The sequence below is a fragment of the Sphingorhabdus sp. genome, assembly GCF_046154385.1.
Taxonomy (GTDB): domain Bacteria; phylum Pseudomonadota; class Alphaproteobacteria; order Sphingomonadales; family Sphingomonadaceae; genus Sphingorhabdus_B.
The window spans coordinates 1-56,051 of record NZ_JBJXFW010000057.1 but is presented as its reverse complement, the minus strand read 5'-3'; the positions used below and the strand labels follow the sequence as shown (position 1 = coordinate 56,051).

The following is a 56,051-nucleotide window of genomic DNA, read 5'->3' as shown; positions in this document are numbered from 1 at the left end:
GGAAGATAACGCGCTTCAACTGATCCTATTACCCGACGTTACCGTACCCAGTGACAAGCGTGATAATATTTACAAGGCACTGGGTCTGATAAACGAACAATTGTGGCTGGGCCATTTTGATATGTGGTCAGCCAACGGAATATTGCTGTTTCGTCACGGCAGCTTGATGCCCTCTAACGGGTTGCTCGGCGTTGACCATGCCCAAACCATCATCGATGTCGCGATTGACGAATGCGAACGTTTTTATCCGGTGTTCCAGTTTATCATCTGGGGCGATAAATCGCCGGAAGAGGCAATTGCCAGCGCCTTAATCGAAACGCACGGCGAGGCGTGAAAAACCTACTTTCTTAACTTCCCTCGATTTTCGGGCGCCGGATCAGATAATGCATGGTGCCCATCGCAATCGGCTTCGCCCTGTCATCCTGCCATGCGCGGGCTTCGACATTGGCCATTGTCCGCCCCAGCCTTATGACTTCGCCGACTGCATAGGTCATTTGCCCTAATCCTCCGCGCATGAAATCGATCGTGACATTGACCTGCTTTATCGCGCTGTCATTGCCATTGGCGCGCAATGCATGATGGATTGCGGCGATCGCGGCTATTTCAAGCAAGCCTGAAATTGCACCGCCGTGCAGGAAGCCGGGGCGGCCTTGGACCTTATCTGCAAAGGGCATGGCGATCACGGGCGCACCATCGATTGCATCGACAATTTCCATGTCCAGAGCCATGGCATAAGGCGGCAAATTCCGGTTTTGTGCGGCCGACATTATACCCTGTCCCCAACGCGTATGAATGTTCCGCTGGCATGTGCAAGCGGTTCGTCTGGATTGCCATTATGGGCAAAGCCGCGCACAAAGCCGATGCTGTGGGTCAAATGGTAACAGATGCCCCGGCCATAAACCCGCGCACCGGCAGGTGAAGGACGTAAATAATCGAGGCGCAAGTCCATTGTGACTTGTGGCCGGAACTCGCCCAGCTTTGTCCAGATCGACATGCTGGTCGCGTTGTCCATCAGACTGATGACGACCGCTGATGCCAATATGCCTGAATCGGGATCGGCCACCAGATCCTCGCGCCAGTCTATCGCCAGTTCAACCCAATCTTCGCCATGTCCGACATAGTCCATATTGAGGAAGCCGCCATGACCGAACCGGCCCATAAGCTTGTTGACCAACGCCGGATCAAATGCGGCGTTTTTAGGGATCAAACCTCCCAAATCAGGTTTGTTGGCCGTCATGCCGTTTCCCCTTTCGCCAGTTGCACGCCCCGTTCGCGAGCCGCCTCCAATGTTGCTTTCACCAGATTTTGCAGCGAATCCCCTGCATCCAGCACGGCAAGACCGGCCGCCGTTGTGCCGCCTGGACTGGTCACGCGCTTGGCCAATGCAGCGGGGCTTTCGTCCGATTCCATCGCGAGCTGCGCTGCACCTGCAACCGTGGCCAATGCCAGCTGTGCCGCCGTTTCGGCAGGTAAGCCCGCTGCCACTCCGCCTTGGGCCATGGCGTCGATAAAACGATAAACAAAGGCGGGACCAGACCCGGCAAGCGCGGTCACTGCATCCATATGAGTTTCATCCGGGACCCAGACCGGTGTCCCCAATGGAGCCAAATATGTGTCGAGAGCGTCTCTTTCCGGTATCGAAAGCGCGGTCGAAAACAGCCCTAATGGTGACAGCCCTAGGGCAGCCGTCAGATTGGGCATCAACCGCACGATCCGCGTATCGGGAAACAATGCGGTAAGAGCAGGGGTCATGGCGCCTGCCAAGATCGAGAGAACCAGAGCGTTTGGCGCAATCCGTGCGCGGATTGCGGGGGCAAGACTGCCGAGCATCTGGGGCTTGATACCCAAAAGGACCGTGTGAAATATATCGTCCAGCGCCTCGGCTGACGCAACTTGGCGGACGCCTGTTGGCAGATCCTGCACGACTGGGTCGATCACGGTAAAATGTGACGGTGACCTTCCAGAGGCCAACCACCCGCGCAACATCGCACCGCCCATATTGCCGCAACCAACAATCAGCATCTGAGGCGAAATTTCGGGCACATCATCCATCCTGCAATTTACACAAGGGCCATGCCCTATCTGCACGCGGACGGCAACCTCAGGGTCGGTTCCAATTCTCCACAATTTGTGCGGACACCTTATGCGGTTGTTCGAAAAACAATCTCACACTCCGTCGCCCTGGGGCCGAGATTGTGCTCTGCACGCCTTCGGCTCCAGGGTGATGGGGTGTGTGAGGAATAGGTTGGACCTGGTCCTATCCCGGAATAGTTTCACGCAAAGGCGCGAAGATTTTCAAGAGGGCGGATGCCACTAAAATATGTCACGCACGATTTTGGTTGAGTGACTTTGATATTCTTGACGACCCTCTTAAAAACCTTCGCGTCTTTGCGTGAAATATTCTGTTTTTTCGGGGACACCAAGCCGAGTTTCAACACCCACCCTCCCCTAACCCCTCCCGCAAGCGGGAGGGGGATTGAGCCTTTTTGCCCCTTCTTTTTCGCCTAAATATCGCGGTCGCCGAACTGGACGAAGTCAACTTCGCCATTGGTCGCGCCGCAAGTGAAGCTCTCGTCATTGCCGCCTGAAAGGCCACCTTCGACCCGCCAGCCATCGCCGTCGCGGGTTACGCTGCGAATTTCATCCACCTGTGCGCCATCGCGCTGCGCTGCGGTGGAGCAAGCCTCGACCGCACTTGCGACATCGTTCGAACGGTTGGTTTCCGTGCCCGCTTCACGCGCATAATCCGGTGCATTTTCATAAGAGCGGTCCGGGGTTGGATAGCGATTGTCATCCTTTCCGTTTTTGCTGCTTTTGCTGGCGGCGTCAGCAACGATGGCGATACCGGCCAAAATGGCGATACCGGCCAAAATGTCACCGCCATCGACACGGTCGCGGTGCCGATAGCGGTTATGTCGACCCCAGCCATTATATTCGCCGGCCGATTTCAGAACGGAATGCCCCCGGTCCAGCGAAGCCGCGGCGACGGCTGGAGTGACGGATGTTGCCAATATCGCGGCTGTGCCAATGGCGAGCGCGCTTTTGTGAAAATGTCCCATTTTTGTGCCTCCTGTTGAGTCTGTTTTATAGGTTGCGGCAGCCACCTTCGGAACCGAATGCGGCCGCCGCCCAAAAATTACCGCCAGCGATCAAGACCGCTATAGTCGATATCAACAACCCGTCCGCGTTCGACATAGCAGGTAAACCGGCCCTTGTCGTATCCACGGTTATAGCCGCCTTCATATCCATTATGGTATCCGTTGCCATAGCGGCCGTCGCGATCATAACGGTTGTAGCCATCATAGCCCCGGTTATTGCCGCGCCAGCCATCCTTCACCACGACATTGCCCTTGACGCGGTAGCCGTAACGGGTGCGTTCGATGTCACGGATCTGGGTCACATCCGAACGGCTATACCGGTTCGCCCAGCGTTCCACACCATTCACGCACTGGTTGACAGCAGACCGGCCGCCGCCATAACGGCTGTCATATCCAAATCCGGCGCGGTTATAGTCGTAATTGTTGCCACGGTCATATCCACGGTCATAGCGGCGGTCATTATCCGATGCGGCGATAACAGCGGCCAAACCGCCCAAAACAACTGCCCCTGCGATCACTTCGCCGGCACTGATATTGTCACGGTCATGCCGGTCACGCGCCTGTGCAGGGGCGGATACACTTACCAAAGCTGCAGCAGCAGCTCCGGCGCTTAGCAAGCTTTTGGTCAGGATATTCATCTTCATTCTCCTTTGCCACGACGGGGGACTTCCCGTGCTGACAAGAATGGAATAGGTGATTCGTCGTTGCACAATCCTGAATTGACTTGTCAGCTCCCGTTCAGGAAAGTCCGATGTTTTATGAACAAAAATAGCTGATAGTGGTAAACCCGGCTTGCATTGATGCCTTTATATGGCCAGTCTGCTTTCGGACACAAAAGTGGGTGGGGCAATGTCTTTACGTATAAGTGCGGCAATCGAACGCTGGCCAGTGGCCGGACAATTCATCATTGCGCGCGGCGCAAAGACGTATGTGGATGTATTGGTTGTCGCCGTAAGCGACGGCAGCCATGTCGGATTGGGCGAAGGTACCGCCATTTATTATCGCGGGGAAACCGCAGAAAATTGCCTCGCGCAGGTCGAAACAATATTACCGGTGCTGGAGCCACTTGATACGGACGAGGCCCGAAAGCAAGTTCAGTTTCTCCTTCCCGCAGGTGCGGCGCGCAATGCTCTTGATTGTGCGCTTTGGGATTTGGCGGCCAAGGCGGCGGGACAGCCGGTGTGGCGCCTTGCCGGATTACTTGCGCAACCCCGGCCGCTCACCACTGCGTTTACGATATCCCTGGGCGATGCCGCTGTGATGGAGGCCGACGCGGCCAAGGCGGCGGCCCAGGGATTTTCGTTGCTGAAACTCAAGCTGACCGGTGAGGGTGATTACGCCCGTGTCGCCGCGGTCAAATCGGGCGCGCCCGAGGCTCGGCTGATTGTGGATGCCAATGAAAGCTGGGGGCATCTCGACATTGCCGCTGAGGCCGCATCGCTGGCGACGTTGGGCGTTGAAATGATTGAACAGCCGGTTCCGGCGGGGCAGGATTCATTGCTGGCTGGCGTCCGGTCGCCGTTGCCGGTCGTCGCGGACGAAAGCTGCCACAGCGCCGCCGATGTCGCGCGCCTTGCGCCTTATTATGATGGCATCAATATCAAGCTCGACAAGGCAGGCGGCCTGACCGAGGCTTTAAAACTGGCCGAAGCGGCCGAAGCGGCCGGGATGAAAATCATGGTCGGCTGTATGCTATCGACCAGCCTTGGCATCGCCCCTGCCTTTTGTGTCGCACAAGGGGCGGATTGGGTCGATCTCGATGGTCCAGCGCTATTGGCAGAAGATCGTCCGGATGGTTTTGTTTTTGCAGACGGCATGGTTTCGGCTGACAAATAGTCTCTGAACCAAGATGTGCTCCGCACGCCTCCGGCCCCAGAGTTAAGGGGGGATGTGTTGGACTTGGTCTTGTTCGGGAATAGTTTCACGCAAAGGCGCAAAGATTTTCAAGTGGGCGGCGGCCCTTTATATATGTCACGCGCGCTTTGGGTTGAGTGGCTTTGATATATTTTGACTGCCCCCTTAAAAACCTTCGCGTCTTTGCGTGAAATATTCTGTTTTTTGGGCAAACTGAGCGGAGTTTCAACAACCGTCCTCCAATTCTCCGTCACCCTGATTCTAACAACCTCAGGTAAAGCACCAAACCCTCAGGCACTGGAGCCTGCGGCGCACCTTCGTGGCGCACCGCATCCGCCCGGGCGCGGTTTAGAATGGCAGCGGGGACGTGGGCGTCGTGGAATATATGATCCGCCTCTCCAAGCAATCGCGCTGTTAACAAGGTCAGGTCATCGGCGTTGCCCGATAGCAGGGATATTTCCACCAGACGGGAAGGTTGATCTGCGTCACCTGTGTCCAACCATGTGTCGATGGCCGATGCGCTGTGGCTTTTGAATGGGTCCAGCGAGCCGCCTGCAGCAAAGGCCTGATCAAGCGCGCGGCGGCGGTCTGCGGCTTGGGGCCATTGGGCGCGAATTGCGTCGCGCGCATTGGACACGGACTTCGCAAGCATACCGAGATTTTCCGGCAGCAACGTCTCAATCCGTTGTCTGATGGCCTTGGCCATCCCCGCCGACGCACCGCCGGTACCGATGGCGACCAAAACGGGTGCACGATCGACTAACGCTGGCGTTGTAAAATCGCAATGTTCCGGCCTGTCTACAACATTGACCAGCAAGCCACGCGCTTTCAATTCAGCCGCACCGGCCAACGCTTCTATTTCGTCTTCAACAGCGACAAACGCCAGCACCGCCTCTTTGTCATCGGCGTCGACGCTTATACCGCCGGCACGTTCGATCAACCGCCTTTTGGCATCCGCTGCATCCCCTTCGCCAACCAGAATGACTTTCCGGCCCCGCACATTCACGAAAATCGGAAGTTGGTCCATATTCGGTTACTTCAACCAATCCGGAACATGTTCTGCGGCTAAAATGGTTTCAGGCGATATGCGTTCCGCGACGATGGCGAACTTGTCGCCATCGACCAGCACCTCGGGAACCAGGCCGCGGCTGTTATATGTACTGGCCATTGTCGCACCATAGGCTCCGGCGGTGCGGAAAATGGCCAGATCATTGGCGGCCACCACGTCAATCTCGCGCCCCATCGCAAAGGTGTCGCCGGTTTCGCAAACAGGGCCAACAATGTTCGCCGCCATTTTCTGGCCATTTGGTTCAACCGCTTCGAAATCATGCCAAGCGTCGTACAATGCCGGGCGCGCCAGATCGTTCATGGCGGCATCAACAATGGCAAAGGGTAAATTGCCAGATCCCGGCTTCACACGGATGACGCGCGTCAATAAAATACCTGCATTCCCAGCGATCACACGGCCCGGTTCGAACATCAGCCGCACGCCCCAATCACGGGTGACACGGGCGACCATCGCCCCGTAATCGGCTGGTTCCGGCGGATTGTCTTCCGCTTTATACTGGACACCCAGTCCACCGCCCAGGTCGACATGCGTGATATTGTGGCCACTCCCCCGCAATTCGCGCATAAGCATGCCTATTTTGCCGAACGCCGTCTCAAGAGGCTCCAAACTCGTCAACTGGCTACCGATATGCAAGGCTACGCCACGCATATTAAGGCTCGGCAAGGCGTCGAGTCGTGCATAAATTTCTGGTGCACGGTGAATGTTCACGCCAAATTTATTGTCGGCCTTGCCCGTTGAAATCTTGCCATGCGTGCCTGCATCGACATCGGGATTGATGCGAAGTACGGCGTTGGCGGGCAGATTCAGCGTGTCGGCAAGTGTTGCCAACTCGCGTCCTTCTTCTTCCGATTCAATATTGAACTGCCCAATGCCCACCTTCAGCGCGCGGACGATTTCCTCGGCGGTTTTACCGACGCCTGAAAACACAATGTCTTCGGCAGGGATACCGGCTGCGAGCGCGCGATCCATCTCGCCGCCGGAAACGACATCGGCACCATAGCCCTGCCGGGCGAGCACTTTGAGGACAGCAAGATTGGGATTGGCTTTGACCGCGAATGCCAGATGCGGATTGTCCAGTCCTGATAAGGCGTCGCGAAAAACTTGGGCATGGCGTTCCAGCGTGGCGCGCGAATAGACGTAGACAGGGGTTCCCACGCTGTCGGCAATTACGGGCAAGGGCACATCTTCGGCGTGCAACACGCCATTTACGAGGTCAAAATGGTTCATGGAAGATTGGACTTAATGTTATTTGGGTGTTGTTTGGGTAGCAGGATCTTCGGGATTGAACGGTTTAGGTTCTTCGCCAGGTGGCACATCAAAGGGGTCGTCGACACGCCGTTCAGATCGTTTCAAAAGTTCATCCGTTCGTCCGGGGCGTGCCTGCACATTTGGTGCGGAAAGCGCTTGCGCGGACTGTTCGGTGGTCTGGCCATAGGCTTTGACCGGCAATGTGGTGCCGGTTCTTGGTTCCAGATCGCCCACTTTGCCGCATCCCGCAAGGCAGATACCAAGCACCAAAACGACCAGTATTTGTCGCGATGTCATGCCTCAAGCTCCTTTTTCGCAACGGCGATTGCTTCCTTTACCCTAACCGGAGCGGTGCCGCCAGCGCTGGTTCGGCTTGCGACCGAACCTTCCACCGATAAATCAGGCAGATCACTTCCCTCAAGTTGAGGATAGATCGCGGCCAGATCGACCGATGTTATTGCGTCCAAAGTTATTCCGCGTTCTTCGCACGCTTTGACCACGTTGCCGGTAACATGGTGGGCATCGCGGAAAGCCAGCCCGTGTTCACGAACCAGCCAGTCGGCGAGGTCGGTCGCTGTCGAAAAGCCGGAAGCGGCGACTTCGCGCATACGTGCCGGCTGGAATGCGACATTTCCGACCATGCCGGTCATTGCGGCAATTGACAAGGTCAGCAGGTCATGGGCTTCAAACACGGGGGGTTTATCGTCCTGCATATCTTTGGAATATGCGAGCGGCAGGCCCTTCATTGTGACCATCAGGCTGGTCATGCAGCCGATAATGCGTCCGGCATGTCCGCGTACCAGTTCGGCGGCATCCGGGTTACGTTTTTGCGGCATGATCGAACTGCCTGTGGACCATGCATCAGGCAATTGGATGAAACCGAAAGGTTGCGATGCCCAAAGGATCATCTCTTCGGCAAGGCGCGACAGATGAAGCGCGGTCTGGGTCGCGCAGGTCAGAAATTCAATTGCGAAATCACGGTCGGAAACGGCATCGAGGCTGTTGCCCATGACGGCATCAAAGCCCATCGCCTGCGCCGTGGCTCGGCGGTTAATGGGGAACGACGTCCCGGCCAACGCCGCCGCACCAAGCGGCGACTGGTTTAAACGGTGGGCGCAATCGGCAAAACGGCTGCGGTCGCGCTTCGTCATTTCATAATAAGCCATCAAATGATGCCCCAAAGTGACCGGCTGTGCGACTTGCAAATGGGTGAAGCCCGGCATGATGCTGTCTGCATGTTCCTCGGCGCGAGCGACAAGTGCGGACTGGAACGCTTTCAACCCTGTGTCGATCCGGCCAATGGCTGCACGGACCCAGAGCCTGAAATCGGTTGCCACCTGATCGTTGCGCGACCGCGCGGTATGCAACCGGGCGGCAGGTTCACCGACCAAAGCGCGCAGGCGGGTTTCCGTTACCATGTGAATATCTTCAAGCGACCAGTCTTCGGGCACTCCATTCGCTTCATATTCGGCATAAATAGCGGTCAGGCCCCGCTGGATTGCCGCTTCGTCAGTGTCGCTAATGATACCTTGCGCGGCTAGCATTTGCGCATGAGCCTTACTTCCGGCGATGTCTTCTTGCCAAAGGCGCTTGTCGAATGGAATCGAGGCATTTATCTCGCGCATGACATCCCCGGGGCCTGCGCCAAATCGGCCGCCCCACATGCTATTGGAATCTGACATGCGTTTGGTAATTGCCCCAATCCTTCTCGCGCTAGCCCTTATCAGTCTGGCCGCGTGCGATACGGGAACTGCGCCAACGGGGCAAGGGTCCGCGAATTCTCAACGCGAAAATACCCCGGAGCAGGCCAAGAGCGATATCGGGCTTGAAAGCGCCAACGGGATGCGCGCGACATTAAGTTATAAATTTGCGGGGCAAAAGGCGCCAACGGCGGTTTTCACCAACCCGCAAGGAGGAGACACAACTTTATCGGATTTTGGCGGACGTCCGCTGTTGCTGAATATCTGGGCGACATGGTGCGCGCCGTGCAAGGCGGAAATGCCGACGCTGGATGCATTGGCCGAGCTTGAAAGGGGCCGTGTCACGGTGATTGCGGTGTCGCAAGACTTGAAAGGCCGCGCGCCTGTGGATGCCTTTTTTGCAAAAGCGGCAGTCCGAAATCTTGAAGCCTATATCGACAGCGACAACGCCCTGTTAGCCGCATTTAACAACCAACTCGCGTTGCCAACGACCATTTTGTATGATTCTGACGGAAACGAAGTATGGCGGGTGATTGGCGGGGTCGAATGGGATGATGCCGAAATGGCAAATTTGTTGCGCGAGGCGACCTGACTACATCAGCACGCGGCGTATCCGGGTCTTTTCCTTTTTGCGAATCGGCAACGATTCGGTCGAAGATCGAATTACAAAATGGCGATGTTTGGGGTCGGTGCAGATGGCGGTGTCATGTTGATCATTTTGGTCATTCTCACGCGCATAGGCCATCTCAGGCATCATTATCGTGGCACCCAAGATCAAAATCGCGGCTATCGTTAAAATATGACCCCTCATATGCGTAAAATATACGCTGAAAGCTTTCTGTACGATGAACGTCACGAGCTTTCTCCTTGTTTTTCAGATATGATCTGAAAAATGGTGGGCGCTAACGGGCTCGAACCGCTGACCCTCTCGGTGTAAACGAGATGCTCTACCAACTGAGCTAAGCGCCCCCGTGGGGAAGCGCGCCTTTGCCAAAGCGCTGCGGCTTTGGCAAGTATTTTCAGACAATCTGGATCAATCGATCGGCAATAGAGGCAAAATACTCATCCAGCTGGTTGCTTGCGCGGCTCGAAAGTTCAATAAACACACGCCTTGCGTCATCCGGGTCCTGCCGCCGCACCAACATGCCACTCTCGGTCATGACGGTAACCCAGCGTAGCGCGGTTGTTGACGGCACGGCTGCGGCGATACACAGGCTAGAGACCGATACATTCTGATTTTCGAGTTGCGCCGCTTTCAGGTCGAGCAATATGTCCCAGGCAGGGTCAGCAAACAATTCCGAATCAAAAAACCGTTCCCGTTGACGTCGTAACCTAATGATTTCACGTATTTGCGAAGCCGTCAGGGTACGATTAACGCTAACATGCGTGGTCGGGAATGGTTGAAATCCGCCGATAGGCGCGGGCCTGAAAGACACCGGTTTGTCTGAGAGATTTTTGGGGCGATCGGTTTCAGCAATTCGTGCAAGGGTGCGGGCGAATTCTGCCAATTCGTCGCTGATCCGGTGCAACGAACCGAATTCCACTGGGTTATCCCTGTCGTGCAATCGGTCCATCTTGCCTGTTCCCAATGCCCCCGCCAATATCGGTATCGCCTCGGCATCATTGGCATCGATCAGGAAATGGCATTGCCCTTGCGGCAACAGAGCAAAGGCGGTTTCAAGGCCATCCGGATTTATCCACACCACCGCTGTACTGCGATGTTGTTCGAGATATCGCACTATTGCCGGAAGTGAATCCGCGAGCGGCTCCGTTTCGGAGGAAAAATCGACCAGAATATAGTCTGCGCCAAAAGTCAGGTCCGTACCGAGTATCGCGCAACCCGATGCCCGTGCCAGCCATGCCAGCTGATCGGTTCTTTTGGCGCTTTCTGCAAAGATCATGGCTGTCTTGCGACCCACCGCTTCGCCAAAAATTGCTGGCAATCTACAAACTCCTGCTCCTGAATCTGGATGATTTAGGGACGTAAAAGTTCAATATTTCAAGACGTAAAGCGCAAAATATTTTCCTCCAGTTCGGATGCAATAGCGCAGGCCAAACGTCTATTTGCATGACCGACCGGCAGCCGCTACTCCTGAAGACATTCACAGGTGTAGCGACAATGCTACTATCTGGTTCCATGTCGTTAAGGAGTATTATGCGTGAACATTGGAAAATTGCTGGCAAACGTTGCGGCACTCTCGTTTTCCGGGGTCGCTATGACTGTGGTCGCTGAAGCAAAGGAAATGCAAGTCTCCGGCGCTGAAACGCCTGTATTGTTGCAGGAATGGACAGGCCCATATGGCGGCATCCCGCCGTGGGACCAGATAAAGGTTGCCCAATTCCCGGCTGCTTTCGAAGCGGCTATGGCTGCTTCAAAAGCCGAATTCGAAGCCATGCTTGAAACACCGGGCCCGATCAGTTTTGAAAATACCATTACCGCCAGCGAATTATCCGGAGAAAAAATGGGGCGGCTTTTCTCGATCTGGGGCGTTCACTCGTCGAACTTGTCCAATCCGGAAATAAGAAAAATTCAGGCGGAATGGGAACCTAAGGTAAGCGCCTTTTTCTCGGAACTCACGCTTGATGCACGCTATTTTCAGCGGGTAAAATATCTATATGATCAACGTAATACGCTCAATTTGGATGCCAAACAAACACGCTTGTTGGAACGGACCTATGATGGCCTCGTCCGCAACGGCGCGTTGCTTGACGCGGCGCAAAAGGCAAAGGTCATTGGCATTGAAACGGATCTTTCCAAAAAATTCTCGGCCTTTTCAGAAAAGGTTTTGGCCGATGAAGAAACCTTCATTGTTCTCGAAACTGAGTCTGACCTGGCCGGGCTTCCCGAAACATTTGTTGCAGCGCTAGCTGCTGCGGCCAAAGCGAAGGGCAAAGATGGTTGGGCCGTTGTCAACACCCGGTCTGCGGTACAGCCGTTTCTGGAAAACTCGACACGGCGTGACTTACGCGAAAAAGTGTGGCGGGCCTTTACCAAGCGCGGCGATAATGGAAATGCCAATGACACCAATGGGACCATCGCCGAAATTCTTAAACTGCGGCAGGATCGTGCTGAAATTTTGGGCTTTCCAACGCATGCCCATTACCGGATGGCCGACACCATGGCGAAAGATCCAATCAAGGCGATGGACTTGATGATGCAAGTTTGGCCGGCGGCCGTTGCGCGGGTCAAGGAAGAAGTCGCCGATATGCAGGCGATAGCCAACACTGACGGTATCACGATAGAGCCGTGGGACTATCGTTTTTATGCCGAAAAAGTTCGCAAAGCGAAATACGACCTCGATCAGGAGGCTATCAAGCCTTATTTCCAGCTCGACAATATGGTGGCCGCCATGTTCGATGCGGCCGGAAAGCTTTATGGCATGAGCTTTACCGAAAACACGGGTGCCGTACCGGTTTTCGAACCCAAAGTGCGGACATTTGAAGTGAAGCGCAACGGCACGCTGATCGGTTTGTTCTATCTCGACAATTTTGCCCGTGCCGGCAAACGGTCAGGCGCGTGGATGACGACCTATCGCAGCCAGCATAAGCTTGGTGGCAAAAATGATATCGTGCTGGCGTCGAACAACAATAATTTCGTTCCCGGGGCCGACGGCGTACCTACGCTTATCAGCATCGATGACGCGTCGACCCTGTTTCATGAATTCGGTCACGCGATCCACTATCTCAATTCCGACATTATGTGGCCCGGCCTTGGCGGCACGCCCCGCGATTTCGTGGAATATCCAAGCCAGGTAAACGAGAATTGGCTGCTGACCCCTTATGTCCTCAATAGCTATGCCAAGCATTACAAGACCGGCGAGCCCATTCCGGCGGCATTGGTAGACAAGATCACGGCCAGCGATACATTCAATCAGGGTTTTGCAACGGTGGAATATCTGTCGAGCGCCATTCTCGATATGAAGTTGCACAACCGGTCGACTCCGGTGGCCGATCCCGCCGCCTTTGAACGCGATACGTTGACGGAAATCGGGATGCCCAAGGAAATGGCCATGCGTCACCGCCTGCCGCAGTTTAACCATCTGTTCGCAGACGATGGTTATTCGGCGGGCTATTACAGCTATCTATGGTCCGAGACGATGGATGCCGACACATGGGCGGCCTTTACCGAAAAGGGCGATGTGTGGGACAAGCAGACGGCGGAACGTTTCCGTTCTATGTTGCTCGCCACCGGTAATGAGACCGACCGAATCGAAGCGTATCGTGCGTTTCGTGGACGTGACCCGGATGTTAAATATATCATGAAAAAACGCGGGTTTCCGACTGGAGAATGAATGGAATGTGCGGTGTTCCAGCTTCGGCTGAAATACCGCACGTCATTCAATTCCGTGAATCTCAAAGCTGTTGGAAAATATGCTCTCTTCATTGTGGGAAGAAGAGAGCTTAGATGCCTGTCGGTGGGGTCGCAATTCACCGTCAGGCATTATCAAACCGGAATGGCACTCCAAAGAAGAGCATGCCCCCACAACCGATTTTTCTTAGACTGGGTCATAACGCAATCGCGTTTTAAGTCAAGAAACATTGCAGGTGTAAACCGCGCAAATCACGCAAAAGCACATATAACATCAAAGCGTTGCAACAAAGGCACACATGATCTTGGGTTGCGGCGCGCCGAAACTTAATCTCTGGTTTTGGCCGCAAAATCAAAAGATACGGATACATTGTCCGCGATCTCGTCCGTGGCAGCCCATTCCCCGCTGCCCACCCCAAAGGCGGTTCGCTTCAGCCGGGATGTGCCCGAAACTTTTGCGTTGGTGCCGTCGATCTTGAGTCGAAAATCCAGAGTAAGTGGCTGCGCCTTGCCATGGAGCTTCAGAGTACCGCGCGCACGGTATTTGTCGCCGCCGACGTTGGAGATCGAAGATGATGTAAATACGGCCTTCGGGTGAACGGCAACATTGAAAAAACTATCGCCCAGTAACATTTCGTCGCGTTGCGCATCGGACGTGGACGCTGAGCCCAAATCGACATTAACGATGATTGCTGAGTGTGCCAGATCATCCGGACTAAATCGGATGTCACTTGTCCATCGTCCAAAGCTCCCGGCAATGGGCGTTCCGTTCCAATCAACCGAAAAACCCAGCTTTCCTCCGCGCGAAACTTGCCAATTCGCAAGCTTTTGCTTTGCGTCGCTTGCCGGAATTTCTTCTTCGGCGACGGGTAACACCGCGACCTTCTCTGCAACTTCTTTTGGCAGATTTTGAGAAGCTTCGGGATTGTCATTGATGGGGCTGTTCAACGCCGGTGTGTTAACAGGTCCTGTTTTTGCCGTCGTGATCGAACTGCCGGTCCAAAAAGCAATTCCCAAAGCTGCGGAAATGGAAATCAGAGTCAGGAAAAGAGGTCCCTTGCGTTCAACTGCCCAAGGAATCATGCGTCCCAGAATATTTTCCTGCTTGAAAAACTGGTGCCGCAAAGCCCCGGCGACATGGAGAATGAGCAAAGCTATTGCACCCCACGCCAACAGCTCGTGCAGTATTTCTGCCGGTTCATGAAAAGAACGACCAATCGGCAGATGGGGCAGGGGAATTGTGCCAAATAAAAGCGTCGGAACGTCAATCTTTGCGGTTGAAACCAGCATCCATCCGGTAAGTGGCCCACCGATCATTACTGCATAAAATGCGAGGTGAACCGATTTGGCCGCGCGTTCCGACCAGATGTTATCCGCAAACGCGGCTGGCCTGGGCCGCGCATAACGCAAGAACAAGCGCGTCAAAGACAGCACGAGAATCGCAATTCCGATGGATTTGTGTAACTGGTAAAGGCCAAAAAGATTGGTGCCACGTTCGAGGGTTTCAAACTGCCAACCCAAAGCGATCTGGAACGTCAAGGCAAGCGCGATCAACCAGTGAAGTATCATCGCGGTCATGGAATAACGGGCGTTTGTCATGAAAATGCTCTCGATAAAAATAGCGGTGGGATATGGAATGACATACCCAACATATACGATCGCAGGATCCTGATACCCAATAGGCGGCACCATAGCAAGCTTCGGTCACGATCCCGGATTTTCCCGCTTCGGATATATCGAGGCGCTTGTACAAATCGATATCCCGTTCTAGTCATTTTCTTGGTATAAAATTATTTTACGTCCGGGAAAGATTGGGTGTCCGCATGCTACGTGAGAATGGCGGCATTTCCGGATTGAACGCGCCGACCTGTATATTGGACATTGGCATTACCGGCCACCGAAGCCGCCACCCCGTATTTTCCAAAAATCGAACCGAAATTTCGAAAAGTCTGTCGAAGCTGATGGGGTTGATGGGCCAAATTGCGGATGACGAAGCTGGCACGTCTGGAACGGGAGCACCCCCGCTCATCCGGCTGCATTCTTTGCTGGCATACGGGGCCGATTTAATGGCTGTCGATGCGGCGCACGCCGAAGGCTGGCCGGTTGTCGCGCCTTTGCCTTTCGGGCGTGCGTTGAACCTTGCGATCAACGCTCAGCCCGCAAATCTTGCCGATATGCAGGCGTTACAGGACGGGAATTTCGCCACCGAAGCTGAAACGGCAAAGCGTGCCCAAGAAATTAGGACTGTCGCGGATAAAGTCAGGCTGTTCGAACTGGCCGAACAGGATATTGAAGTCGAGGCATTATACCGCGCGCATCTGACAGCGCCGGATGACAATGCCGCCGAACAAGCATTTGTTGGTATATGTTCGGATCGGGCGGCTATGGCTGCACGCGTCATGGTCGAACATTCCGATATATTGGTCGGAATCTGGGACGGCGTCACCCGGGGGAATGTGGGCGGGACGCGCCACACAATTGAATGTGCGCTGGAACAAGGCATCGCGGTTGTATGGATCGACGCCGCAAATCCCGAAAAATGGCATATCTTACGTGCGACCGAAGAATTGGCCGGATTGACCCATCGCACACGAACATCCGATGCAGAGACTGTATTACGGGCAATCGTGCGCGAAACATTGTGCCCGAATGGCGATAATTGGCAAAACGAACGCGCCAACCGGACATGGCGGAACAAAAGCAATGGCTTTTTTCAGGCCTATCGAAGGGTCGAGGCCATGTTTGGTGAAGGCGGCATGCGCGCATTTCGTAACCTTACGCAATATTATGAACATCCCGATAGGATCGCAGATGGCAGTGGAGCTCTTATGCTTCAAACCGCTAAAGAGTTGCCCGGTGGCGATCCGGTCATTGCGGATCATATCGCTACCGATATTTTGAAACCATTTGCCTGGGCGGACGGGGTATCGACCTGGCTATCGGATGCCTATCGCGGCGGGATGGTTGCCAGCTTTCTGCTCTCGGCTTTCGCAATCATTGGCGGTATCGCCTATCTTCCATTTGCATCCATAGAAGCAAAATGGGGGTTTGCGGCTTTTGAATTTCTGTTGTTGATGGCGATTGTCGTTATCTTTTTAACGGGCAAGAAACGGCACTGGCATGAACGCTGGTTCGAAACCCGCCGCGTCGCTGAATATTTTCGCCATGCTCCTATATTGCTGTTGCTGGGTGTCGCCCGATCAACAGGTCGGTGGCCGCGAGGTTCGAACGGAAATTGGCCTGAATGGCACGTCCGGCATGTGATGCGCGGGGTCGGATTGCCGCAAATGAACGTCGCACCCGAATTCTTGCGTGGGGTGCTGATGTTGATGCGCGACCATCATGTGTCACCGCAACTGCATTATCATCAGGGCAAGGCAGCCCGTCTGAAACGCACACAGCATAATTTGCACCGAACGTCCGAACTGCTGTTTTTGTTCGCGGTGCTTTCGGTGGCCTTTTATCTCGCCATCGAAGTTGGTGCAAAACTGGCTTGGCTGCCACATGATGTGCCGCACGATGTCGCCAAGTCTTTCACGTTTCTGGGCGTTTTGTTTCCGACTTTGGGGGGCGCCTTTGCCGGAATTCATTATTTCGGCGATTTTGAACGCTTTGCAGCGATTTCGGAGATTACGGCGGAAAAACTTGGCGATGTCCAAACGCGGATTGCATTGTTGCTCGATGCCCCAGCCAGTTCCATCACTTATGCCCATGTTTCGGGTCTTGCCCATGCGATTGACGATATCGTGGTCGACGAGATAGAAAATTGGCAAGCGGTTTTTGGCGGCAAGCATATTACGGTGCCGGTTTAAGATATTGTATCGGGGGTTACCCCCGAACAGTTGCTGTGATATCCGACGCATTCGGGTCGCTCCGGTTACTTCCATTGGGGGGAAGATGACGCAGCATATTCATGGAACCAAGCCGTCCGCTCCGAAATTCTGCTATGTTGTGGGATTAGGGCTTTTGTTCATAGCAGGGATATGCAGTTCGCAAACCGCATCTGCACAGCAACTCGATGCCTACCAAGACGGGCGGCCTTTGGACGATGAAGGCGAAAAACCGCCCGAGGATTCGGGATGTGAACCTGCAAATGCCGGGATGGGATTTGTTATCGGAGCGCGCGCACCGTCGAACGCATTGTGCGTGGACCAGCGGCCCGTTACCATCGGTTTTCGCCAGAATTTAGGTCGTGACTATCGACGGATGCAGGAAATCGTCGCCCGAAATTCAGTGTTGCAGGTGGGCTGGCCAGCCGAATTTGAAATGAGCCGTTCGGTCGATGATCCGTCACAATTGGTCTTGTTTGATATGCTCCACCCGCCGATGTCCGCGAGCGCAGACGACACTGACATATCTTTTGTTTCCAACAATTACGACATATCCGCTATTGAACAGAAAGTAAATTCGGTCATTCTACTGGGCAATCCTGATGATCCGCAATTTAGCGATAGATTCAATCGGGAGATTTCCAAGATTATCCGCGCCCGTGCGTTAGTCGCGAACGCGCAACCAACCGGCCAACATCAATATTCGTTATGCGCGGAAAAGGGGGATCAGCAGTGTCCCGAAACGGGTAATTCTGATTTACGCAAACTCGGTACCAATGACAAAGTGCGATTTGCCGTGCGTAACGAGAGCAAAAGCCCGCATTATATATATCTGTTTCTGATTAACCCGGAAAATGAACTGCGGCTTGTCCTGAGCAGTATGTCGGCTTTGGAACCAGACGCGGTACTGGAAGCCCAAGGAGATCCCATCGAACTTGTCCAGGGGCGATACCACATTTTCACTCTGAGATCCGATAGCCCGATTGACGGTGCGATACTCCAGTCCGATTTTTCAAAATTGGACCCGTCAAAATGTAACAGCCCCGTTGCCGAAGCTTTGTGCGCTTTTCTGTCCGGGCAGGACATTTCCATTCCCCGTTGGGAGAAATTAGCACCCCAAGGCTGGAGCATGAACGTCGATACAATCGCGTCTGTCGTAAAAAAGTCTTTCGCGGTAGGCGGTGGTGACATTGTTAAAGCCGGATTTGCGCCGTGGCAGGTGCAAATCTATTCCAATCAGGCCTATACCAAAGCACAAATTAAAAAAGATACATTGGCCGGTGCCAAAGGCAAGTCCCTGGCAACGCAATTGCCATTTCAACTATACCATCGGTGTGCAGGGTCGTTAATTGCGAAGAATATTGTTTTGACAGCGGCGCATTGCGTTGCACATCCGCCGGTCGACGGCAAGAAAGTGCTTGCCACGCGGGAAGTTCTGGTTGGCACGCAAACTTTGAGCCAAGGCGGCGCGCGGTACCGGATTGCTTCGGTTGTGGTGCACAAAGGGTATCAGCCCGGCAGCCAAAAGGATGATATTGCGGTCCTGCGGATTGAATCCATCGCCGCTCCTGCAACGCAATATGCAATCAAACTACCCGGTACTGTGGCGGGATTTGGCAAGATTGTCACCGGATCGGATATTAGAGTGCTTGGCTGGGGCTATACCGGAGTGGTCCGCCGGTCCGAACGGCATGAACGGACACAGGCTGGCCCCCAATTTGCCGAGGATAGACTGCGGATTGCCGCAATGGAGGCTTATGATACCACCGCCTGTAAACTTTTGCCCGGCTATCAGAATATCGACAAAAAGATTTGTGCTGTCACGCCCGAAGACCGCAAAAAACCGGGAAATACGTTCAGTTGCCGGGGGGATAGCGGTGGCCCGGTAATTCAGCAATCGAATGGACGCGTTATGCAGGTCGGCTTGGTGTCGGGCGGCGTTGGATGTGGTGCGATCGAAAAGGGAAAGCAGAACCCTTCATTGTTTGTGGATCTGGCACAATATAGCAATTGGATCAAACAGGCGGAGACGCGCGTGCGCGCAATCTCCAACACTGTTGAGCGTTTACCTTGAACGCTTATTGGTCAGTACTGCCCTGATCTGTCGAACCCTGATCTGTTGAGCCTTGGTCGGTAGATCCCTGGTCTGTAGTTTCTGGTTCCGTCGTCTTAGGATCAGTTGCAGAATCTTCAACTTCAGGCTCAGCAACCACGGTTTCGTCGGCGACGACTTCTTCAGATGTTTTTTCAGCTTCAGGCTTGTTGCAGGCCATGACGCTTAACGACAGAACTGCGGCGGTCGACAAAAGAATAAATTTACGCATTGGATATCCCCCTTCAGGAAACTTTGGTTTACACGAATTTAAGCTGACGTAGCAAGGAATTATAGCGCGGGTCCTGCCTTATCGGGTCAAGCAACGGATCATTGAGCAAATACACAAGTCCGGAATCGGAAACGGCATAGGCCTTGTCAAGCGCCGCAAATGCTTGCTCGAATTCTCCCCATTGCGCAAAAATTTGGGCCTGCTGGTATAACGCATTATCACCATGCTCCGCAATCAACGCCGAAAGTGCGGTTTGCGCTGTTTTTCGATCTCCTTGTTTTTGCGCGATGATTGCTTTCCCGGGCAGCGCCAGCAGGCTGTTGCTCTCCAGATCGAATTCGGCCTGTGCCTTGCTCCATTCACCCAGCATGAAATAGGCGTTTCCGATGTCGCCGTGCAATGTGCTGCGCTGCGGGTTGAGCGCTAATGCCTTGCGTGCGAAACCAATGGCATCATTATACGCTTTGGCTGCATATTTGATGTTACCAGCCGATTTGAACATTGACGGGTTAAGCGGATCAAGCACTGCCGCGCGGTTGATTGCGGTTTCGGCGGCAATGAAGCGTCCGGTGCGCGCGCAATAGACGGCATATCTGCTCAGAACGTCGACGTCATTTTTGGCCAGTTCATAAGCGCGTTCATAAGGCGCGCGCGCCGCCTTGGCATCAAGTCGTCCATAAAATAATGCATAACCCAGCGCTGCAAATGCGGGCGCAAATGTTGGCGCGTTCTTCGTTGCCGACACGGCTTCATTGACTGCTTCATCATAAAGCGCTTTACGATCATTGGCCGTTGCATATTGATTGGCAATCACCGCCAGATTGCGTGAGCGTAGCGCCCGGGCAGCCGCATAATCGGGATCGATGGCAATGGCTTGATCGAATTTGGCCAAAGCCGCCCGTTCTGAATCTTCGTCGATATGAGCTTCGAAGAGGTCGCGACCGCGCAGATATGCATCAAAGGCTGTCAAGCTTTTCGTCCCGCCAATTTGAAGAGCGGCTTTACCCGACGATGTGTCTTCCATCGCAGAAGACAGCGCAGCCGCAACGGCGGTTGCAATTTCGCTCTGAACGGCAAAAATGTCGGAGAGCTGCCGTTCGAATATGTTGCTCCATTTGGTTCGCCCGGTTTTGCCATTCGTCAACTCGACGGCAATTTTGACCGCGTCCCCAATCCGCTGCACATTGCCATCGAGAAGAAACGATACCTTAAGTTCGTTTGCGATCGATTTCGGGTCGCGGTTACGTTCCCGAAACTGGTTGGATGACGTTTGTCCGACAATTTCCAGCAAAGCATTGCGCGACAGATACGAACGTATTTCGGATGTCAGACCATCGGAAAAATATCGTTGTTCGGGATCGCCGCTTAAATTGTCAAAGGGCAAGACAGCAACGCTGTTGCGGGTGGCTGTACCTCCAAATATATCTGTGTTCCAAACGGCAAAGCCACCGGCCCCTGCGGCGGCGGCTGTCACCGTCAACCCGCCGCCAATTGCAAAACGACGGCTCATTTTTGGGCCCTGTTTCTTGGGAGCAACCGGCATATTCAGAACGGAACGATGTGACGCTGCAATTGCCCGCAACATGCGGAGAATTTCGGTATCGGAACTATCCATGCGCGACTGGGCGAGATTGATGACCTGAAATTGGCCAAAACCGAGCGGCGGTTCTGAGCCGTCGAGTGACAAGGGTATCAATATGCCGCGGTCACGTCCACGCGTGGCTTCGTCGCGAACCCAATGGGACTGGACCGAAGTTTTAGACCAGAGTACGACTACCGCCTTGGCCCGGTCGAGTGCATTTTCGGTCGATTTGGAAAACCGCTCTCCACCTTCGAGCAAGCCGTCCCACCATGTCGGAAAACCGGCATCCTGAATAAGTCCAATAATAGGAATTGCCCGCGCCTGATCTTCGCGTGAATAGCTGAAAAACACGGTGGATGGTGGCGGTTCGGTATCGCGTGGCGTCGGGTCACTGTCAGTCAAATCGGTGCGTGCCCCCCAGTTGCAGCAAAGCCTGACGCTTCAGGCCCGAATTGCCGCTATTTCTCACACTGTTTAACGGGGCTTGCAACCGTTTTGATGGAGCCTTAGGCAAATAAAATGAAGGGTGCCAATTCACAGAATTCAAAGATCCGCACTTGGCTTCGGGAGCCATTGCTGCATTTTGTGGTCGCCGGGATGTTTGTGTTTCTGGTGTCGCTTTGGCGCGGTGGCGGTGTGGAGGCGGAAAGCCGGACGATCCTGATAAATCAAGTCAAGGTTGAACGTCTCTCGGCGAGCTGGGAACAGATTTGGCGGCGTGCGCCAACGCAAAGCGAAATCGACGGCCTAATCCGTGATTATATCAAGGAAGAGATCTATTATCGCGAGGCAAAACGGCTTGGTCTTGATGAAGACGACATCGTCATTCGTCGGCGCTTGCGATCAAAAATGGAGTTTCTGGCAACGGCGCAGGCCGAAAATGCCAGTGTCGATGATCGTACCTTGCAACGCTGGCTTGATCGTTATCCGGAACGTTTTGCGACAGATTCAGAAATAAGCTTTGATCAGATTTACCTCGGCGAAAATGGCCAAGTCGAAGCAGCGCCAATTCTCGCAAAAATCGCGGCGGGCGGCGATTGGCGAAAACTGGGTAAAGCGATATCGTTACCGCAAACTCTGGAAAGGGCAACACGAACCGCAATTGTGCGCGAATTTGGCGACCCATTTGCTGCAGCATTGACGCTTGCCCCAAAAGGCGAATGGACCGGACCGGTTCCATCCGGCTTTGGTATTCACGTGATCCGCGTGCGATGGGTGCGCTCATCGGCCAAGCCGTCGCTGGACAATGTGCGTCAGGCCGTCGAAAATGACTGGCGTGTCCAAACGGCCAAAGAACGCGAGAGCATAGCGTACCAGGCGCTGTTGGACGGATATACGATCAAGATTGCCGCGCCGTGATCCGGTTTTGGTGGTTGATAATGCTGTTGGCGTACCCGGCATCTGTGCAAGCCGATGAATTGCGGCCAGGCTATGTGGAGTTTTCCCAAAATACAGCGACACAATGGACATTGGTCTGGAAATTCCCGGTTCAAGGCGGTTTTACACCTTCAACACGTCCGCAATTGCCAGCATTTTGCGAAATAGCGGGTCGACCTAGTCGGGAGCTTTCAGGCGCTGCGGTGACAACACGGATGTTAGTCCAATGCCGAAGGGATATGGCGGGCCAAAAGTTTGGACTGGAAAATTTCGGTACTGCTCAATCGGATGTTTTGGTTCGCGTTGCGCCTTTGAACCGGCCGGTGCAGGTAATGCGGCTCACGCCTGCAGAACCGATCTTCATTGTGTCGGCCAAAACAGATCGATGGCAAGTTGCGGGAACCTATTTTCTGACGGGCATCGACCATATCCTGTTCGGATATGACCATCTTCTTTTCGTGGTCGCGTTGGTTTTTTTATTATCTGGATTCTGGACCGTTGCCAAAGCCGTAACGGCTTTCACCGTCGCGCATTCGCTCACTTTGGCGGGCACGACCTTCGGGTGGATCGGTTTGCCGCAACAGCCGGTTGAAAGTGTCATTGCCCTTTCGATCCTGTTTCTGGCGGTGGAAATCATCAAACGCAGACCGGACGAAAAACGACTCTCGGAACGCGTGCCTTGGGTGGTCGCGTTCGGCTTTGGTCTTTTGCATGGCTTTGGCTTTGCCGGTGCGCTGAAAGAAATTGGGTTGCCTGAACATGATGTTCCCATTTCCCTTTTGACGTTCAACCTAGGGGTTGAAGCCGGTCAAATCGCTATCGTTGGCGTGACCATGTTGGCCATGCAAATCCTGAGAATGCGGTTTTCACCTTTGCTGGACCCGACCATAAAATGGGCAACCTATGGGATAGGAATCACCGCGGGTTACTGGTTTATCGAACGAACTCTTTTATAAGCTGACAAAACAAGGGAAAATTTACCATTCAGAAACGGCCCTTTGTTATATCCCGCGACGGATCAGGTGGATTTTTTGTAAAATGGCAGCAGGTAAATTCTCATGGAGCGCGAATCCTGATTCATCACCAGATGAGCCGCACGGGTTTTTCGGCAAATTCGCCAATCGCGCGATCCATCGGCCCGAAAGTACGCTAACCGCTAACGCCTCAAAAAATGCTACTCTGCTTTTGCAAAATTTCGAAGAAAGCGGGCGTGGATGGTTCTGGTCCACCGATTCAAAGGGGTTGATTACATATATCAGCGCATCGGTTGGCGAGTTACTTGGCACGACAACGGATGCTCTTATCGGCACTTCGTTTACACAGCTTTTCCAGCAGTCTGATGCGGCGGCGGGACATCAACGAACGCTACCGTTCATTTTGAAAAAGCAATCCAAATTCGACGATTTGCCTCTGCAAGCCGCGAAGCTGGGCGAAGAAGAGGTCTGGTGGGCGGTATCAGGCAGGCCATTTTTCCATTCGGCCGAAAAGTTCGGCGGATATAGGGGCAGCGGCGCGGATATCACCGTGCAACGCATGAACGCGAAAGATAACTCGCGGCTTGCGACCTACGATTCATTAACGGGCTTACTCAACCGGTTCAGGATGTCGAAATTGCTCGACACCACTTTGTCCGCCTTCAAAAATCAACGGCGGGCGTGCTCGATCATGTTGATTGATCTGGACCGGTTCAAGCTTGTAAATGATACGCTTGGCCATCCGGCCGGCGATGCCTTGCTGAAGCAAGTCGCGGAACGTCTTATAAAAGTTGTCGGAGATCGCGAAAAAATTGGCCGCTTGGGTGGCGATGAGTTTCAGATTATCCTGCAGGACGTCGATGATCGCGGTACGTTGGGGGATCTTGCGGATAAGATCATAAAAAGCCTTTCGCACCCATATTCGGTCGACGGAAGCCGCTGCATTATCGGTGCGTCGGTCGGCATTGCAGTTAGCCCATTTGATGGCCAAAGCAGTGAAGATTTGATCCGGAATGCGGACCTTGCATTATATGCGGCCAAAGGTGGAGGACGCGGGCGGTTCCGATTCTATTCGAGCGAGCTGTTGCAAGTCGCGGAGGACCGTCGTGTTCTCGAGGAAGACTTGCGCGATGCTCTCGCCAACGACCAGATTTGGCTCGCCTATCAACCCGTGGTAGATGCAAAGACCAATGCGGTTACAGGTTTTGAAGCCCTGATCCGCTGGAAGCATCCGGAACGGGGGCATATCTCACCCGCCGTCTTTATTCCGATTGCCGAGGAAACAAATCTGATAGGCGAGCTTGGTGAATGGGCTTTGCAAAAAGCGTGTGAACAAGCGGCGACTTGGCCCGGAAAATTGAAAGTGGCCGTCAATGTATCGCCGATTCAATTTGCCAATGACTTGCTGCCCAAAACGATTGAAAGCGCGCTTTCCGTTTCAGGGCTGCCTCCGGAACGACTTGAGCTAGAAATCACCGAAGGCGTTTTCTTGCAGGAATCTTCGGATACGGACTCAATGTTTCAGGCGCTCAAAAAAATCGGAGTGCGCTTGGCATTGGATGATTTTGGAACCGGCTATTCGTCGTTGGGCTATTTGCGGACTGCACCGTTTGACAAGATCAAGATCGACCAAAGCTTTGTTCGCACCGCGACCGAGCCGGGCAGCCGTGATGGCGCGATTATCGCTGCCATAGTCGCGCTGGCTAAAGCGTTGGATATGGATACGACCGCCGAAGGTATTGAATCGCTGGACCAGTTGGAAATGATCCGCGATCTTAATGTCAGCCATGTTCAAGGGTTTATCTATAGCCAGGCCGTTAGTAATGAAGAATTGCTCGAACGGTTAAAGGCTGGCGAATGGAAAATCACGCCGACAGGCCCTGCGGTAACGCGAGGTGACCGGCATTCGATGTACCGTAAAATCGGCGTGATACACGAGAATCACTGCTACAATGTTGTGTTGCGGAACTTGTCGGTTTCGGGTGCCTTGATTGAAGGCATCGTGAATGTACCCGAGGGCACAAATTTTGTCCTGGATTTTGGCGATGGGCAGCTTGCGGTATCCACCGTGGTACGATCGATGGGACATCAACAGGGTATCGAATTTGAAGAGCGCCTGGTCAATGATGGCAATGGCGGGCTGTGCACCAGCCGACGCATTTCCCCTTATATGTTGGCGGCGGCCGGAATGCCCATCACCAATCTGCCTCCGGGATATTATCAAAACACGGACGCAGAACCGCGGCCAAAAACACTGCCGGCTTTTGCAACTGCCAGCGATTGGAAAGCCGGTTGAAGCATTTCCATTCCTGACTTGCAGATATCTATTATTGCTTGTTAAAACCGCTCCCGAATGATCGAGAGGGAATAGCATGAAAATAATGAGGCATCTGGTTCTCGTCGGGGGTTTCGTCGCGTTGGCCTCCCCGGTTATCGGCAAAGATAAGGAATTGCCTGAAGTTCGCCCTGCGGTGTTCGAAGAACTTGTGGGCTGCCGGTCAATAGCAGATTCGGGCGCACGCTTGGCCTGCTATGATTCCAAAGTTGCCGCAATGGATGAGGCGGAAAAAAAGGACGAGCTGGTTCTGGCGGACTCGGCGTCGATGAAAGAAGCAAAGCGCGGCTTATTTGGCTTTTCGATCCCCAAACTCAAAATCTTTGGCACTGACAACGCAGAAAAAGACAAATTCGAACTGGTTGCAAAGATCGATTCTGCCTTTCAGACCGGCTATGGCCAATGGACGATCATTTTGGACGACGGTGCGCGTTGGGTGCAGGTCGACACGCAATCCGTCGTGCGGAGCCCCGCAGCGGGCATGGAAATTAAAATCCGGCAAGCTGCCATGGGCAGTTATTTCGCCAATATTGCAGGGCAAAGGGCGATACGTATGAAGCGGGTAAATTAGCTTGAAGTAAGCGCCTTCCCGCCGCGATTAAGCGGCCGGGATTAACAATCTGGGATCAATCCGCGCGCTGTTCCATTTCATGCCCCAGTGTAAATGCGGACCGCTGGCGCGGCCGGTCGCGCCGACTTTGCCAATTATCTGGCCTTGTTTCACCACGTCGCCTTCGCGCACCAAAAGTTCGGAGCAGTGCAGGAATGCGCTGTTAAGGCCCATGCCGTGGTCTATCATCAAAAGATGCCCCTCCAGAGTAAAGGTGTCTGTGGCGGCGAGGGTCACGATTCCGTCGGCGGGAGCGATAAACGGGGTGCCGGAGGGCGCAGCTATATCCATTCCGCTGTGGTAGCTGCCCGGCGTCCCGTTGTAGATTCGTTGCGCCCCGAAAAGGCCTGAAATTCGGCCGGCAACTGGCCGGATAAAATTCTGGCGCCATCCGTTGCTGTTGGAACGAAAGGTTCTGGCTTCGTTGATACGCGCGAGCTCCGCGCCACGTCGCGCCTGGAATTCTTCTGAAGTTTTAGCGCCCCCTGTGGGGTTGGCGGCGACATGTTCAATTCGCCAGTTGCCTGGCGCGACCGGAAGATAAAGATCCTTGCGTTTTCCGTCCGCAAAAAGGGCTACCAGGCTAAAACTGTTTTCGGCGTCACGATCAAAGCCAATCAAAAAAAAGCCTTCGGCTGATATCGGAACTTCGTTGCCATTCAGCAGAACAGTTCGGGTCCCGGAAGGCGCTTGGCCAGTAACTAGGCCGCCTTGAACGGCATCGCCCGAAAGCCAGAAATCGGACCGGACGCTCTCCACAGGCGCGGATGCAGCCGGTGTCATTACCACGGGGGGCTTTGTATGTTCAAGGGTTGCGGCGTGTGGCGGCGTTGCCGTGCAGGTGGCCAGCGCCGCGAACATTAGCAGCGCAGTCGAACTTTGCCCTTTCATATCGGCCTCAGCCTTTGCCCAATGCCGCTCGCGTCGAAATTTCAGCACTGGCGTAAGGCTCCTGCTTGATAACGCTCCAGTATCGCAGTTCCTCAAGCGGAATTACGTGGCCGGTAATCGCGCACAAGACATGGTCACCCGGGCTTAATAAGCGGAATCCATTGGCCATATAGTGCAGGCGGGCGACTTTGCTTTTGCTCGACATCAACATCGGCGCATTATGGCGCAAAGCACATGAATGGGCAATGACGGTCTAACCGTCAAAGAGATTACCCTGATTGGGTTGGGGTCGCGCTGCCTTGGCTGCAGCAGCTTTGGGTAATATTGCGCCGCCATGAACCGATGCGCCCACATCGCCATCGGCAAAGCGCAGGCCAACATTGCCTGCTTTGATCGCCTCGTCACGCGACAGGATCGTTTTTCCTTGTGCGTCGGTTACGCGTGCAAAGCCCCGCTTGAGCGGTGCCTCGGGATGCAGACTGCTAACCAGCCGAGTCAAGGCGTCCAAGCGTCTTTGATCCTTTTCTGCCTGACGCAAAAGCATGCGCGGGTTCAGCATTTGTGCTGGGCCGGAAAAGGCAAGCTCGGCCTTCCCGACACATGACCTGAGAGACTGGCGAAGGCGTTCGGACAGTTCGTCGGTGCGCTGCTGATGCGGGGCGGAAAGTTCGGTTAGCCGTGGCATCAACCTTCGTTGCGCCTCCAACCGTTCGGTCGCGCGGTCGACATGGCGCCGGACGGCACCGGACATACGCAGCGCGACCTGTCCAACGCGTTGCAGCAGTTCGCTTCGCACAGGAACTGCCATTTCGGCCGCGGCGGTAGGTGTTGGCGCGCGATGGTCTGCGGCAAAGTCACACAAGGTCGTATCGGTTTCATGGCCGACAGCCGAAATGACCGGAATAGTGCAATCGGCAACAGCACGAACCACGACTTCTTCGTTAAATGCCCATAAATCCTCAATCGATCCACCACCGCGTGCCACAATCACCAGATCGGGCCGGGCGACGGAGCCGTCGGCAGGCATGGCAGAAAATCCATTTACGGCCTTTGCAATTTGCGCTGCGGCACCATCACCTTGAACCAATACCGGCCAGACCAGGACGTGGCTGGGGAAACGATCATCAAGACGGTGGAGAATGTCCCGGATCACCGCCCCGGTTGGTGACGTCACAACACCTATTGTGCGTGGCAGTGAGGGCAGCTGTTTTTTGCGTTCGGGTGAAAACAGGCCTTCGGCGGCCAATCGAGCTTTCAGCTTTTCGAACAAGAGCATCATCGCGCCCTCGCCTGCAACTTCAAGGCTTTCGACGACGATCTGGTAATTTGAACGACCGGCGTAGGTGGTGAGTTTGCCGGTTGCGACAACATCAAGTCCGTCTTCGGGGACGAACGGTAAACGCGCGGCTCCTCCTTTCCACATCACGGCGTCCAGTCGGGCGTTTTCGTCTTTCAGACTGAAATAGATATGCCCGGAAGCTGCGCGTTTGTAACCCGATATCTCGCCGCGCACCCGCACATGACCGAACCGGTCCTCGACAGTACGTTTAAGAGCCGAAGACAATTCCGACACGCTCATTGCCTGGGCATTGTCGCCGGGGCGCTCCTCCGCTAACAGGCGCGCTGTTGTGGCGTTGGGATCGTTATCGGACATGAATATCTTGCTCATTGGTTCAGGCGGACGCGAACATGCGCTAGCATGGAAACTCGCGCAATCGCCCCACTGCGATACACTTTTCGCTACACCGGGCAATCCCGGCATTGCCGAAGAGGCGGAACTTGTTGAATTGAATATTCTGGATCATGTCGCAGTTATTACTTTTTGCGCGGGATATGATATCGGATTGGTGGTGATCGGCCCGGAAGCGCCGTTGGTCGATGGTCTTGCCGATTCCCTGCGCGATGCCGGCATTCCAGTGTTCGGGCCCAATCGCAAGGCGGCTCAGCTTGAGGGTTCCAAAGGGTTTACCAAGGATATGTGTGCGGCTGCCAATATCCCGACGGCCGGTTACAGGCGGCATGATAGCAAGATATCGGCACTTGCAGGCCTTGCCGAGTTTCAACCGCCTTTTGTTATCAAGGCCGACGGGCTTGCCGCAGGCAAGGGCGTGATTATTGCCGAAACGTCCCAAGATGCCCAAGCGGCGATTGAAGATATGTTCGGCGGCGGCTTTGGTGATGCGGGCGCTTCGGTCGTTCTTGAAGAATTTATGACCGGCGAAGAAGCAAGCTTTTTTGCGCTGACGGATGGTAAGGATGTCGTCGCATTCGGTTCAGCCCAGGATCATAAGCGGGTTGGGGATGGCGACACCGGGCCCAATACCGGTGGCATGGGGGCCTATTCGCCCGCAGCGGTTCTAACCGACGCGATGCAGGCCGATGTGATGGAGCGCATCATCAAACCGACCGTCGCTTATATGTCGGCGCAAGATATGCCTTATTCAGGGGTTTTATTTGCCGGCCTTATGTTGACGCACGAAGGCCCTAAATTGATCGAATATAATGCGCGCTTTGGTGACCCGGAATGCCAGGTGCTGATGTTACGCTATTCCGGTGATCTGGCGGCATTGATGCTTGCGGTCGCAAACGGACAACTCGCAGGTGCACCGGCACCCGCTTTTTTGCCAGAAGCGGCGTTAACGGTGGTTATGGCGGCAGATGGATATCCCGGGACACCCGAAAAGGGCGGAGCAATAGTCTTGAAGGATGGAATAAAGGCAAAAATATTTCATGCGGGTACGGCTGAAAAAGATGGCCAATTGATTGCCAATGGCGGCCGCGTCCTTAATGTAACGGCAACTGGCGCGACGGTTACAGAAGCGCAGTTAAATGCCTATACCGCAGTCGATGCTATTGATTTTCCGACCGGCTTTTGCCGTCGCGATATAGGTTGGCGCGAAGTAGAGCGCGAAGCCGAGGCATGATTAGCGCTTTTGCTTTTTCAGAAAATCAGCCTATCATCCGAAATTGAGTTGAGGGCTATTTTCGGGAGACCATCATGACTGCTAATTTGCCGATTATCTTGAGTGCGATTGTCATATTTGCGGCATTGATATGGTGGCTGCTTGCACGCGGCTCTGTTAAAAAGGACGAAGGGTCGAAAGACGTTTCGCCGCCCAAGGCTGTCCAAGCCCCACCGGTTGCGGCCACACCTCCTCCCGCGACGCCTAAAATCACCGAACCCGCCAAATTGATGGATGATCCGGCGCCTGCATCAAAGACGGCCCCTGCAAAAGCGCAGGCACCTTTAAAGGCGGCGGCCACGAAAGCAGCACCCGCCAAGCCGGCGGCGAAAAAGGCAGTGGCACCTAAAACCGCTGTCTCGAAGGCAAAAGCGAATAAGGCTGCTACAACAAAAGCGCCTGCGCCAAAGGCTGCCGTGAAGGCACCTGCAAAAGCCCCGGTAAAGGCAAAAGCAAAGGCAGGGGCAGAAGCAGCGCCCGAAGCAAAGGTTGCGACCAAAAAAGCCGTTGCGGCTACAGCCAAGGTGCCAGCATCCAAAGCAAAAGCCACGCCAAAAACGAAAACTACCCCAAAGCCGAAAGCAGCGGCAAAACTGGTCATTCCTGACAATCTTGAATTGCTAAAGGGCGTTGGCCCCAAGTTGAATATTCTGCTTAAATCGCTCGGCGTGACCAGCTTTGCACAGGTCGCAAAGATGACGGCTGCCGACGTGGCGGAACTGGACGGAAAGCTCGGCAATTTCGCCGGTCGTATTACCCGCGATAACTGGATTGATCAGGCCTCGCTTCTGGTCGCGGGCGACGTTGCCGGTTTCGAAAAGAAATATGGTGCGCTCGGCAGCGAGATCACCAAAAGCTGATACGGGACCGTTCCCGTCCGCGGGAGGGTCAGGCCGTTTTTCTAACCCGGGTTGGTCGGGGTTGCAAAACCCCGCCGCAATTGGGGCAACGCCCGTTAAGCGGCCCGTCGACGCACGGCGCGCAGAAAGTGCATTCATAGCTGCAAATCCGGGCTTCACTGCTGTCCCAACCAAGCGGCGCGGTGCAGCGTTCGCATATTTCGCGCATTTCCAGCATTAAATTCTCCTATCGTCCAACGCGTTGTAAAGCTGTGCCATGCATTTTGAGCCAGCGATCTGCATCTTTTCGATTGCCTTCATACAGCGTGTCCAGCCATGCGTAGAATGCAGGGCTATGGTCCATATGCCGCATATGTGCGACCTCATGCGCGATGACGGATCGCCGGACATGAACCGGCGCCATGATGAGGCGCCAACTCAGCGATATCGTGCCTCGGCTGGAACAGCTCCCCCAACGGCTTCGGGGATCGCCCAGCGACAGCCGCGGCACCGGTTCGCCGGCTTTTTCACAATAATGCCGGATTTCCTTTTCATAAATCCGCCGCGCCTCCGCCTTCAGCCAACGTAGGACACGCGCTTCAACCGATGCTTCGGGGCCACCGAGCCGGATCATGCCTTCGCCGCACCGGATCGTGCGCGGCCACTCCTCGCGCCATTCAATGCGATGGCTTTCGCCCTCTACCGCGATTTCACCGCCTGGGCTTATGGGCGCTGCATCCGGCGCGCTTTGCAGCCGCGCGGCAATCCATTCGCGCTTCTTCGACACAAAATCGAGCGCGACATTGGTCGGTGTGTAATGGGGCATTGTAATCCGGATTTCGCGCTTCACCGCATCGGCGCGCATTGAAATCCGGCGGGCACGCGGGTTGCGCCGGATACGCACCGGAACGCTTTCGCCTTCGATATCCACCTCCGGGTCAGAGAGGCTGTTCGATAATATGGTTCTCAAGCGGTCCAGCATGCAATTCGGATATTGCCCGACCTTTCACCGACATGCCAGCTTCATGAATCGTTTCAACACTGCCGCTGATCAGATAGTGCCAATCGGGCAGTGGCTGTCCAGCCGCGCGCAGGACATAAGCGCAGGTGGACGGAAGCCAGACATAGTCGTCAATCTTGCGCGGTGTTAGACGCAGGCATTCGGGCACAATGGCCTTACGATTTCGGTAATCGGCGCAGCGGCACGTTTTAAGATCAAGCAATTTGCAGGCGACATTGGTGGGATAGATTCGCCCGGTGTCTTCATCCTCCACCTTGTTCAGGCAGCATTTTCCGCAACCGTCGCACAAAGATTCCCATTGTGCGCGATCAAGGGTCTCTATGGGCGCTTCCCAAAAGGGCGTTTCTGTCATTTGAGCGCCTATCGCACCCATTTATCCAGTTCGGCCTCTACCAAATCAGGCGCACCTTCATTCGCGTCGGTTTTGGGCTGATCGGCGGGCAAGATCGCAATTGGCTTGCCGTCAGGGTCCATCAAATAAGGGGTTTGGCTATGGCTAATCAGGTAATTTTCCGGGGTCGAACCTTCGACGCGGCTCGAATATACCGCAAATTTCCTGGCGGCATCGGCTATTTCGGCATCGGTACCGGTCAGGCCGATTGCACGTGAATGAAAAGCACTGACAAATTGTTTCAGCACGTCGGGGGTGTCCCGCATGGGGTCTACGGTAATGAAAATCGGCTGAATTTTGGTGGCCAATGCGGGTTGGGATTTTTCAAAAGCTTTCAATCCGGCCATTAGATTTTGCATATCCGGCGTGCAGATGTCGGGGCAATTGGTGTAGCCGAAATAGACGACACGATATTTGCCGTTAAACTCTTTCCAGGTCCGTTTTTTCCCATCTTGGTCGGTCAGAACAAAGTCGCCGCCGATTGCGGCTCCGGCCAGCGGCGCTTCCAATAGTGACGGCTTTTCAGGCGTCTGATTGCATGCGCCCAGCAGGAGAAGAGATGATAGTGCGACAGAAAGCGCGAAGCAGAGGTTTTTGTTCATAGCAGCGGCAGACATGGTCTGCTAATGCGCGGATATCAAGCATTTTGGTTTTAGAAATATGAGGCGCTTTTCCTTGAAGAAGAAATTGGTTTTGATTGCTGCCGCTGCGGCGTTGTTTTCAATATCTGCGGGAGTATTTGTACCGGCCGCACACGCGCAGTTTTCAGATAGCTATAATTTCTTGAAAGCTGTCAAAGAACGTAAAGGTGACGAGGCGGAAAAGTTTCTTTCCGAACCGGGAACAGTGATCGTTAATACTCGCGACAGCAGCACAGGTGAGACCGCCTTGCATATTGTAATACAGCGCCGGGATTCAACTTGGTTGAGCTATTTGCTGCAAAAGGGCGGCAACCCCGGTCTTGCCGACAAAAAGGGCACAACTCCTTTAATGCTGGCGACGCAGCTTGGCTATGTCGAAGGCATCGAGGCGCTGGTAGAAAAAAAGGCGCAGGTCGATCAAACCAATCGATCAGGTGAAACAGCTTTAATACTGGCTGTGCAATTGCGAAATATCGAGGCGGTCCGCGCTTTGTTAAAAGCGGGTGCAAATCCGGACAAGAAAGATAGCCGTGCCGGATATTCGGCACGGGAATATGCCCAGCAAGACGGGCGTGCATCAGCGATATTGTCCATCATCGAAAACCACCGCAAAGCCGACCCTGCAAAGAAACCGGCTGAGCTGGATTTTTCGGGGATCGGGGATAACAAGTAAAGCTTAGCCAAGCACAAACTTCATGGCGACGCCGTTCATGCAGTACCGCTTCCCGGTTGGCTTTGGTCCGTCATCGAACACATGACCCAGATGTCCACCACAACGGGCACAATGTACTTCGGTGCGGGGCAATCCGATTTTATAGTCGGTCTTTGTCCCGACACCACCGGCCAATGGTTGCCAGAAACTGGGCCAGCCGGTGCCGCTGTCATATTTTGTAGAAGATGAAAAAAGCCGCTGGCTGCAAGCTGCACAGACAAAGGTACCTTTGCGCTTTTCTTTGTTGAGCGGGCTGGTGTAAGGCGTCTCGGTATCTTCTTGCCGCAACACACGATAGGCTGCGGGCGGCAATCGCTTTTTCCATTCGGCATCACTGTAGGTTACGGCATAGCGTGTTTTGGCGGTCGCGTCGGTGCCGCAGCCGAAAACAAATGCGGCAACCCCGATACTGCCAAAAGAGAGAAACTGGCGTTTATTGATGTGCATGACGATATCCTAAATCTGATTACAGATGTAAATACGTGCCAGCACGGCAAAAGGTTTCAATAGGTCGACAATTCCACCATCATCTTGCGATATCCGTGAACAAAGCATCCCGCAACGCGCTCGGGTTCGGCGATCACATTCGGCCGCAAGCGTCGCTTTGCCATTTCTTCGAGCAAGATCCGGATTTGAAGTTCGGCAAGCCGTGCGCCTACGCAGCGGTGGATGCCATAACCAAAGGCCAAATGCCGCCGCGCGTTTTCGCGGTCCACAATCAACTTGTCCGGACTGTCGAAAACGGTCTCGTCTCGGTTGGCGGACAGGTACCACATGCCAATCTTGTCACCGGCTTTGATCGGTGCGCCGAACAGGTCATGGTCACGCAGTGCCGTGCGCCGCATATGGGCAAGCGGTGTCTGCCAACGGATGATTTCGCTAACCGCATTGGGAATGAATTGAGGGTTTTGCTCCAGCTTTTCGCGCTCATCCTGAAACGAATGCAGGCCATAGGCATAGCCGGACATTGAATTACGGGTGGTGTCGTTTCCGCCCACGATCAGAAGGATCAAATTGCCCATATATTCGAACTGGCTCATGTCCTTCATCGGTGAATGGATCATACGGCTGATAAGATCCGGGGCCTCACCCCGGTTTTTTCGTTCTTCCCAAAGACCCTGGAAATAGGCCCCCATTTCGAACAATTTTTCCAGCCTCGCCTTGCGCGTCTCTTCTGTGCGGAACAGTTCGACATCGCCGGCCCAGTCCGACCATTCGGTCAATTTGCGCCGGTCCTGCCAAGGAAAATCGAACAACAACGCCAACATCTGGGTCGTTAGCTCAATCGAAACCAGATCGACCCAGTCGAAGGATTTGCCAATGGGCAATGAATCAAGCAATTCGCCGGTGCGTTGGCGAATATCGAGAGACATCCGTTCCATTTCCCCCGGCGTGAATGCGGGCGCAATTACCCGCCGTTCTTCGGTATGTTTGGGGCGGTCCATCGCGATGAACATTGGCAAGACGATTTTCTGGTCTTCGGGGATGGGGTCACCCATCGACTCATCGTCTACCAATGTGATGCCGCCATGTTCAAAGGACGAAGAGTAAATGTCCGGCAAAGCTTCGACGTGCTGAATTGCTTTTAACGTTGTGACATTCCAGTAACTGCCAAAATCGCTGCCCTCGATTTTGTTAATCGGCGCTTTTTCCCGCATTTCCTTAAAAATCGGATGCCAGCGATCCTCGGTATAAATTTCGGGAAGGGAGACGTCCCAGCGATGCGGAGCCTTGTTGATTTCCCAAGGGAGCGAGTCATTTTCGAAGACGGGTGCAGTGGCCATGTTATAGATTCCTCTCGCCCATGAAACTGCCACTACTGACAGATATGTCAATCCCGTTTCGATATGCAACTTAGCTTAATATGGGCACCGTTCACCCGTTGACGGAAATCAGTCCAAACAATTTGCGCTTGCCTGCGTCTTTGATGCGGCCTGCATTGCCTGATTTCATCACGTTGCGTTTGAACATCCAAACACCAAGCCGCAGCAGTAATATCGCAAAAAACAACTGCCCGATAATGGCCACGGCATGATGCCACAAAGTAGGTTCGAGCGCGGCTCTGCCGATCATTGCAAAGGGCGAACTGAACGGAAAAATCGCGGCAAATTGTTCGACCGGTTGGCCCGTTTTGGTCAAGGCATAGGACGCAAAAAAGAAATTGATCAGTTGCGCCATGGTCACTGGCATCGAAATGGTCTGCACCTCGCGCACGGTTGCGGCCATTGCCCCGATCCCCAGAAACAGCGCGCCAAGCATGAGATACGCCATGATGAAATAGGTAAAGCACAATGTGATGAAAACAGGCCAACCCACCGCTGGCGTTGGGAAATTGGGCAGCCCTTGCGTAACTTGCATCCCGATTCCCCCAATCGTCGTCCACACCAGTATGCCCAAAAGCGCCATCCCGAGCATCGCGAATAATTTGCCCAAAAACACCGATTCCATAGGTATTGAGGCCGCCAATATCTCGATAATCTTGTTCGATTTCTCTTCAACCAGATTGGACAACACCATACCGGCCAGCAACATTGTCAGGAAAAATACCAGAATCTGGCCACCTTGCGCGGTTACCGTCCGCAGCTGCTTGTCACTATTGGCGGTTTCGGCGACGATGTCGGCTTCGGCCTCGGGCAGTTTAATGGCACCCGGGTTTAGCCCATATGCGGCCAGCAGTTCGATGCCGGCACTCTCGCGATTGACTGAACCTTTGGTGCCGGTGACAATTGGCTTAGCCAGCGTACCGGTTACAACGACGCTGAGATTGTCCTCTTTTTTCTTGAGATAATCCTGCGGGTTTTTGCCGTCATCCTGCGCTGCATCGCCGACAATCTTGATTTTTGTGAAATAATTTTCACCCATGTTAACCGACAGGGATTCCCGCGCCTCGATCATTTTCCGGGAATCGGACTGGGTCATGGCAAGACCAACCACAGGTTGCGCAGCTTCGCGGGCAATCTGGCCACCAAGGCTTCCGGCGGCGATACCGACGAGGACCGGAAAGAACGGCCCGAGAAGAAAGAAGATGAAGGCTTTGGAATAAATGATTGCGGTAAAGTCGCGACGGGCGATTACAAAAGCGGCGCGGAGTATCTCTTTCATAGCGTCTCTCCTGTCACAGGTTCATCCATTTCGGCGGCAACCGATTCGCCGGCGATAGCAACAAAGGCATCGTGCAGGCCGGGGCGCTCTATTGATAGCGACTTAATCCCCGCTTTGCCCTCCACAAGGGCCGTAAGCAAAGGTTCTACGCCGGTTTCAGGCAGCGTGAAATGCCACCAATGGCCCTCCGCGCGCGTTTCGGCGGGCAGCGCTTTGCGCCACACACCGTCCAGAGTTTCGGTTTCCAGATGTACTTGCGGACGCAAGCGGTCGCGTGCTTCGGATACCAGGCCGTCGAAACTGATCCTGCCTTTGGCAATAATCGCGATGCGTTCACACAACCGTTCGGCATGGGCGATGACATGGGTCGAAAAAATGATCGTCACACCCTTTTCGGCCTGTGCCCGGATCATCTTTTCAAGCTTGGCCTGGTTGAGTGCATCGAGGCCCGAAAAAGGTTCATCCAATACGATCAGCTTGGGATCATGCACAATGGTACCCATCAACTGGACGGTTTGCGCCATGCCTTTGGATAGCTGCCGTATCTGCCGGTCAGCAGCATAACCCAGTCCTGCCTCCTCCAGCAAAGCACGACCTTTTTCCTTGCCTTCCTTCAGCGATAGGCCACGCAGCGCGCCCATAAACGCAATGGTATCGACAGCGCGCATCGATTGGTACAGGCCACGTTCTTCCGGTAAATAGCCGACATTGCGGGATTGGGTAATGGGACGATCCGATCCGAGCAGGGTTCGGACGCCTTCATCCGGATCGATAATGCCCAATAGGGTTCGCAACATTGTTGTCTTGCCCGCGCCATTAGGGCCCAATATACCATAGATACTGCCGACGGGCACCTTGAGGTCGACGCCATCAACGGCGCGAAATCCGTCGAATTGCTTGACAAGTCCCTGTGCCTCGATTGCATACATATAGAAAACGCGCCCCGGATAAGATTGAGGTGCTGCATAGGGTTGGCGTGTGAAAAGACACAAGACAAATTTGGTTAACGCGTTGAAAGCCCAGGCCGCGCAAGAGGGTTTTGTCGCGATTGGCATCGCGCCTGGCCGTTTGGCGCCTTTGGCAGGCGCGCGCTTGCGTGAATGGCTTGCCGATGGATGTCACGGCGAAATGCTCTGGATGGAAAGTCGCGCCGATCAACGGGCCAGCCCGGAAAGGCTCTGGCCGGAGGTGAAGTCCGTCATCATGCTGGGCATGAGCTATGCTCCCTCCGCCGATCCTTTGGCGCTTGCCGAACAGAAAGATCGCGCGCGCATTTCTGTTTATGCCCAGGGTCGCGACTATCACGACGTTGTTAAAGGCGCGCTGAAGCGACTTGCTGGGTGGCTCGCGCATCGGACGGATGCCGATGTGAAAGTGTTTGTCGACACCGCACCGGTTATGGAAAAGACACTTGCCGAAGCTGCGGGACTTGGCTGGCAGGGAAAGCACAGCAATGTCGTCAGCCGCGTGCATGGCAGTTGGCTTTTTCTGGGGGCAATATACACTACCGCGGAAATCGAACCGGATGAAGCGGGCAAGGGCAATTGCGGTTCATGCCGTGCGTGTCAGGATATCTGCCCGACAGATGCTTTCCCTGAACCTTATAAAGTCGACGCACGGCGGTGTATTTCGTACCTGACGATCGAGCATAAAGGACCAATTGATCGGAAACTTCGACCGCTTATGGGCAACCATATTTATGGTTGTGACGATTGCTTGGCAGTGTGCCCGTGGAATAAATTTGCCAGTGCCGCCGCGGCGAATAAAGCGTTTCTTCCCCGGGCAGAACTGGCGGCCCCTAGACTGGCGGATTTGTTGACCCTCGATGACTCGGCGTTTCGGGCGTTGTTTACAGGGTCGCCTATCAAGCGAATTGGCCGCAACCGTTTTGTGCGTAACGTTCTGATTGCAGCGGGTAATAGCGGTGATAGGTCGCTGCTGCCGCCCGTTATAAAGTTGCTTGAAGATACGGACGAAGTTGTCAGAGGCAGTGCGATCTGGGCTTTGCAGCAGCTATCGCCGCCAGATTTTGAAGCGTTGAAGCTGCGTATGGCGCAACAGGAACACACCCATTCGGTCCGCGATGAATGGGCAGGAAAATAGGCTCGGTTTGCGGCGCTAACGCCGGATGAGCGCCTCGATGCAGGCCGAACGGTCAACCTCGGCTCCGTCGCTTCGCCGCGCATCAACATAAGTCACGATTTCGGTTCCGTTGGGACCATCCGGGTAAAAATAGGCATCAAGTACGCAGGCTTTGCCAATAAATTGTAATTTGCGCCCATAGACTTCGATGATATCGAGCCGGGGTTCGCCAAAAAGGCGCTTCATTGTCGCTACATCTATTCCCATGACCAAATCCAGTCCGCGTTTTTCTAGCGCAGGCCGGGTTAGGAAACTGGAGGCCGGACGTTCTGCACCTATCGGTGTAGATGCAAGACCCACCGCCGCAACATAAATTAAAATTCGAAGCATATAACTCACAGCTTTGCGACACCCGAATGTACCATATGCACGGCCATTGCGGTTATAAGGACCGGCACGAACAGATTTAGCACCGGCACTAACAAACCAATTGTGCCCAAAAGACCAAGCAGCAGGCGAGGTAGTTTGCGGATGGAGCCATGAGTCGGTCCATGCCGGGCGATCAACATATCTTCCAAATCGCGACCAAGAAGCAAGGCGTTGACCAACATGAAAACAAAAGCGGTACCCACGCCGGTGAAAAATAATATCACATAGAGAGGCAGAGCCAGCACATTATAGGCAATCACGCGAATGACCGAACGGACTGCCATTTGTACCCCTGTTGCAAGTCCGGGTCTTTTGCCAATATCTGCAAATTGCGGATAGTAATGGTCTTCGACCGCATCGATAATGTCGTCGGCAAAGACCCATGTAACGGCGATAGCCACAACTCGGAAAAGCAGGATCGCGACCAAAAACGATAGCGCAATGGATAAAAGTGCCGACCATGTTTCTCCATCGGTCAAATTGAGCCAGCCGAATATTGAGGCCATAGCGAACCAGAGGCCAATTCCCAGGACAACAAAAACTCCCAGTGTGAGCGCGATGACTTTTACCAACAGACGGGCGACGCGTGTGTCTGACAGGCTCTGGAAAGACAACATAAGTGCTTGGATCATGGCGACACTCTAAAGCGCTTGCCCGAAATGTCCAATCCCACTAGGGCGCGCCGGACTGTAGACAGGATATATGATGACTGAAATCCGTTTTGACGTACTCGCAATCGGCAATGCTATTGTGGATATTATTGCCGACACTGATGATAATTTTATCAACCAGCAAGGCCTGACCAAAGGCAGTATGCAATTGATTGACGAAGATCGCGCCAAATCGCTTTATGACCATATGGGGCCTGCGCGTGAAATCAGTGGCGGGTCAGCCGCTAACACTTTGGCCGGTCTGGCGCGACTCGGGCACAAGACGGCGTTTATCGGGCAAGTGGCCAATGACCAGTTGGGCGATGTTTTCGCACATGACATTCGTGCCGGTGGCATCCATTTCGATATACCTGCCCGTGATGGAGCTCCTGCAACGGCGTGCTGCTACATTCTGGTCACGCCCGACGCGCAGCGGACCATGAATACGTTTCTGGGTGCTTCGCAATATTTGCCTGCGCGGCTAATCGACAAAAGTTTGATCGAAAGCGCAGCGATCCTGTATCTTGAAGGCTATTTGTGGGATCCCGAAGAACCCCGCGCGGCGATGCGAACCGCGATTGATGTGGCACGTGCCGCCGGCCGAAAAGTGGCGCTGACCCTATCTGATGCCTTTGTCATTTCGCGTCATGGACCTGATTTTATTGCTGAAATGGACGCGGGGCGGATCGATATCCTGTTTGCGAACGAGGTTGAAATTTGCGCGCTCCACGGCAGCGATGATTTCGAAGCTTCTGTCGCGGCGATTGCGGCCAAGGTTCCGTTGCTGGTTTGCACACGCGGAGAACATGGTGCGATTGCCATTGAAAATGGCGTTCGCACGCAGGTGGCAGCTGAACCGGTTGCACATTTGGTCGACACCACAGGTGCAGGCGATTTGTTTGCCGCCGGTGTTTTTGCAGGTATTGCACAGGGGAAACCTATGTCAGAATGTCTGACTATGGGGGCTGTGTGTGCCGCGGAAATCATCTCCCATTATGGCGCACGACCCGAAGCGGATATTGCAGAGCTGGTAAGTAAACGATTGGGTTAATCGACCTGCTTGCGGAACAGTACCCTGTCTTCGGGGCCGAACCCCCATCGCCAGATGATCCAGCTATAAAGCCCTAATATGGCAGGTATTCCGATCGCAAGTTCCACCCATTCGAAACGGGCAGGGACACTGACGATGATGATACCTGTCGCGGCGGCACTGATGACGGCAAAGATCAAAGTGCTGCGCCAGATGCTGATGCCGTGCCCAAGCAAGCGACTTAGAAAACGGGATTTGATGATGGAACCGATGCCTAGGGAGATCATAAGTCCACAGGCCACCGCAGCCGCCTGATAAAGCCCGACATAAGAGGGCTTTATGGGTAGATAAGGAATCATGAGAATAAGCCCCAAGCTGACCAGTGCCTGGACCGACAGCATGGCTATGGAAATAAGCAGATTGCGGTGCCGGGCCATGTAGACGAGCGCCGATTCGCTGACGACTGCAGTGGCAGCGGCGACCTCTGCTGCCAACAGAAATGCCAACGCGCCTGTTCCGCCCACAAATTCCGGCCCAACCAGACCCATGACCGCTTCACCGGGAATACCGAGCGCAAGTGCGATACCGGCTTGCGCAGCGATGATCCAGAAGCCAACCTGACCAACTTGCCGGGCAATTTCGGCATAGTTTTTTGATTTCAGATTGCGGGTGATAACGGGGCTTAGAATGGGGTCGAAACTGGTCTTCAACTTTTGCGGCAAACTCGCAACTTGCTGCGCCACATAATATATCCCGACGACTGCTGGTGAGGCGAAAAGGCCCAATATTGCAAGATCAAGACGTCGGCTGCCCCATTCTGCGGCGTCTGCCGCTGCCAGCGGCATATTGCGGCGGGCAATTGCATAGGATCGCGACAGATTTGGCGTCCATCCCCAGGGCACTCCATAGCTGCGCCACAAAGGCCAGAGCGCGAAGAGAAAAGCGGCAACCAATGATACCACATAAGCAAGTATCAATCCGTCACGGGCCGAATAAAAGTATAATGCACCCGCTGCAATACTGATGGTCCACGGTTCGACTATGGCCCTTGCGCGAACGGTCGACAGGATATCGAAACGATAGGCCAATGCAGCCAGTGCAATATCGGTTGCGACGATCGCAAATATGACAAGCGGCAAAAATCTATCAAGACCGTTGATTATACTATTGGGAAACATAATTTGCGGAATAAAAATCAAAAATGCCGCGCCAAAAGCAGAAGCAACAATGGCGGCACATAATGCATCCGCAACAAGATTGGCGTGTGGCCGATCCCCTTGTGACAAAAGCTCGGCCAAGCCGCGCCGTAAACCCAGCGTCGCCAATTGGGCGACGAATTCGACGATTAAAATGGCATAGGCAAAGCGTCCCAGAGCCTCCGGCCCATAAAGGCGGCCAGCAATAAAAAGGAACGGAATTCTGGCGGCAAGCCGCAAAAGAAAGCCGACGACATTGGTCCGTCCGCCCTTCGCCAGCGCCTGAATATCATCCTCGTCGGTCCGGACTGCGTTCAATATTTCATCCCTGTTGACAACATGCTAGCGCAAACGCTCGCGCGTTACTAGCTTTCGGCCTTCAGGGGGCGCGTTAGGAGCGCGCGCGTGACTTCACCGACCGTCGCCGCACCTTCCAACAATGCACAAACTGCCGCGACAATAGGCATATCGACACCCAGCTCTTGGGCGGATTTAAGCAGAACTGGGGCAGTATACGCGCCTTCTGCAACGGTGCGGCGGTCGGCAAGCAGGTCGGTGGCTGATCGGCCCTGACCGAGCCCGCGACCCAGAGAGAAATTTCGTGAGTTTTCCGAGCTGCAGGTGAGCACCAAATCGCCCAATCCCGACAGGCCGGCCAGCGTATCGGGCCGTGCACCGCGCGCAAGACCGTAGCGTTGTATTTCGGCAAAGCCACGCGCAATGAGCGAAGCACGGGCGTTCAAGCCAAGACCGGCACCATCGACGACACCGCAGCCGATTGCGAGGACATTCTTCACTGCCCCGCCGATTTCGGCACCGGTAACATCATCGGACCAATATGGCCGGAAATGCGGTGTAGCAATTAAACGCATCAACACCGCCCCCATTGCCTGATTGGCGGTTGCAAGGGTGATAGCCGTCGGCTTTCCTGCGGCAACTTCATGGGCAAATGTAGGCCCGGACAACACCGCAACGGGGTTGCCCGGACGTATGTCGGCGGCAATATCCGACATCAGCATTTGCGAATCCGCCTCTATGCCCTTTGCACACAGCAAAAGGGGTGCTTCAGAAGGTGGCAGCGCCGCAAGCGTGGCACGGACATGTTGGGCCGGCGTTACAATTAACAGCGCGCCACATGCACCCATTGCCGCAAGATCGCCTGTCGCATGGATATTGGGTGCCAGCGTAAACCCGCTAAGAAACAGGCTGTTTTCCCGCGTTTCGTTGATCGTATTTACAACATCCTCTTCGCGAGCCCAGATCAGCACCTGCGGGTGAATTTGCGCCATTACAGACGCCAGCGCGGTACCCCAGGCACCACCTCCGATTATGCCTATCGGGTATTTTGGATCGTTCATGCCTTTACTCCTGCACCCCGTGCCGGGGCAGCATCGGGGTCGAGTGGCCAGCGCGGCCGTGCCACAAAATCCAATCCGTCGGTCAACCCGGCGGCAAATCTCTCCGCCCCGGCCCACGCAATCATCGCACCATTATCGGTACATAACCATAAAGGCGGCGCGACAAAGCGCATCGCTCTTGCCGCCGCAAACTCGGATAGCATGTCCCGGATTGCAATATTCGCAGCAACACCGCCGGCCACCACCAAAGCGGGCAGGGGATCGATACGGTCGACCGAATATTGCAACCTGTCTCTGAGACATTCGACGACCGCTTGTTGAAAAGATGCCGCAATATCTTCGGTTCGATAGTGTCCCGTTTCATATGCCCGCAGCACCGCGCTTTTTAACCCAGCAAAGGAGAAATGGGGCTCATCAGCACCTTTCAGCGGGCGCGGCAGCGGTACAACGGCGGCATTACCAATGGCGGCCGCGCGTTCGACGGCGGGGCCGCCTGGGAAACCAAGGCCCAAAATCTTGGCCGTCTTGTCAAACGCTTCACCGACTGCGTCATCAATGGTTGTGGCCAACCGGTTGTAATTGCCGACACCATTGACACGCAGCAACTGGCAATGCCCACCTGATACGAGCAAAAGCAGATACGGAAAATCAAGGTCGGGATCGACAAGGCGTGGAGAAAGTGCGTGACCTTCTAGATGGTTGACGGCGATGAGCGGCTTGCCGGAGGCCATCGCCAGAGCTTTTGCGGTTACCAAGCCCACCATGACGCCACCGATAAGGCCGGGGCCCGCCGTAGCGGCAATGGCGTCGACGTCGTCCAATGCCATGCCGGCATCTGACAATGCGGCCTGCACCAGCGGAGTCATCAATTCGGCATGGGCGCGCGCGGCGATTTCCGGAACAACGCCGCCAAAGGCGCGGTGGTGATCCTCTTGTCCGGCGAGTGCGTGGGCCAATATTGTACGATCTGATTGTACAATTGCAGCCGCGGTTTCATCGCAGCTCGATTCAAGACCCAGAATAATCGCCATTGCGCTTTCCCATAGGTGCCTACCTCGTTATGAACAAGCGGCATGACGGTTGCAAATTACACATCCCACAACCCGTTGCGTATAGGAACGCGCCGCTCGCCTCTCGCTTTGGCTCAAGCCGAAATGGCTGTGTCGGCGCTACAGAGAGCTTATGGCCTCGCGGAAAATGCGGTGGTGCTTGTCCCGATGCTTTCGACCGGGGACAAGATCCAGGATCGGCCGCTCGCAGAAATTGGGGGCAAAGCGCTGTGGACCAAAGAACTGGAGCGCGCGCTGATCGACGATGAGATTGACGTTGCTGTCCATTCAATGAAGGATGTCGAAACGGTCCGCTCGCCCTTGTTCCGGCTCTCGGCGATGCTGCCGCGGGCCGATGTGCACGACCGTTTGATTGGTGCTTCAACATTGGACGATCTTCCGCTCAATGCAAAAATAGGAACTTCAAGTCCCCGCCGGGCGGCACAATTAAAGGCTTTACGGCCTGATTTGGCGACATCGCCTATCCGTGGCAATGTCGCCAGGCGAATGGCGCAGGTCGATGCCGGAGAATTTGACGCAACGCTTTTGGCGGCGGCTGGACTTGATCGCCTAGGACAAAATACTGTTGGAACACGTCTCGCGCTTGAAACCATGCTTCCTGCTGCTGCCCAGGGCGCTATCGGAATCGATCACTTGGCCAGGCGCGAAGATTTGGCAATGTTTTTGCAGGCTGTGAATCACCGCGCGACCTTTGTTGCCGTTACGGCCGAACGTTCATTTCTGGCGGCGTTAAACGGTAATTGCCACTCGCCAGTGGCCGCTTATGCAGTTTGTGATTTCTACAACATCACCTTGCGTGGTGAAATATTGTTAGAAGACGGCAGCGAACGGCAATGCGGATCGATCGAATTTGCCTTGGATGATATACATGGCCCTGCAAAATTGGCGGCGCAGCTGCTGGAAAGATCCAGCGACAGCTTGCGTCAATTGTTCGCACCGTGAAATTGCTTATCGTTCGCCCTCAACCGGGCGCTGATATAACCGCCCATCGCGTTCGCGTGGCGGGACACGAGCCGTTACTCATGCCGCTATTTTCTACCGAGCCTATAGAATGGGAAATACCGGGCGACATGGGATTTGACGGCCTGCTGATTACGAGTGCAAATGCGATCCGCCACGCTGGTGTTAACTCTCGTGCATTGAAACATTTGCCTGTTTTTGCCGTCGGGCAAAATAGTGCGGATTTCGCCCGTTCATTCGGGTTTGAGATAAAATATACCGGTCCGGGCGGCGTCGAACAGCTTTTGGCGGAGATTAACGCGCGCAATTTGCTCTGGCTCGCGGGTGAAGATCGGGCGGTTTTTCAAAAGCCTGTTGATATGGAGATTTGCTGCCGCGTTGTTTACCGAAGCGCGGCCTTGCCAAGCCCTGACACTTTTTCCCAAATGCTCTTACAGACTGACCATGTGCTGCTCCATTCGGCGCGAGCGGCAATGCATTTCGCGCATTTGGTATCACAGCAAGATATTGACAAGAATTCCATTTCGATTGCGGCTCTCTCCGAAAACATTGCTTTGGCGGCGGGTTCGGGGTGGGCCAAAGTGCGTATCGCGTCAAAGCCTTCGGACAGGGAACTCTTGTCTGTGCTCTAAAGGCGCTTTACAAAAAGGCCGGTTAATCCCTAACTGATGGTTGGGACGAAGGGGATTGAATGACCGATACTGCGACGAACGCCGCAACCTCGCGTGGCGGGGTAAAGTTGAAACATATACTGGTCTTGCTGCTTTTTGCATTCGCAGGTGGAGCAGGTGTCAGTTGGTGGCTGGCCGATGAATATGGCTGGTTTGCGAAAGATGAAAAGCGTCCTGTCTTACCGGTAATTTTAGACAAGGCGCGACCAACCAACGTGGCACAAATGGCCGTCGCTCCTGTTATATCGTCGACCGACTCTGCTATTGCTGCGGGTAATATGGCGCGTGCAGAAGGACTTCTGGTCGCATTTGCCGCACGCAGGGCTATAGATAGCGGAGCGCCATTGGGCTATTTGACTGACCAGTTGCGTTTGCGTTTCGGTACGAGCCAACCCGATGCGGTTGTCACGATATTGCAGGCAGCACAGGCACCTGTCACCCTGCCATCCTTGCAAACCGAGCTCTCCGGAATTGAAAATCTCCTGGTGACCGGGATGCGCGATGAGACATTCTGGGTCACGATCCAGCGTGAATTTTCCGAATTGTTTATACTACGCAAGTCCGAATCGCTGTCGCCGGCGCCGACGCAAAGATCGTTGCGTGCCCATGCACTGGTGGAATCCGGGAATCTGAGCGGGGCGATTTTGGAAGTTTCAGCGATGCCTGGGGGCAATTCGGTCGAAGCCCAGGCTTGGCTGGCGCGGGCACGAACCTATGCCGAAACACGAAAAGCTCTGGATATACTCGAAAGAAGCGCTCTTGCAGCGCCTCCGATCCCAGTGCCCGCCTTTCCTGTGACTGCTCCTTCGGTAATGGATGTTCCGACACCAAACCCGGTACCGGAATAAATTTCGTCATAAATCTTTCATAAATCTCCTGCGGCCATATAAGGGGATATGGCTTCCCGATTCTCTGACATTACATTCAACCGCCAGATGGTTGTGGCGCGCACCGGCGGAGCGTCCGTCGCGCCTGCATTCCCATTGTTGGCGCGAGAAGCGCTGTCTTTTGCCTATACCCGGACCAGCGCGGCCTTCGCCTCGACGGTCGACCTGGACGTCGTGGGGAATGGGCGGCCTGTCATGATCGTGCCCGGTTTCATGGCTTCTGACCAGACAACTGCACGTTTGCGCCGGTCGCTGCAGGATGCCGGTTTTGCCGCGCATGGTTGGGGTTTGGGACGCAATAAGGGGATAAAGGCCGATATTTTTGAACGACTCGACAGACGCGTTGCAGAACTCGATATCGATGCGCCGCTGACTCTGGTAGGCTGGAGTCTGGGTGGACTAATCGCGCGCGAATACGCCAAAGTATCGCGCCACAATATTGCAAAAGTCGTGACATTAGGCAGCCCTTTTTCGGGCGATCCTCGGGCCAACAATGCTTGGCGCTTGTATGAATTTGTTGCCGGATACAAAGTGGATAACCCGCCGCTCGACGTAATATTATCGGAAAAGCCGCCCGTTCCAACCTGCGCGTTCTGGTCGCAAAACGACGGCGTCGTCGCCCCCGGTTCTGCCCGCGGGAAAAGTCACGAATCTGATCATCAGATCGAACTTGACTGCACCCATATGGCATTTGTCGCCAGACCGGACGCCATTCGGGCGATCGCCCGCGCTCTGGTATAGTCTTTTTGCCCGAAAGCGGCGCGCAATTCGCCGCAAACAATTCATAAATGGCACGATAATTGCTTCACAGTGAAAATACACATTTTCACAGGAGCCTTTCATGTTTCACCTTTTACTGCTTATGGCCGCGCCGTCAGCTTCGTTTGAAGATCTGAACAGGCTTGATGATCGCATCACGGCTGTATCACCCGACGCAGAACAGGTCGACAAACGGCTAAAGCTGGCCGCGTGCCCGGAAAGCCCGATTATCGCTCCACCTGCGGGAGGTTCGGTCATTGTGCGCTGTCCTGCGCTTGGCTGGCGTCTGCGGGTTCCGGTAAAACCAACTGCACAAAAAGCGGAAACGGCCGAGATTGTGATCCGGAAAGGTGAAATGGTCGAATGTGTTTCAGGCGGACGCGGATTTGCCGTTTCTACTACTATGATAGCGTTAGAGGATGCCGCAGTGGGACAGTCTGTGCGTGTCAAATCCTCGACACATACCGGGGCCGCTTCGATCATGACCGCTGTCGCCACGGCGCGGGGACAGGCTTCTTTCTGAATCGGATTAATCTATTGCTAAACTTTATGGCATGATCGCCGTTTCTGATTCCATACAGGCTGTCGGTTTCCTGACGGCTTATATGGATAAGGAACAGAAACATGGTGGATTCCGTATCATTCGGGCCTGCAAGACTGGCTCCAGGTCTTCGTGCATCGGGCGCTTTGGAAGCTGCACCGAAGCGTGAAAGTGCATTAAAGCCAGCCGCGCCGCATAGCTTGAGCCTCGCAACAGCTTTGGCCCAAAAAGGACCGCCTTTTGATGCCGAAAAAGCGGCATCCTTGAGAGCGGCAATAGCAAGCGGGACATATAAAGTGGATCTGGGCACGATCGCGGATGGTATCATCCGTTTCGGTGGCCAGGATCTGGGTTGAAAAGCATGATGGACGCCGTCATTCATTATCAGGCTGAATTGATAGCTGCTCTCGATTCACAAGACGCCGACGCGATCTTGTCCGCGAGTGGTTCGCTATCGTCTGCTCTTGAACAGCTGCGTCAACAACGACATGTACCTGCTCAAAGCGAGCTCTCGCACGGCCTGAAGCAGGCCGAAGCCGCGCGAATTCGGGTCAAATATCTGACGGCTTGGAACCGACAGAAAATTGACCGGTTGGCCGAATGCCGGGGTTTAGCATCGTCCGCCGTGTATGTAATGCCACAAAAACACACGTAAAAGCGTAAGTTTCGCAAAACTGGCACGGGCATTGCACTTCATCCGGCATGACCAACCGGACCAGTATATGACCAGGCCTATACACGACACAGCGTCACCCCAACGCGTGACAGCGGCGATTGCACAGGCATCCGCCCGCACCGGTGTTGACTTCGACTATTTGATGGATCAGGCGCGGATCGAAAGCGGTATGCGTCCGAATGCGCGTGCCAGCACCTCCAGTGCGACAGGACTTTATCAGTTCACCAAACAAACCTGGTTGGGGACGGTAAAAGAACATGGCGCGGCGCATGGCCTTGAATGGGCGGCCAACGCGATATCCAAAAATTCTGACGGGACATTTTCTGTAGCTGATGGCGATGCACGGTCGGCGATACTTGATTTGCGGAATAATCCTGAAGCGGCGGCGTCTATGGCTGCCGAATTTGCGGCTGATAATGGGCAATATTTGCAAGCCCGGACCGGTGCCAGCCCGGAACCTGTCGATCTTTATCTTGCACATTTTCTGGGCGCTGAGGGCGCTGCAAAATTTCTTGACGCGTATCAGGAAGACCCTGGGCAAAGCGCCGCGCCGCTTTTTGCCGACGCAGCCCGGGCCAACCAATCCATATTCTACCGAGGCGATGGTTCTGCGCGCAGCCTGTCCGAGATACGCCAGAATTTCGCATCAAAACTGGGCAATTCACCCAGCGGTTTTCCAGTGACGCGCGCAAATCACCAGAAAAATGCGATTTCGTCCATGCAGAGCCGGGTTCCGCTGGAAATGGCGACGATGGAACCGATGCCGAAGAAGCTCGACCTCAACTTTGCCCGTAACGCCTATCGCCGCCTGTCGGGTGCTTCGCTATGATGGGGCGGATCAACTTTTCGATCTGGCTTAACACGATAAAGGGCGGCGCGTTGCCGGTGGCGGTGTTGCTGCTGGTCATGTTGATGATCGTGCCCGTTCCGGCGCTGCTGCTGGATGTGGGTTTCATCCTCAACATCATGATTAGCTTGGCCGTTCTTATGGTTGCGATGAACGTTGCAAAGCCATTGGACTTTTCGGCATTCCCAACAGTTTTGCTTTTGGCCACGCTGTTTCGGTTGGCGCTGAATGTTGCTTCGACCCGCGTGGTTCTGGTCGACGGACATACCGGCACGGCCGCCGCGGGCCATGTCATTGAGGCCTTCGGCGCATTGCTGATCGGCGGCGATTACATTGTCGGGTTATTAGTCTTTGCCGTTCTGCTGATTATCAACATGGTCGTGATTACCAAGGGTGCTGGTCGCGTTTCCGAAGTGTCTGCGCGCTTCACCCTCGATGCCTTGCCGGGTAAGCAAATGGCCATCGACGCTGATTTGAACGCCGGGCTTGTTACGCCAGACGAAGCCAAAGCGCGGCGTCAGGAAGTCGCAACCGAAGCCGACTTTTACGGGTCGATGGACGGTGCTTCCAAATTTGTAAAAGGCGATGCGATTGCAGGTCTGTTGATCCTGTTCGTCAATATTTTTGGCGGGTTGCTGCTCGGCGTTGTCAGTCATGACCTAAGCTTTGGCGACGCGGCGGAAATTTATATCAAATTGGCTATTGGTGACGCGTTGGTGGCGCAGGTTCCGGCATTGCTGCTGTCTATCGCTGCTGCTGCGATCGTAACCCGGGTGTCTTCGCCGCTGGATTTGTCAGGACAGATTTCAACACAGTTCGGACATGCCCGGGCTTGGGGGCCGGTGGCGGGTACTTTGACCTTGCTGGGTATGGTCCCGGCCATGCCGCAACTTGTTGTCCTTCCGGCAGCCGCGCTGGCCGGAGGCATTTGGTGGCTGCTTCGTCGCGCAGAAAAATTGCCGCCCCGGCCGGCTGAAACAATTCCAGACGCGACGCCCGGCCACATTATCGAATGGCATGAGATCGCCGAAACCGCTCCGATCACGCTGGAATTGGGCTATTCGCTGGTCAGCCTGGTGGATGAACGCAAAGGCGCACCATTGATGGGCCGGGTAACCGCAATACGCCGCCAGCTTTCGCGTGAATTCGGCTTTGTCGTGCCGATGGTCAAGGTCTCAGATGACCTGTCATTGCCTGGCAATGCCTATCAAATCAAGATTTCAGGTGTGCTGGTTGGCGAAGACAGTGCATGGGCCAACGAACTGCTCGCCCTTGACTCCGGGGATTGTCTGGAAGGCGTTACCGGCCGTGCGGTCAAGGACCCGAGTTTTGGTCTTGATGCGCTGTGGATTGCCGAGCGTGATCGTATTGATGCTGTTGCCGCCGGATATACCGTTGTCGACCCCGCGACTGTAATTGCCACCCATTTGAACCAGCTGGCAACCGCGTCGGCGGCCGAATTGTTCGGTATGGATGACGCGCAGGCTTTGATCGACAATTTGAAGGAAAGTTACCCGCAACTTGCCGCCGGACTGACTCCTGCGCCTTATTCGTTGGCATCGATCACCGCATTATGCCGTGCCTTGCTGGTGGAGCGAGTTCCATTGCGCGACTTCCGCCGGGTTGCCGAAGCGATGGTTGATCTGGCCCCCCGTAATCTGGACGCCACCGATTTGGTCGAGGCGGTCCGTCAACGTTTGGGCGCGCTTATTGTGCAGACCATTGTTCCTGTAAAAATGCCGTTACCCGCCGTCACCTTTGAAGGGGAACTGGAAAGCCTGCTGGTCCAGTCGGTGCAAACCGCACCGTCGGCAAACTGGCCGTTTGAACCCGCACTTGCCCGTCGCATTATCACAGCGGTGGACGAAGCGGTTCAACCGATGCTTGTCGCCGCACGCAGCTTCGCCGTTATCACTTCACCCTTATGCCGTGCTGCGGTTGCCCGATTGCTGCGGGCGCAGTTCAGCGATGTTGCGGTGCTGTCCTTCCTCGAAATTCCCGAAACCAAAAAAGTTGATGTGATCGCCGTCGTCGGCGGAACACCCCGTTTGGCCGATGCCAATCACTATAAAGGAGACCATGATGCTGAATGAAGCACGCGCGGCTTATGCCCGCCCGGACACCACAAGCCCGGCGCGCCTGATCGAGACGCATAGTGCGCTTGTCCGCCGCGTCGCGTGGCATGTGCACAGCCGCATGTCGACCGCGATCGAAGTGGAAGACCTTATCCAGATCGGCTTCATCGCACTTGTGGAGGCCGCCCAGCATTTTGAAGATCGCGGCATCGCTTTTGCCCCTTATGCCTCAACTCGGATACGCGGTGCGATGGTCGACGCATTGCGCCGGGATGCACGCATGGGGCGCGCAGGCATGGCAAACAGGCGCTATCTTGCGGGAATACGGGCAAAGCTCGAACAGGAATATATGCGCCCGCCCAGCGACGCCGAAATGGCCGATGCTGCCGGTCTGGAACCGCAGGCATATTACGCTATGGCGGCTTCGACTCAGGCGGTGGGGCAGGAATCGATCGACGAAAGCTATTCCGACCATGATATGTGGTTTGCCGACTTGGCCGACAGCGCGGACACCGCGCTGGAAAAGGCGCAATTGCGCGAGGCTTTGGTAGCGAACCTTGCCAAGCTGAGCGAGCGTGAGGCGATGATCCTGCAGCTTTACTTTGTCGAAGAACTCAATCTCGACGAAATTGGTGAAACTTTGGGTGTTGGTGCCGCACGTGTTTGCCAGATTAAAAAGGCTGCGCTCGACAAAATGCGGAGTTTGATGATGGATTAGTTTCGATCCTAAACCGCCAACGAAACTTGAACATCATCCCCTGCAACAAGCCCTTCCGATTTCCGGACGGCCGCCTTTACCGGCAACAGCCACCCGCCACTGCCTTTGTCGGGAAAGATGGATGTGTCCCATGACGTATCGCCGATGCACGCCCGTACCTTCATTGCGCCCCAGCCGCGCCGTTGTCCGTTTTCCAGCCGACGCATAAGCGCCAACGCATGAATGGCTTCGGCCGCCTCGCCTTCAATTGTCAAAAAATGCCAGCTTGCGGGGGCCTTGTCACTGCTCCAAAGCCATAGCTTGGAGGTAACCGCATAGGTTTCGGTCACCCTCTATACTCCTTGGCTATTTCACAGGTTTCCGCCGAACGGGCACCGGAATGTTACAGATATCGGTACCGCCCGCCGGACGGATAAAAAACGGATCGCGCCGGTTCGCGCGCGCATTGGCATAAGCGGTAAAACTTGCGCTTTCGGTGGAAAGATATTCGAACGCCGGAACATCATTTGCCGCATTGCCCAGCCGAACCGAAATTATAGGCACCCGCTCTTCATCCTTTTCGTAAAAGCCCAACGCCCCCGTCCCGCGTGGCAGGCTGGAAAGATGCTCGATACCCTCAATCACGCGGCCCACAAGCGCGATATTGCGGTCCAGATGCCGCGGTGCGTGGCCAATGACGGTATAGAGCTCCGCGCCTATGCCGGTATCGGGCGACAGATTTCGGCCCACGCCGACCATTCCGTAGCAATGGACGGGCCAGATTTCGTGGGGAGTCACAGTGATCGATGTGTCGGTCACTACCCGGTTTTTAGAAAGTGCAAGCGGGATGCCGCTTACGAAGGAATAGCTTTGTGAAAAAGAGTCGTAGATATTTGGACCTTCGGGGTAAATGCTCCCGCCATATCGGGGCCCTACTGTAACGGCTTGCGTTACCACATTCCCTTCCCAACGACGCGCTATTGCTCCGGGTACATATTGGGTCGCATATGCACTCTCAGGCACCACCGCCAAACCCTCCGGCAACGCCTTCTTATCGGTCGCATCACCCCATTGCACAACATAATTGTCCTGCACGCGGTTGATGCTTGTGCCGTCCCACCATTTGGCGGTTGCAAGCTTGCGGATATTGCCGATCCAGCCCTGACTGAACGGGGCAGGCATCAACTGGATGACCACACGGCGCGGTTTGCTTTTGGCATCTGGCGCAAGATCCATAACCAACAGGTCGGATGGAGCTATGGCAATCCACTCCTCGGCCTTTGCCGCCGCGACAATTTCACCCGGCGCAGGATAGGTTTTGGCCTCTTGTGCGAATGAAGGAAGCGCCGCGAACAGGGCGGTGCCTGTTGCATAAGTCAGAATTCTTTTCATGGAACGGCTTATGGCAAAACAGTGTGCCTTGCGAAAGCGTAAAGGAGCCGCTAGGGGCGTCGCTTCCCCGAAAGGGATGCGGAGACGTGGCCGAGTGGTCGAAGGCGCTCGCCTGGAAAGTGAGTATACGTCAAAAGCGTATCGAGGGTTCGAATCCCTCCCGCTCCGCCAAGCACATGTTTTGTGCCATCCTGAATCATCCGATGGCACCGAAAAACCGTTGATTTAAGCTGAATTTGGCTCCTTTATCGTCCAGCGACGTCCAGTAGCAGCCGAACTATTATGGGGGCATGCTGGGGGCATCAGGCCGAAGAGAGAGGGGGCATCGGATGTTGACGGATAAAGAGGTGAAGCAGGCCAAGCCAAAGGACAAGCCCTACAAGCTCGGTGACCGCAACGGGCTCCATCTTTACGTTACAACCTCTGGGCATCGAAGCTGGCGATACAAATACCGGATCGCCGGCAAGGAACGTCGAATCGTGTTCGGCACCTACCCGGAAATGAGCCTGGTCGATGCTCGTGAACGGCTGGACGAAACACGAAAACAGATTCGCGACGGTGGCGATCCACAAGTGATTGCCGCCAGGGCAAAGTTGGTCGGTGGCACGTCCTCGTCGAAGAATTTCGAAGCCGTCGCGCGCCAGTGGCATCATCAGCAAATCGATCGCTGGAAACCAGTTCACGCTGACGACGTGATCACGAGCATGGAAAGGGACTTGTTCCCGGACCTTGGAAGCTGGCCGGTCGATCAGATCGACATACCCATGCTTTTAGCCGTCCTGAAAAAAGTCGAGGCTAGGGGTGCGATAGAAACTGCCCACCGCTTACGTCAGCGGGCGCAAGCGGTGTTCAGGTACGCACGCGGGATCGGGATCAACAATATCAACCCCGCTGCTGATATTGGCACCGCGCTAAAATTGGTGCCGAAAAAGCGCCGATGGCCTGCACTGAAGGAGCAATCTCAGATTTGCGCATTGATGGTTTGCGTCGATCAGGCTGGTGCTTCTCCCGTGACGCGTCTCGCTTCCAGGTTTCTCGCGCTCACGGCGCAGCGGCCAGGCATGGTTCGTCACGCTGAATGGCGCGAATTCGAAAACATCGACTGGTCTAACGAGCAGGCGGATATCAGCCGGGCCCTCTGGCACGTTCCCGCGTCCAAAATGAAGCAGGAACTCCACCTTCGCGACAATGAAGAATTCTCCCACAAAATTCCGCTGCCGCCGCAGGCGGTGGAAGTTCTTCGGCTCGTCCGGCAAATTGACCGGCCCCCGCTGAGTGGTCCGTGTTGATTGTTAGTGCATTGTTGCCTCCGTTGCCATTGCCGTCTGGAGGTGTAGCGAAGCGGAACCGGAGGGCGGCAATGGCGGCGAAGCTGTTTCCGGGGCCGGCGGTCGGTAGCCGAGGCTGCTATGGGGGCGGATCGTGTTGTAATGCCGCCGCCAAGCTTCGATCAGTATCTTGGCTTCGGCAAGGCTGTAGAAGATCTCGCCATTTAGCAGTTCGTCACGAAGCGACCCGTTGAAGCTCTCGTTGTAGCCATTCTCCCATGGCGAGCCGGGCGCAATGTAGAGCGTCGTCACGCCGATCTGGGCGAGCCAGACCTGCACGGCCGTGGCGATGAACTCGGCACCATTATCCGACCTGATATGCGCTGGCGGTCCCCGTGCAATGAACAGATCGGCGAGAGCCGCCAGCACGTCTTCATGCTTGAGCTGGCGTGCGACAACAAGCGCCATACATTCCCGGCTCGCCTCATCGATGATGGTGAGGATCCGGAACTTGCGGCCGTCGTGGGTCCGCCCCTCGACAAAGTCATACGCCCAGACATGCCCCGGATATTCCGGCCTGAGCCGGATGCAGG

59 protein-coding genes and 2 tRNA genes (1 of these 61 running past the window's edge) are annotated in these 56,051 nt (G+C 54.8%); 27 read left to right on the top strand and 34 right to left on the bottom strand.

Features of this window, described 5'->3' with window-relative positions:
• Positions 1-334, top strand: partial view of a YbjN domain-containing protein gene (locus tag ACKVOS_RS12520; RefSeq protein WP_409212336.1) — the 3' portion only. The gene continues 179 nt to the left of window position 1, outside the view; the window shows 334 of its 513 coding nt (coding positions 180-513); its start codon lies off the left edge, out of view; the stop codon is at positions 332-334.
• A 13-nt stretch (positions 335-347) separates the two neighbouring features.
• Here ACKVOS_RS12520 and ACKVOS_RS12515 read toward each other — a convergent pair whose 3' ends face one another.
• From ACKVOS_RS12515 to ACKVOS_RS12495, 5 genes are all read right to left on the bottom strand, one after another.
• A complete protein-coding gene (locus ACKVOS_RS12515) occupies positions 348-767 on the bottom strand; it encodes a PaaI family thioesterase (protein ID WP_409212335.1) in 420 nt (139 codons plus the stop codon).
• Positions 767-1,237: a PaaI family thioesterase gene (locus ACKVOS_RS12510; protein WP_409212334.1), complete on the bottom strand. Its 471-nt coding sequence runs from the start codon at positions 1,235-1,237 to the stop codon at positions 767-769. Before ACKVOS_RS12510 ends, ACKVOS_RS12515 begins: the two co-directional genes overlap by 1 nt.
• Positions 1,234-2,043 (bottom strand): pyrroline-5-carboxylate reductase, encoded by an 810-nt coding sequence (proC, locus tag ACKVOS_RS12505; RefSeq protein ID WP_409212333.1) that lies wholly within the window; start codon positions 2,041-2,043, stop codon positions 1,234-1,236. Before proC ends, ACKVOS_RS12510 begins: the two co-directional genes overlap by 4 nt.
• Before the next feature lie 461 nt (positions 2,044-2,504).
• The gene (locus ACKVOS_RS12500; RefSeq protein WP_409212332.1) at positions 2,505-3,059 is read right to left on the bottom strand and encodes a hypothetical protein; all 555 of its coding nucleotides are present in this window, start codon (positions 3,057-3,059) and stop codon (positions 2,505-2,507) included.
• Positions 3,060-3,136: 77 nt separating this feature from the next.
• Positions 3,137-3,736 carry a hypothetical protein gene (locus tag ACKVOS_RS12495; RefSeq protein ID WP_409212331.1) on the bottom strand — a complete coding sequence of 200 codons (600 nt, stop codon included), beginning with the start codon at positions 3,734-3,736 and terminating at the stop codon, positions 3,137-3,139.
• A gap of 211 nt (positions 3,737-3,947) precedes the next feature.
• Between ACKVOS_RS12495 and dgcA the strand changes: the two genes are divergently transcribed.
• Positions 3,948-4,934 carry an N-acetyl-D-Glu racemase DgcA gene (gene dgcA, locus ACKVOS_RS12490; RefSeq protein ID WP_409212402.1) on the top strand — a complete coding sequence of 329 codons (987 nt, stop codon included), beginning with the start codon at positions 3,948-3,950 and terminating at the stop codon, positions 4,932-4,934.
• 268 nt (positions 4,935-5,202) lie between these two features.
• Here the strand turns inward: dgcA and ACKVOS_RS12485 are convergent, their stop codons facing one another.
• The 4 genes from ACKVOS_RS12485 to argH are packed head-to-tail and all read right to left on the bottom strand — an operon-like array spanning position 5,203 to position 8,933.
• The gene (locus ACKVOS_RS12485; RefSeq protein WP_409212330.1) at positions 5,203-5,979 is read right to left on the bottom strand and encodes an NAD(P)-dependent oxidoreductase; all 777 of its coding nucleotides are present in this window, start codon (positions 5,977-5,979) and stop codon (positions 5,203-5,205) included.
• 6 nt (positions 5,980-5,985) lie between these two features.
• A complete protein-coding gene (gene lysA, locus ACKVOS_RS12480; protein ID WP_409212329.1) occupies positions 5,986-7,248 on the bottom strand; it encodes a diaminopimelate decarboxylase in 1,263 nt (420 codons plus the stop codon).
• An 18-nt stretch (positions 7,249-7,266) separates the two neighbouring features.
• Entirely contained in the window at positions 7,267-7,566 is a 300-nt protein-coding gene (locus tag ACKVOS_RS12475; protein WP_409212328.1) for a hypothetical protein, read from the bottom strand.
• The gene (gene argH / locus ACKVOS_RS12470; protein WP_409212401.1) at positions 7,563-8,933 is read right to left on the bottom strand and encodes an argininosuccinate lyase; all 1,371 of its coding nucleotides are present in this window, start codon (positions 8,931-8,933) and stop codon (positions 7,563-7,565) included. The genes ACKVOS_RS12475 and argH overlap by 4 nt, the downstream gene beginning before the upstream one ends.
• A 16-nt stretch (positions 8,934-8,949) precedes the next feature.
• On the opposite strand from argH, the gene ACKVOS_RS12465 reads away from it, so the two are divergent.
• Positions 8,950-9,561, top strand: coding sequence for a TlpA family protein disulfide reductase (locus ACKVOS_RS12465; protein ID WP_409212327.1), 612 nt, complete (start codon positions 8,950-8,952; stop codon positions 9,559-9,561).
• Here the strand turns inward: ACKVOS_RS12465 and ACKVOS_RS12460 are convergent, their stop codons facing one another.
• The 3 genes from ACKVOS_RS12460 to ACKVOS_RS12450 form a co-directional block, all read right to left on the bottom strand.
• A complete protein-coding gene (locus ACKVOS_RS12460) occupies positions 9,562-9,825 on the bottom strand; it encodes a hypothetical protein (protein WP_409212326.1) in 264 nt (87 codons plus the stop codon).
• 37 nt (positions 9,826-9,862) lie between these two features.
• Positions 9,863-9,938, bottom strand: a tRNA-Val gene (locus ACKVOS_RS12455).
• 50 nt (positions 9,939-9,988) lie between these two features.
• A complete protein-coding gene (locus tag ACKVOS_RS12450; protein ID WP_409212325.1) occupies positions 9,989-10,912 on the bottom strand; it encodes a hypothetical protein in 924 nt (307 codons plus the stop codon).
• A 216-nt stretch (positions 10,913-11,128) separates the two neighbouring features.
• On the opposite strand from ACKVOS_RS12450, the gene ACKVOS_RS12445 reads away from it, so the two are divergent.
• Positions 11,129-13,261, top strand: coding sequence for a M3 family metallopeptidase (locus ACKVOS_RS12445; RefSeq protein ID WP_409212324.1), 2,133 nt, complete (start codon positions 11,129-11,131; stop codon positions 13,259-13,261).
• A 344-nt stretch (positions 13,262-13,605) separates the two neighbouring features.
• On the opposite strand, the gene ACKVOS_RS12440 is transcribed toward ACKVOS_RS12445, so the two are convergent.
• Positions 13,606-14,877 (bottom strand): YceI family protein, encoded by a 1,272-nt coding sequence (locus ACKVOS_RS12440; RefSeq protein ID WP_409212323.1) that lies wholly within the window; start codon positions 14,875-14,877, stop codon positions 13,606-13,608.
• A 224-nt stretch (positions 14,878-15,101) separates the two neighbouring features.
• Between ACKVOS_RS12440 and ACKVOS_RS12435 the strand changes: the two genes are divergently transcribed.
• Both ACKVOS_RS12435 and ACKVOS_RS12430 read left to right on the top strand, forming a co-directional pair.
• Entirely contained in the window at positions 15,102-17,090 is a 1,989-nt protein-coding gene (locus tag ACKVOS_RS12435; protein ID WP_409212322.1) for a hypothetical protein, read from the top strand.
• Positions 17,091-17,175: 85 nt separating this feature from the next.
• Positions 17,176-19,182, top strand: coding sequence for a S1 family peptidase (locus ACKVOS_RS12430; RefSeq protein WP_409212321.1), 2,007 nt, complete (start codon positions 17,176-17,178; stop codon positions 19,180-19,182).
• Positions 19,183-19,186: 4 nt separating this feature from the next.
• Here the strand turns inward: ACKVOS_RS12430 and ACKVOS_RS12425 are convergent, their stop codons facing one another.
• Together ACKVOS_RS12425 and ACKVOS_RS12420 are read right to left on the bottom strand one after the other, a co-directional pair.
• Positions 19,187-19,432: a hypothetical protein gene (locus ACKVOS_RS12425; RefSeq protein WP_409212320.1), complete on the bottom strand. Its 246-nt coding sequence runs from the start codon at positions 19,430-19,432 to the stop codon at positions 19,187-19,189.
• 28 nt (positions 19,433-19,460) lie between these two features.
• Complete coding sequence (locus tag ACKVOS_RS12420) at positions 19,461-21,416, bottom strand: TIR domain-containing protein (RefSeq protein WP_409212319.1); 1,956 nt, start codon at positions 21,414-21,416, stop codon at positions 19,461-19,463.
• Between the two features lie 117 nt (positions 21,417-21,533).
• Here ACKVOS_RS12420 and ACKVOS_RS12415 point away from each other — a divergent pair, with 117 nt between their 5' ends.
• The 4 genes from ACKVOS_RS12415 (at position 21,534) to ACKVOS_RS12400 (ending at position 26,271) form a co-directional block, all read left to right on the top strand.
• A complete protein-coding gene (locus ACKVOS_RS12415) occupies positions 21,534-22,373 on the top strand; it encodes a peptidyl-prolyl cis-trans isomerase (protein ID WP_409212318.1) in 840 nt (279 codons plus the stop codon).
• Between the two features lie 20 nt (positions 22,374-22,393).
• Entirely contained in the window at positions 22,394-23,347 is a 954-nt protein-coding gene (locus ACKVOS_RS12410; RefSeq protein WP_409212317.1) for a HupE/UreJ family protein, read from the top strand.
• 82 nt (positions 23,348-23,429) lie between these two features.
• Entirely contained in the window at positions 23,430-25,661 is a 2,232-nt protein-coding gene (locus tag ACKVOS_RS12405) for an EAL domain-containing protein (protein WP_409212316.1), read from the top strand.
• 76 nt (positions 25,662-25,737) lie between these two features.
• Positions 25,738-26,271: a hypothetical protein gene (locus tag ACKVOS_RS12400; RefSeq protein ID WP_409212315.1), complete on the top strand. Its 534-nt coding sequence runs from the start codon at positions 25,738-25,740 to the stop codon at positions 26,269-26,271.
• A gap of 27 nt (positions 26,272-26,298) precedes the next feature.
• Here the strand turns inward: ACKVOS_RS12400 and ACKVOS_RS12395 are convergent, their stop codons facing one another.
• Genes ACKVOS_RS12395 through xseA form a run of 3 tightly spaced genes read right to left on the bottom strand, consistent with a single transcriptional unit; the run spans position 26,299 to position 28,855 of the window.
• The gene (locus tag ACKVOS_RS12395) at positions 26,299-27,249 is read right to left on the bottom strand and encodes a M23 family metallopeptidase (RefSeq protein WP_409212314.1); all 951 of its coding nucleotides are present in this window, start codon (positions 27,247-27,249) and stop codon (positions 26,299-26,301) included.
• Positions 27,209-27,412 (bottom strand): DUF2093 domain-containing protein, encoded by a 204-nt coding sequence (locus ACKVOS_RS12390; protein ID WP_409212313.1) that lies wholly within the window; start codon positions 27,410-27,412, stop codon positions 27,209-27,211. Before ACKVOS_RS12390 ends, ACKVOS_RS12395 begins: the two co-directional genes overlap by 41 nt.
• A 42-nt stretch (positions 27,413-27,454) precedes the next feature.
• On the bottom strand, positions 27,455-28,855 hold the full coding sequence (gene xseA / locus ACKVOS_RS12385) for an exodeoxyribonuclease VII large subunit (protein WP_409212312.1): 1,401 nt from the start codon (positions 28,853-28,855) through the stop codon (positions 27,455-27,457).
• Here xseA and purD point away from each other — a divergent pair.
• Together purD and ACKVOS_RS12375 are read left to right on the top strand one after the other, a co-directional pair.
• A complete protein-coding gene (gene purD, locus ACKVOS_RS12380) occupies positions 28,854-30,125 on the top strand; it encodes a phosphoribosylamine--glycine ligase (RefSeq protein WP_409212311.1) in 1,272 nt (423 codons plus the stop codon). The genes xseA and purD overlap by 2 nt on opposite strands.
• Positions 30,126-30,199: 74 nt before the next feature.
• Entirely contained in the window at positions 30,200-31,024 is an 825-nt protein-coding gene (locus tag ACKVOS_RS12375; protein ID WP_409212310.1) for a hypothetical protein, read from the top strand.
• A 28-nt stretch (positions 31,025-31,052) separates the two neighbouring features.
• Here the strand turns inward: ACKVOS_RS12375 and ACKVOS_RS12370 are convergent, their stop codons facing one another.
• Genes ACKVOS_RS12370 through ACKVOS_RS12355 form a run of 4 tightly spaced genes read right to left on the bottom strand, consistent with a single transcriptional unit; the run spans position 31,053 to position 33,017 of the window.
• Complete coding sequence (locus ACKVOS_RS12370; RefSeq protein WP_409212309.1) at positions 31,053-31,241, bottom strand: DUF1272 domain-containing protein; 189 nt, start codon at positions 31,239-31,241, stop codon at positions 31,053-31,055.
• Positions 31,242-31,250: 9 nt separating this feature from the next.
• Positions 31,251-31,985, bottom strand: a complete 735-nt coding sequence (locus ACKVOS_RS12365; protein WP_409212308.1) for a M48 family metallopeptidase — start codon at positions 31,983-31,985, stop codon at positions 31,251-31,253.
• On the bottom strand, positions 31,942-32,376 hold the full coding sequence (locus tag ACKVOS_RS12360; protein WP_409212307.1) for a YcgN family cysteine cluster protein: 435 nt from the start codon (positions 32,374-32,376) through the stop codon (positions 31,942-31,944). The genes ACKVOS_RS12365 and ACKVOS_RS12360 overlap by 44 nt, the downstream gene beginning before the upstream one ends.
• Before the next feature lie 8 nt (positions 32,377-32,384).
• Positions 32,385-33,017, bottom strand: coding sequence for an SCO family protein (locus tag ACKVOS_RS12355; RefSeq protein ID WP_409212306.1), 633 nt, complete (start codon positions 33,015-33,017; stop codon positions 32,385-32,387).
• Positions 33,018-33,090: 73 nt separating this feature from the next.
• Between ACKVOS_RS12355 and ACKVOS_RS12350 the strand changes: the two genes are divergently transcribed.
• The gene (locus tag ACKVOS_RS12350) at positions 33,091-33,729 is read left to right on the top strand and encodes an ankyrin repeat domain-containing protein (RefSeq protein ID WP_409212305.1); all 639 of its coding nucleotides are present in this window, start codon (positions 33,091-33,093) and stop codon (positions 33,727-33,729) included.
• Positions 33,730-33,732: 3 nt separating this feature from the next.
• Here the strand turns inward: ACKVOS_RS12350 and msrB are convergent, their stop codons facing one another.
• From msrB to ACKVOS_RS12330, 4 genes are all read right to left on the bottom strand, one after another.
• Complete coding sequence (gene msrB / locus ACKVOS_RS12345; protein WP_409212304.1) at positions 33,733-34,215, bottom strand: peptide-methionine (R)-S-oxide reductase MsrB; 483 nt, start codon at positions 34,213-34,215, stop codon at positions 33,733-33,735.
• A 56-nt stretch (positions 34,216-34,271) separates the two neighbouring features.
• Complete coding sequence (locus ACKVOS_RS12340; protein WP_409212303.1) at positions 34,272-35,552, bottom strand: cytochrome P450; 1,281 nt, start codon at positions 35,550-35,552, stop codon at positions 34,272-34,274.
• Positions 35,553-35,643: 91 nt separating this feature from the next.
• The gene (locus ACKVOS_RS12335) at positions 35,644-36,870 is read right to left on the bottom strand and encodes an ABC transporter permease (RefSeq protein WP_409212302.1); all 1,227 of its coding nucleotides are present in this window, start codon (positions 36,868-36,870) and stop codon (positions 35,644-35,646) included.
• The gene (locus tag ACKVOS_RS12330) at positions 36,867-37,799 is read right to left on the bottom strand and encodes an ABC transporter ATP-binding protein (protein ID WP_409212301.1); all 933 of its coding nucleotides are present in this window, start codon (positions 37,797-37,799) and stop codon (positions 36,867-36,869) included. The genes ACKVOS_RS12335 and ACKVOS_RS12330 overlap by 4 nt, the downstream gene beginning before the upstream one ends.
• Before the next feature lie 49 nt (positions 37,800-37,848).
• Here ACKVOS_RS12330 and queG point away from each other — a divergent pair, with 49 nt between their 5' ends.
• Positions 37,849-38,973, top strand: coding sequence for a tRNA epoxyqueuosine(34) reductase QueG (queG, locus tag ACKVOS_RS12325; RefSeq protein ID WP_409212300.1), 1,125 nt, complete (start codon positions 37,849-37,851; stop codon positions 38,971-38,973).
• A gap of 15 nt (positions 38,974-38,988) precedes the next feature.
• Here the strand turns inward: queG and ACKVOS_RS12320 are convergent, their stop codons facing one another.
• Together ACKVOS_RS12320 and ACKVOS_RS12315 are read right to left on the bottom strand one after the other, a co-directional pair.
• On the bottom strand, positions 38,989-39,342 hold the full coding sequence (locus ACKVOS_RS12320) for a hypothetical protein (RefSeq protein WP_409212299.1): 354 nt from the start codon (positions 39,340-39,342) through the stop codon (positions 38,989-38,991).
• 5 nt (positions 39,343-39,347) lie between these two features.
• Entirely contained in the window at positions 39,348-40,013 is a 666-nt protein-coding gene (locus ACKVOS_RS12315) for an EI24 domain-containing protein (protein ID WP_409212298.1), read from the bottom strand.
• A 73-nt stretch (positions 40,014-40,086) separates the two neighbouring features.
• Between ACKVOS_RS12315 and ACKVOS_RS12310 the strand changes: the two genes are divergently transcribed.
• Positions 40,087-41,082 carry an adenosine kinase gene (locus ACKVOS_RS12310; protein ID WP_409212400.1) on the top strand — a complete coding sequence of 332 codons (996 nt, stop codon included), beginning with the start codon at positions 40,087-40,089 and terminating at the stop codon, positions 41,080-41,082.
• On the opposite strand, the gene ACKVOS_RS12305 is transcribed toward ACKVOS_RS12310, so the two are convergent.
• From ACKVOS_RS12305 to tsaD, 3 genes are read right to left on the bottom strand one after another with little or no spacing between them, the layout of a single operon-like run.
• Positions 41,079-42,575: a lipopolysaccharide biosynthesis protein gene (locus tag ACKVOS_RS12305; RefSeq protein WP_409212297.1), complete on the bottom strand. Its 1,497-nt coding sequence runs from the start codon at positions 42,573-42,575 to the stop codon at positions 41,079-41,081. The genes ACKVOS_RS12310 and ACKVOS_RS12305 overlap by 4 nt on opposite strands.
• Before the next feature lie 47 nt (positions 42,576-42,622).
• Positions 42,623-43,615 (bottom strand): NAD(P)H-dependent glycerol-3-phosphate dehydrogenase, encoded by a 993-nt coding sequence (locus ACKVOS_RS12300; protein ID WP_409212296.1) that lies wholly within the window; start codon positions 43,613-43,615, stop codon positions 42,623-42,625.
• A complete protein-coding gene (gene tsaD / locus ACKVOS_RS12295) occupies positions 43,612-44,646 on the bottom strand; it encodes a tRNA (adenosine(37)-N6)-threonylcarbamoyltransferase complex transferase subunit TsaD (protein ID WP_409212295.1) in 1,035 nt (344 codons plus the stop codon). Before tsaD ends, ACKVOS_RS12300 begins: the two co-directional genes overlap by 4 nt.
• Before the next feature lie 42 nt (positions 44,647-44,688).
• Here tsaD and hemC point away from each other — a divergent pair, with 42 nt between their 5' ends.
• The 10 genes from hemC to ACKVOS_RS12245 all read left to right on the top strand — a co-directional run bounded on the left by hemC (position 44,689) and on the right by ACKVOS_RS12245 (position 52,819).
• The gene (gene hemC, locus ACKVOS_RS12290; protein WP_409212294.1) at positions 44,689-45,627 is read left to right on the top strand and encodes a hydroxymethylbilane synthase; all 939 of its coding nucleotides are present in this window, start codon (positions 44,689-44,691) and stop codon (positions 45,625-45,627) included.
• Positions 45,624-46,277, top strand: coding sequence for a uroporphyrinogen-III synthase (locus tag ACKVOS_RS12285; protein ID WP_409212293.1), 654 nt, complete (start codon positions 45,624-45,626; stop codon positions 46,275-46,277). Before hemC ends, ACKVOS_RS12285 begins: the two co-directional genes overlap by 4 nt.
• Before the next feature lie 59 nt (positions 46,278-46,336).
• The gene (locus tag ACKVOS_RS12280; protein WP_409212292.1) at positions 46,337-47,164 is read left to right on the top strand and encodes a hypothetical protein; all 828 of its coding nucleotides are present in this window, start codon (positions 46,337-46,339) and stop codon (positions 47,162-47,164) included.
• 48 nt (positions 47,165-47,212) lie between these two features.
• Entirely contained in the window at positions 47,213-47,944 is a 732-nt protein-coding gene (locus ACKVOS_RS12275) for an esterase/lipase family protein (protein WP_409212291.1), read from the top strand.
• A gap of 100 nt (positions 47,945-48,044) precedes the next feature.
• Positions 48,045-48,485, top strand: coding sequence for a flagella basal body P-ring formation protein FlgA (locus tag ACKVOS_RS12270; protein ID WP_409212290.1), 441 nt, complete (start codon positions 48,045-48,047; stop codon positions 48,483-48,485).
• Between the two features lie 101 nt (positions 48,486-48,586).
• Positions 48,587-48,859 (top strand): flagellar biosynthesis anti-sigma factor FlgM, encoded by a 273-nt coding sequence (gene flgM / locus ACKVOS_RS12265; protein ID WP_409212289.1) that lies wholly within the window; start codon positions 48,587-48,589, stop codon positions 48,857-48,859.
• A gap of 5 nt (positions 48,860-48,864) precedes the next feature.
• A complete protein-coding gene (locus tag ACKVOS_RS12260) occupies positions 48,865-49,158 on the top strand; it encodes a hypothetical protein (protein ID WP_409212288.1) in 294 nt (97 codons plus the stop codon).
• A 67-nt stretch (positions 49,159-49,225) separates the two neighbouring features.
• A complete protein-coding gene (locus ACKVOS_RS12255; protein WP_409212287.1) occupies positions 49,226-50,008 on the top strand; it encodes a transglycosylase SLT domain-containing protein in 783 nt (260 codons plus the stop codon).
• Positions 50,005-52,119, top strand: a complete 2,115-nt coding sequence (flhA, locus tag ACKVOS_RS12250) for a flagellar biosynthesis protein FlhA (protein WP_409212286.1) — start codon at positions 50,005-50,007, stop codon at positions 52,117-52,119. Before ACKVOS_RS12255 ends, flhA begins: the two co-directional genes overlap by 4 nt.
• On the top strand, positions 52,106-52,819 hold the full coding sequence (locus ACKVOS_RS12245) for a sigma-70 family RNA polymerase sigma factor (protein ID WP_409212285.1): 714 nt from the start codon (positions 52,106-52,108) through the stop codon (positions 52,817-52,819). Before flhA ends, ACKVOS_RS12245 begins: the two co-directional genes overlap by 14 nt.
• 8 nt (positions 52,820-52,827) lie before the next feature.
• Here the strand turns inward: ACKVOS_RS12245 and ACKVOS_RS12240 are convergent, their stop codons facing one another.
• Positions 52,828-53,148: a DUF1905 domain-containing protein gene (locus tag ACKVOS_RS12240; protein WP_409212284.1), complete on the bottom strand. Its 321-nt coding sequence runs from the start codon at positions 53,146-53,148 to the stop codon at positions 52,828-52,830.
• Positions 53,149-53,164: 16 nt separating this feature from the next.
• On the bottom strand, positions 53,165-54,190 hold the full coding sequence (locus ACKVOS_RS12235) for a peptidylprolyl isomerase (protein WP_409212283.1): 1,026 nt from the start codon (positions 54,188-54,190) through the stop codon (positions 53,165-53,167).
• Between the two features lie 80 nt (positions 54,191-54,270).
• Between ACKVOS_RS12235 and ACKVOS_RS12230 the strand changes: the two genes are divergently transcribed.
• Together ACKVOS_RS12230 and ACKVOS_RS12225 are read left to right on the top strand one after the other, a co-directional pair.
• Positions 54,271-54,361 (top strand) — tRNA-Ser (locus tag ACKVOS_RS12230).
• Positions 54,362-54,519: 158 nt separating this feature from the next.
• Complete coding sequence (locus ACKVOS_RS12225; protein ID WP_409212282.1) at positions 54,520-55,479, top strand: tyrosine-type recombinase/integrase; 960 nt, start codon at positions 54,520-54,522, stop codon at positions 55,477-55,479.
• 3 nt (positions 55,480-55,482) lie between these two features.
• On the opposite strand, the gene ACKVOS_RS12220 is transcribed toward ACKVOS_RS12225, so the two are convergent.
• The coding region (locus tag ACKVOS_RS12220; protein ID WP_409212281.1) for an IS3 family transposase at positions 55,483-56,051 on the bottom strand (569 nt) is incomplete at its 5' end.

Excerpts from the sequence above, each read along its gene's own strand:
- argH (WP_409212401.1), bottom strand. The coding sequence starts at position 8,933 with ATGTGGGGCGGCCGATTTGGCGCAGGCCCCGGGGATGTCATGCGCGAG.
- ACKVOS_RS12270 (WP_409212290.1), top strand. The coding sequence starts at position 48,045 with ATGTTTCACCTTTTACTGCTTATGGCCGCGCCGTCAGCTTCGTTTGAA.
- ACKVOS_RS12440 (WP_409212323.1), bottom strand. The coding sequence starts at position 14,877 with ATGACAAACGCCCGTTATTCCATGACCGCGATGATACTTCACTGGTTG.
- ACKVOS_RS12510 (WP_409212334.1), bottom strand. The coding sequence starts at position 1,237 with ATGACGGCCAACAAACCTGATTTGGGAGGTTTGATCCCTAAAAACGCC.
- ACKVOS_RS12275 (WP_409212291.1), top strand. The coding sequence starts at position 47,213 with ATGGCTTCCCGATTCTCTGACATTACATTCAACCGCCAGATGGTTGTG.
- ACKVOS_RS12370 (WP_409212309.1), bottom strand. The coding sequence starts at position 31,241 with ATGCTGGAAATGCGCGAAATATGCGAACGCTGCACCGCGCCGCTTGGT.
- lysA (WP_409212329.1), bottom strand. The coding sequence starts at position 7,248 with ATGAACCATTTTGACCTCGTAAATGGCGTGTTGCACGCCGAAGATGTG.
- msrB (WP_409212304.1), bottom strand. The coding sequence starts at position 34,215 with ATGCACATCAATAAACGCCAGTTTCTCTCTTTTGGCAGTATCGGGGTT.
- ACKVOS_RS12475 (WP_409212328.1), bottom strand. The coding sequence starts at position 7,566 with ATGACATCGCGACAAATACTGGTCGTTTTGGTGCTTGGTATCTGCCTT.
- ACKVOS_RS12415 (WP_409212318.1), top strand. The coding sequence starts at position 21,534 with ATGAAGGGTGCCAATTCACAGAATTCAAAGATCCGCACTTGGCTTCGG.
- ACKVOS_RS12310 (WP_409212400.1), top strand. The coding sequence starts at position 40,087 with ATGACTGAAATCCGTTTTGACGTACTCGCAATCGGCAATGCTATTGTG.
- ACKVOS_RS12425 (WP_409212320.1), bottom strand. The coding sequence starts at position 19,432 with ATGCGTAAATTTATTCTTTTGTCGACCGCCGCAGTTCTGTCGTTAAGC.
- ACKVOS_RS12255 (WP_409212287.1), top strand. The coding sequence starts at position 49,226 with ATGACCAGGCCTATACACGACACAGCGTCACCCCAACGCGTGACAGCG.
- ACKVOS_RS12485 (WP_409212330.1), bottom strand. The coding sequence starts at position 5,979 with ATGGACCAACTTCCGATTTTCGTGAATGTGCGGGGCCGGAAAGTCATT.
- ACKVOS_RS12355 (WP_409212306.1), bottom strand. The coding sequence starts at position 33,017 with ATGAACAAAAACCTCTGCTTCGCGCTTTCTGTCGCACTATCATCTCTT.
- ACKVOS_RS12340 (WP_409212303.1), bottom strand. The coding sequence starts at position 35,552 with ATGGCCACTGCACCCGTCTTCGAAAATGACTCGCTCCCTTGGGAAATC.
- flgM (WP_409212289.1), top strand. The coding sequence starts at position 48,587 with ATGGTGGATTCCGTATCATTCGGGCCTGCAAGACTGGCTCCAGGTCTT.
- ACKVOS_RS12515 (WP_409212335.1), bottom strand. The coding sequence starts at position 767 with ATGTCGGCCGCACAAAACCGGAATTTGCCGCCTTATGCCATGGCTCTG.
- flhA (WP_409212286.1), top strand. The coding sequence starts at position 50,005 with ATGATGGGGCGGATCAACTTTTCGATCTGGCTTAACACGATAAAGGGC.
- ACKVOS_RS12235 (WP_409212283.1), bottom strand. The coding sequence starts at position 54,190 with ATGAAAAGAATTCTGACTTATGCAACAGGCACCGCCCTGTTCGCGGCG.
- ACKVOS_RS12495 (WP_409212331.1), bottom strand. The coding sequence starts at position 3,736 with ATGAATATCCTGACCAAAAGCTTGCTAAGCGCCGGAGCTGCTGCTGCA.
- ACKVOS_RS12300 (WP_409212296.1), bottom strand. The coding sequence starts at position 43,615 with ATGAACGATCCAAAATACCCGATAGGCATAATCGGAGGTGGTGCCTGG.
- ACKVOS_RS12465 (WP_409212327.1), top strand. The coding sequence starts at position 8,950 with ATGCGTTTGGTAATTGCCCCAATCCTTCTCGCGCTAGCCCTTATCAGT.
- ACKVOS_RS12315 (WP_409212298.1), bottom strand. The coding sequence starts at position 40,013 with ATGATCCAAGCACTTATGTTGTCTTTCCAGAGCCTGTCAGACACACGC.
- ACKVOS_RS12245 (WP_409212285.1), top strand. The coding sequence starts at position 52,106 with ATGATGCTGAATGAAGCACGCGCGGCTTATGCCCGCCCGGACACCACA.
- ACKVOS_RS12400 (WP_409212315.1), top strand. The coding sequence starts at position 25,738 with ATGAAAATAATGAGGCATCTGGTTCTCGTCGGGGGTTTCGTCGCGTTG.
- xseA (WP_409212312.1), bottom strand. The coding sequence starts at position 28,855 with ATGTCCGATAACGATCCCAACGCCACAACAGCGCGCCTGTTAGCGGAG.
- ACKVOS_RS12405 (WP_409212316.1), top strand. The coding sequence starts at position 23,430 with ATGGCAGCAGGTAAATTCTCATGGAGCGCGAATCCTGATTCATCACCA.
- ACKVOS_RS12260 (WP_409212288.1), top strand. The coding sequence starts at position 48,865 with ATGATGGACGCCGTCATTCATTATCAGGCTGAATTGATAGCTGCTCTC.
- hemC (WP_409212294.1), top strand. The coding sequence starts at position 44,689 with ATGACGGTTGCAAATTACACATCCCACAACCCGTTGCGTATAGGAACG.
- ACKVOS_RS12320 (WP_409212299.1), bottom strand. The coding sequence starts at position 39,342 with ATGCTTCGAATTTTAATTTATGTTGCGGCGGTGGGTCTTGCATCTACA.
- ACKVOS_RS12225 (WP_409212282.1), top strand. The coding sequence starts at position 54,520 with ATGTTGACGGATAAAGAGGTGAAGCAGGCCAAGCCAAAGGACAAGCCC.
- ACKVOS_RS12430 (WP_409212321.1), top strand. The coding sequence starts at position 17,176 with ATGACGCAGCATATTCATGGAACCAAGCCGTCCGCTCCGAAATTCTGC.
- ACKVOS_RS12280 (WP_409212292.1), top strand. The coding sequence starts at position 46,337 with ATGACCGATACTGCGACGAACGCCGCAACCTCGCGTGGCGGGGTAAAG.
- ACKVOS_RS12365 (WP_409212308.1), bottom strand. The coding sequence starts at position 31,985 with ATGCTGGACCGCTTGAGAACCATATTATCGAACAGCCTCTCTGACCCG.
- ACKVOS_RS12335 (WP_409212302.1), bottom strand. The coding sequence starts at position 36,870 with ATGAAAGAGATACTCCGCGCCGCTTTTGTAATCGCCCGTCGCGACTTT.
- ACKVOS_RS12410 (WP_409212317.1), top strand. The coding sequence starts at position 22,394 with ATGCTGTTGGCGTACCCGGCATCTGTGCAAGCCGATGAATTGCGGCCA.
- tsaD (WP_409212295.1), bottom strand. The coding sequence starts at position 44,646 with ATGGCGATTATTCTGGGTCTTGAATCGAGCTGCGATGAAACCGCGGCT.
- ACKVOS_RS12375 (WP_409212310.1), top strand. The coding sequence starts at position 30,200 with ATGACTGCTAATTTGCCGATTATCTTGAGTGCGATTGTCATATTTGCG.
- purD (WP_409212311.1), top strand. The coding sequence starts at position 28,854 with ATGAATATCTTGCTCATTGGTTCAGGCGGACGCGAACATGCGCTAGCA.
- ACKVOS_RS12360 (WP_409212307.1), bottom strand. The coding sequence starts at position 32,376 with ATGACAGAAACGCCCTTTTGGGAAGCGCCCATAGAGACCCTTGATCGC.
- ACKVOS_RS12435 (WP_409212322.1), top strand. The coding sequence starts at position 15,102 with ATGCTACGTGAGAATGGCGGCATTTCCGGATTGAACGCGCCGACCTGT.
- ACKVOS_RS12390 (WP_409212313.1), bottom strand. The coding sequence starts at position 27,412 with ATGTTGATGTCGAGCAAAAGCAAAGTCGCCCGCCTGCACTATATGGCC.
- ACKVOS_RS12500 (WP_409212332.1), bottom strand. The coding sequence starts at position 3,059 with ATGGGACATTTTCACAAAAGCGCGCTCGCCATTGGCACAGCCGCGATA.
- ACKVOS_RS12330 (WP_409212301.1), bottom strand. The coding sequence starts at position 37,799 with ATGTATGCAATCGAGGCACAGGGACTTGTCAAGCAATTCGACGGATTT.
- dgcA (WP_409212402.1), top strand. The coding sequence starts at position 3,948 with ATGTCTTTACGTATAAGTGCGGCAATCGAACGCTGGCCAGTGGCCGGA.